The organism is Streptomyces flavusporus, assembly GCF_046267975.1.
Taxonomy (GTDB): Bacteria; Actinomycetota; Actinomycetes; order Streptomycetales; family Streptomycetaceae; genus Streptomyces; species Streptomyces flavusporus.
Genome location: NZ_CP176503.1, coordinates 9714362 through 9769371, shown reverse-complemented (window position 1 = coordinate 9769371; position 55010 = coordinate 9714362). Strand labels below are relative to the sequence as shown.

General features: G+C 70.5%; 54 protein-coding genes and 5 pseudogenes (2 of these 59 running past the window's edge). 24 read left to right on the top strand and 35 right to left on the bottom strand.

The window, feature by feature from the left end; all coding sequences use genetic code 11:
• Positions 1 to 646: the 3' portion of an alginate lyase family protein gene (locus tag ACKTSN_RS46130; RefSeq protein WP_409474523.1), read on the top strand. It extends 620 nt beyond the left edge of the window; the window shows 646 of its 1266 coding nt (coding positions 621-1266); its start codon lies beyond the left edge, outside the window; the stop codon is at positions 644 to 646.
• 41 nt (positions 647 to 687) lie between these two features.
• Here ACKTSN_RS46130 and ACKTSN_RS46125 read toward each other — a convergent pair whose 3' ends face one another.
• The 4 genes from ACKTSN_RS46125 to ACKTSN_RS46110 all read right to left on the bottom strand — a co-directional run bounded on the left by ACKTSN_RS46125 (position 688) and on the right by ACKTSN_RS46110 (position 7209).
• Positions 688 to 1914, bottom strand: coding sequence for a glycoside hydrolase family 88 protein (locus ACKTSN_RS46125; protein WP_409474522.1), 1227 nt, complete (start codon positions 1912 to 1914; stop codon positions 688 to 690).
• Positions 1915 to 2061: 147 nt separating this feature from the next.
• Entirely contained in the window at positions 2062 to 3978 is a 1917-nt protein-coding gene (locus ACKTSN_RS46120) for a glycoside hydrolase family 97 protein (RefSeq protein ID WP_409474521.1), read from the bottom strand.
• 178 nt (positions 3979 to 4156) lie between these two features.
• Entirely contained in the window at positions 4157 to 6493 is a 2337-nt protein-coding gene (locus tag ACKTSN_RS46115; protein ID WP_409474520.1) for a glycosyl hydrolase family 95 catalytic domain-containing protein, read from the bottom strand.
• Positions 6494 to 7077: 584 nt separating this feature from the next.
• The gene (locus tag ACKTSN_RS46110) at positions 7078 to 7209 is read right to left on the bottom strand and encodes a hypothetical protein (RefSeq protein ID WP_409475141.1); all 132 of its coding nucleotides are present in this window, start codon (positions 7207 to 7209) and stop codon (positions 7078 to 7080) included.
• An 18-nt stretch (positions 7210 to 7227) separates the two neighbouring features.
• On the opposite strand from ACKTSN_RS46110, the pseudogene ACKTSN_RS46105 reads away from it, so the two are divergent.
• The 3 genes and pseudogenes from ACKTSN_RS46105 to ACKTSN_RS46095 all read left to right on the top strand — a co-directional run.
• A pseudogene (locus ACKTSN_RS46105) lies at positions 7228 to 7572 on the top strand (hypothetical protein); the annotation flags it as partial.
• Between the two features lie 19 nt (positions 7573 to 7591).
• Complete coding sequence (locus ACKTSN_RS46100) at positions 7592 to 8191, top strand: FG-GAP repeat protein (protein WP_409474519.1); 600 nt, start codon at positions 7592 to 7594, stop codon at positions 8189 to 8191.
• Between the two features lie 349 nt (positions 8192 to 8540).
• Entirely contained in the window at positions 8541 to 8918 is a 378-nt protein-coding gene (locus ACKTSN_RS46095) for a hypothetical protein (protein ID WP_409474518.1), read from the top strand.
• A 319-nt stretch (positions 8919 to 9237) separates the two neighbouring features.
• On the opposite strand, the pseudogene ACKTSN_RS46090 reads toward ACKTSN_RS46095, so the two are convergent.
• Positions 9238 to 9540, bottom strand: a pseudogene (locus ACKTSN_RS46090) (alpha-L-rhamnosidase); the annotation flags it as partial.
• A gap of 30 nt (positions 9541 to 9570) precedes the next feature.
• Positions 9571 to 9870: pseudogene (locus tag ACKTSN_RS46085) on the bottom strand (transposase); the annotation flags it as partial.
• A gap of 140 nt (positions 9871 to 10010) precedes the next feature.
• On the opposite strand from ACKTSN_RS46085, the gene ACKTSN_RS46080 reads away from it, so the two are divergent.
• Positions 10011 to 10898, top strand: a complete 888-nt coding sequence (locus ACKTSN_RS46080; RefSeq protein WP_409474516.1) for a universal stress protein — start codon at positions 10011 to 10013, stop codon at positions 10896 to 10898.
• Between the two features lie 727 nt (positions 10899 to 11625).
• On the opposite strand, the gene ACKTSN_RS46075 is transcribed toward ACKTSN_RS46080, so the two are convergent.
• The 14 genes and pseudogenes from ACKTSN_RS46075 to ACKTSN_RS46010 form a co-directional block, all read right to left on the bottom strand.
• Positions 11626 to 12003, bottom strand: coding sequence for a VOC family protein (locus ACKTSN_RS46075; protein WP_409474515.1), 378 nt, complete (start codon positions 12001 to 12003; stop codon positions 11626 to 11628).
• A 213-nt stretch (positions 12004 to 12216) separates the two neighbouring features.
• Complete coding sequence (locus ACKTSN_RS46070) at positions 12217 to 12663, bottom strand: VOC family protein (RefSeq protein WP_409474514.1); 447 nt, start codon at positions 12661 to 12663, stop codon at positions 12217 to 12219.
• Positions 12660 to 13550, bottom strand: coding sequence for an AraC family transcriptional regulator (locus tag ACKTSN_RS46065; protein ID WP_409474513.1), 891 nt, complete (start codon positions 13548 to 13550; stop codon positions 12660 to 12662). Before ACKTSN_RS46065 ends, ACKTSN_RS46070 begins: the two co-directional genes overlap by 4 nt.
• A 289-nt stretch (positions 13551 to 13839) precedes the next feature.
• Positions 13840 to 15582, bottom strand: coding sequence for an ABC transporter ATP-binding protein (locus tag ACKTSN_RS46060; RefSeq protein WP_409474512.1), 1743 nt, complete (start codon positions 15580 to 15582; stop codon positions 13840 to 13842).
• Positions 15579 to 17318 carry an ABC transporter ATP-binding protein/permease gene (locus ACKTSN_RS46055; protein ID WP_409474511.1) on the bottom strand — a complete coding sequence of 580 codons (1740 nt, stop codon included), beginning with the start codon at positions 17316 to 17318 and terminating at the stop codon, positions 15579 to 15581. The genes ACKTSN_RS46060 and ACKTSN_RS46055 overlap by 4 nt, the downstream gene beginning before the upstream one ends.
• Complete coding sequence (locus tag ACKTSN_RS46050) at positions 17315 to 18436, bottom strand: SagB/ThcOx family dehydrogenase (protein ID WP_409474510.1); 1122 nt, start codon at positions 18434 to 18436, stop codon at positions 17315 to 17317. The genes ACKTSN_RS46055 and ACKTSN_RS46050 overlap by 4 nt, the downstream gene beginning before the upstream one ends.
• A 10-nt stretch (positions 18437 to 18446) precedes the next feature.
• Positions 18447 to 19826: a YcaO-like family protein gene (locus tag ACKTSN_RS46045; RefSeq protein ID WP_409474509.1), complete on the bottom strand. Its 1380-nt coding sequence runs from the start codon at positions 19824 to 19826 to the stop codon at positions 18447 to 18449.
• Positions 19823 to 21301 carry a CocE/NonD family hydrolase gene (locus ACKTSN_RS46040; protein ID WP_409474508.1) on the bottom strand — a complete coding sequence of 493 codons (1479 nt, stop codon included), beginning with the start codon at positions 21299 to 21301 and terminating at the stop codon, positions 19823 to 19825. The genes ACKTSN_RS46045 and ACKTSN_RS46040 overlap by 4 nt, the downstream gene beginning before the upstream one ends.
• The gene (locus ACKTSN_RS46035) at positions 21298 to 22116 is read right to left on the bottom strand and encodes a hypothetical protein (protein WP_409474507.1); all 819 of its coding nucleotides are present in this window, start codon (positions 22114 to 22116) and stop codon (positions 21298 to 21300) included. The genes ACKTSN_RS46040 and ACKTSN_RS46035 overlap by 4 nt, the downstream gene beginning before the upstream one ends.
• A gap of 95 nt (positions 22117 to 22211) precedes the next feature.
• Positions 22212 to 22325: a streptamidine family RiPP gene (amiA, locus tag ACKTSN_RS46030; protein ID WP_240661371.1), complete on the bottom strand. Its 114-nt coding sequence runs from the start codon at positions 22323 to 22325 to the stop codon at positions 22212 to 22214.
• A 58-nt stretch (positions 22326 to 22383) separates the two neighbouring features.
• Positions 22384 to 23204 (bottom strand): annotated as a pseudogene (locus ACKTSN_RS46025) (ABC transporter ATP-binding protein).
• Positions 23205 to 23221: 17 nt separating this feature from the next.
• A complete protein-coding gene (locus tag ACKTSN_RS46020; RefSeq protein ID WP_409474506.1) occupies positions 23222 to 24229 on the bottom strand; it encodes a FecCD family ABC transporter permease in 1008 nt (335 codons plus the stop codon).
• On the bottom strand, positions 24226 to 25290 hold the full coding sequence (locus ACKTSN_RS46015) for a FecCD family ABC transporter permease (RefSeq protein WP_409475099.1): 1065 nt from the start codon (positions 25288 to 25290) through the stop codon (positions 24226 to 24228). The genes ACKTSN_RS46020 and ACKTSN_RS46015 overlap by 4 nt, the downstream gene beginning before the upstream one ends.
• A gap of 104 nt (positions 25291 to 25394) precedes the next feature.
• Positions 25395 to 26375: an ABC transporter substrate-binding protein gene (locus ACKTSN_RS46010; RefSeq protein WP_409475098.1), complete on the bottom strand. Its 981-nt coding sequence runs from the start codon at positions 26373 to 26375 to the stop codon at positions 25395 to 25397.
• Positions 26376 to 26469: 94 nt separating this feature from the next.
• On the opposite strand from ACKTSN_RS46010, the gene ACKTSN_RS46005 reads away from it, so the two are divergent.
• Positions 26470 to 27666, top strand: a complete 1197-nt coding sequence (locus ACKTSN_RS46005; protein ID WP_409474505.1) for a hypothetical protein — start codon at positions 26470 to 26472, stop codon at positions 27664 to 27666.
• 103 nt (positions 27667 to 27769) lie between these two features.
• Positions 27770 to 28565, top strand: a protein-coding gene (locus ACKTSN_RS46000) for an IS5 family transposase (RefSeq protein WP_409474504.1) whose coding sequence is annotated in 2 segments (ribosomal slippage) — positions 27770 to 28107 and positions 28106 to 28565 — 798 coding nt in all. Because the reading frame shifts where the segments join, the coding sequence is not laid out codon by codon here.
• A gap of 284 nt (positions 28566 to 28849) precedes the next feature.
• Here the strand turns inward: ACKTSN_RS46000 and ACKTSN_RS45995 are convergent.
• Positions 28850 to 28996 (bottom strand): hypothetical protein, encoded by a 147-nt coding sequence (locus tag ACKTSN_RS45995; RefSeq protein WP_409474503.1) that lies wholly within the window; start codon positions 28994 to 28996, stop codon positions 28850 to 28852.
• Between the two features lie 120 nt (positions 28997 to 29116).
• Here ACKTSN_RS45995 and ACKTSN_RS45990 point away from each other — a divergent pair, with 120 nt between their 5' ends.
• Complete coding sequence (locus ACKTSN_RS45990; protein ID WP_409474502.1) at positions 29117 to 29596, top strand: DUF4328 domain-containing protein; 480 nt, start codon at positions 29117 to 29119, stop codon at positions 29594 to 29596.
• 502 nt (positions 29597 to 30098) lie between these two features.
• Here the strand turns inward: ACKTSN_RS45990 and ACKTSN_RS45985 are convergent.
• Complete coding sequence (locus ACKTSN_RS45985) at positions 30099 to 30551, bottom strand: Lrp/AsnC family transcriptional regulator (RefSeq protein ID WP_409474501.1); 453 nt, start codon at positions 30549 to 30551, stop codon at positions 30099 to 30101.
• 147 nt (positions 30552 to 30698) lie between these two features.
• Between ACKTSN_RS45985 and ACKTSN_RS45980 the strand changes: the two genes are divergently transcribed.
• Complete coding sequence (locus ACKTSN_RS45980) at positions 30699 to 31727, top strand: DMT family transporter (protein WP_409474500.1); 1029 nt, start codon at positions 30699 to 30701, stop codon at positions 31725 to 31727.
• A gap of 7 nt (positions 31728 to 31734) precedes the next feature.
• Here the strand turns inward: ACKTSN_RS45980 and ACKTSN_RS45975 are convergent, their stop codons facing one another.
• Positions 31735 to 32352 (bottom strand): TOPRIM nucleotidyl transferase/hydrolase domain-containing protein, encoded by a 618-nt coding sequence (locus ACKTSN_RS45975; RefSeq protein ID WP_409474499.1) that lies wholly within the window; start codon positions 32350 to 32352, stop codon positions 31735 to 31737.
• Here ACKTSN_RS45975 and ACKTSN_RS45970 point away from each other — a divergent pair.
• From ACKTSN_RS45970 to ACKTSN_RS45960, 3 genes are all read left to right on the top strand, one after another.
• Positions 32351 to 32527 (top strand): hypothetical protein, encoded by a 177-nt coding sequence (locus ACKTSN_RS45970; protein ID WP_409474498.1) that lies wholly within the window; start codon positions 32351 to 32353, stop codon positions 32525 to 32527. The two genes, ACKTSN_RS45975 and ACKTSN_RS45970, sit on opposite strands and share 2 nt — an antisense overlap.
• A 264-nt stretch (positions 32528 to 32791) precedes the next feature.
• Positions 32792 to 33289 (top strand): DUF2975 domain-containing protein, encoded by a 498-nt coding sequence (locus tag ACKTSN_RS45965; protein ID WP_409474497.1) that lies wholly within the window; start codon positions 32792 to 32794, stop codon positions 33287 to 33289.
• The gene (locus ACKTSN_RS45960) at positions 33289 to 33510 is read left to right on the top strand and encodes a helix-turn-helix domain-containing protein (RefSeq protein ID WP_409474496.1); all 222 of its coding nucleotides are present in this window, start codon (positions 33289 to 33291) and stop codon (positions 33508 to 33510) included. Before ACKTSN_RS45965 ends, ACKTSN_RS45960 begins: the two co-directional genes overlap by 1 nt.
• 490 nt (positions 33511 to 34000) lie before the next feature.
• On the opposite strand, the gene ACKTSN_RS45955 is transcribed toward ACKTSN_RS45960, so the two are convergent.
• Positions 34001 to 34441, bottom strand: a complete 441-nt coding sequence (locus tag ACKTSN_RS45955) for an OsmC family protein (RefSeq protein WP_409474495.1) — start codon at positions 34439 to 34441, stop codon at positions 34001 to 34003.
• A gap of 269 nt (positions 34442 to 34710) precedes the next feature.
• Here ACKTSN_RS45955 and ACKTSN_RS45950 point away from each other — a divergent pair, with 269 nt between their 5' ends.
• Positions 34711 to 34959 carry a hypothetical protein gene (locus ACKTSN_RS45950; protein WP_409474494.1) on the top strand — a complete coding sequence of 83 codons (249 nt, stop codon included), beginning with the start codon at positions 34711 to 34713 and terminating at the stop codon, positions 34957 to 34959.
• Here ACKTSN_RS45950 and ACKTSN_RS45945 read toward each other — a convergent pair.
• From ACKTSN_RS45945 to ACKTSN_RS45925, 5 genes are all read right to left on the bottom strand, one after another.
• The gene (locus ACKTSN_RS45945; protein WP_409474493.1) at positions 34947 to 35852 is read right to left on the bottom strand and encodes an NmrA family NAD(P)-binding protein; all 906 of its coding nucleotides are present in this window, start codon (positions 35850 to 35852) and stop codon (positions 34947 to 34949) included. The genes ACKTSN_RS45950 and ACKTSN_RS45945 overlap by 13 nt on opposite strands.
• A gap of 326 nt (positions 35853 to 36178) precedes the next feature.
• Complete coding sequence (locus ACKTSN_RS45940; protein WP_409474492.1) at positions 36179 to 38089, bottom strand: amylo-alpha-1,6-glucosidase; 1911 nt, start codon at positions 38087 to 38089, stop codon at positions 36179 to 36181.
• A complete protein-coding gene (locus ACKTSN_RS45935) occupies positions 38086 to 39444 on the bottom strand; it encodes an MGH1-like glycoside hydrolase domain-containing protein (RefSeq protein ID WP_409474491.1) in 1359 nt (452 codons plus the stop codon). Before ACKTSN_RS45935 ends, ACKTSN_RS45940 begins: the two co-directional genes overlap by 4 nt.
• The gene (locus ACKTSN_RS45930) at positions 39441 to 40241 is read right to left on the bottom strand and encodes a sugar phosphate isomerase/epimerase family protein (protein WP_409474490.1); all 801 of its coding nucleotides are present in this window, start codon (positions 40239 to 40241) and stop codon (positions 39441 to 39443) included. Before ACKTSN_RS45930 ends, ACKTSN_RS45935 begins: the two co-directional genes overlap by 4 nt.
• A 19-nt stretch (positions 40242 to 40260) precedes the next feature.
• Positions 40261 to 41307 (bottom strand): zinc-dependent alcohol dehydrogenase, encoded by a 1047-nt coding sequence (locus ACKTSN_RS45925; RefSeq protein ID WP_409474489.1) that lies wholly within the window; start codon positions 41305 to 41307, stop codon positions 40261 to 40263.
• Positions 41308 to 41427: 120 nt separating this feature from the next.
• Between ACKTSN_RS45925 and ACKTSN_RS45920 the strand changes: the two genes are divergently transcribed.
• The 5 genes from ACKTSN_RS45920 to ACKTSN_RS45900 are packed head-to-tail and all read left to right on the top strand — an operon-like array spanning position 41428 to position 46908.
• Entirely contained in the window at positions 41428 to 42831 is a 1404-nt protein-coding gene (locus ACKTSN_RS45920; protein WP_409474488.1) for an ABC transporter substrate-binding protein, read from the top strand.
• A 31-nt stretch (positions 42832 to 42862) separates the two neighbouring features.
• Positions 42863 to 43882 carry a carbohydrate ABC transporter permease gene (locus ACKTSN_RS45915; RefSeq protein WP_409474487.1) on the top strand — a complete coding sequence of 340 codons (1020 nt, stop codon included), beginning with the start codon at positions 42863 to 42865 and terminating at the stop codon, positions 43880 to 43882.
• Positions 43879 to 44763 (top strand): carbohydrate ABC transporter permease, encoded by an 885-nt coding sequence (locus tag ACKTSN_RS45910; protein WP_409474486.1) that lies wholly within the window; start codon positions 43879 to 43881, stop codon positions 44761 to 44763. Before ACKTSN_RS45915 ends, ACKTSN_RS45910 begins: the two co-directional genes overlap by 4 nt.
• 3 nt (positions 44764 to 44766) lie before the next feature.
• Positions 44767 to 45981 (top strand): ROK family transcriptional regulator, encoded by a 1215-nt coding sequence (locus ACKTSN_RS45905; RefSeq protein WP_409474485.1) that lies wholly within the window; start codon positions 44767 to 44769, stop codon positions 45979 to 45981.
• Between the two features lie 33 nt (positions 45982 to 46014).
• Positions 46015 to 46908 (top strand): Gfo/Idh/MocA family protein, encoded by an 894-nt coding sequence (locus ACKTSN_RS45900; RefSeq protein ID WP_409474484.1) that lies wholly within the window; start codon positions 46015 to 46017, stop codon positions 46906 to 46908.
• A gap of 368 nt (positions 46909 to 47276) precedes the next feature.
• Here the strand turns inward: ACKTSN_RS45900 and ACKTSN_RS47600 are convergent.
• Positions 47277 to 47321 (bottom strand): annotated as a pseudogene (locus ACKTSN_RS47600) (hypothetical protein); the annotation flags it as partial.
• Between the two features lie 137 nt (positions 47322 to 47458).
• Between ACKTSN_RS47600 and ACKTSN_RS45890 the strand changes: the two are divergent.
• Positions 47459 to 47788, top strand: coding sequence for a transposase (locus ACKTSN_RS45890; RefSeq protein WP_409474483.1), 330 nt, complete (start codon positions 47459 to 47461; stop codon positions 47786 to 47788).
• Positions 47776 to 48696 (top strand): IS3 family transposase, encoded by a 921-nt coding sequence (locus ACKTSN_RS45885; RefSeq protein WP_409474482.1) that lies wholly within the window; start codon positions 47776 to 47778, stop codon positions 48694 to 48696. Before ACKTSN_RS45890 ends, ACKTSN_RS45885 begins: the two co-directional genes overlap by 13 nt.
• Here ACKTSN_RS45885 and ACKTSN_RS45880 read toward each other — a convergent pair.
• Positions 48632 to 48937: a helix-turn-helix domain-containing protein gene (locus ACKTSN_RS45880; RefSeq protein WP_409474481.1), complete on the bottom strand. Its 306-nt coding sequence runs from the start codon at positions 48935 to 48937 to the stop codon at positions 48632 to 48634. The two genes, ACKTSN_RS45885 and ACKTSN_RS45880, sit on opposite strands and share 65 nt — an antisense overlap.
• Before the next feature lie 350 nt (positions 48938 to 49287).
• On the opposite strand from ACKTSN_RS45880, the gene ctaD reads away from it, so the two are divergent.
• From ctaD to ACKTSN_RS45865, 3 genes are read left to right on the top strand one after another with little or no spacing between them, the layout of a single operon-like run.
• On the top strand, positions 49288 to 51009 hold the full coding sequence (gene ctaD / locus ACKTSN_RS45875; protein WP_409475097.1) for an aa3-type cytochrome oxidase subunit I: 1722 nt from the start codon (positions 49288 to 49290) through the stop codon (positions 51007 to 51009).
• Positions 51006 to 51347: a hypothetical protein gene (locus tag ACKTSN_RS45870; protein WP_409474480.1), complete on the top strand. Its 342-nt coding sequence runs from the start codon at positions 51006 to 51008 to the stop codon at positions 51345 to 51347. The genes ctaD and ACKTSN_RS45870 overlap by 4 nt, the downstream gene beginning before the upstream one ends.
• A gap of 43 nt (positions 51348 to 51390) precedes the next feature.
• The gene (locus ACKTSN_RS45865; protein WP_409475140.1) at positions 51391 to 51597 is read left to right on the top strand and encodes a hypothetical protein; all 207 of its coding nucleotides are present in this window, start codon (positions 51391 to 51393) and stop codon (positions 51595 to 51597) included.
• A gap of 37 nt (positions 51598 to 51634) precedes the next feature.
• On the opposite strand, the gene ACKTSN_RS45860 is transcribed toward ACKTSN_RS45865, so the two are convergent.
• From ACKTSN_RS45860 to rpmG, 4 genes are all read right to left on the bottom strand, one after another.
• Complete coding sequence (locus tag ACKTSN_RS45860) at positions 51635 to 52969, bottom strand: DUF2254 domain-containing protein (RefSeq protein WP_409475096.1); 1335 nt, start codon at positions 52967 to 52969, stop codon at positions 51635 to 51637.
• 526 nt (positions 52970 to 53495) lie between these two features.
• Entirely contained in the window at positions 53496 to 53618 is a 123-nt protein-coding gene (gene ykgO, locus ACKTSN_RS45855) for a type B 50S ribosomal protein L36 (protein ID WP_037617513.1), read from the bottom strand.
• 37 nt (positions 53619 to 53655) lie between these two features.
• Complete coding sequence (locus tag ACKTSN_RS45850; protein WP_224738870.1) at positions 53656 to 53916, bottom strand: type B 50S ribosomal protein L31; 261 nt, start codon at positions 53914 to 53916, stop codon at positions 53656 to 53658.
• Between the two features lie 54 nt (positions 53917 to 53970).
• A complete protein-coding gene (gene rpmG, locus ACKTSN_RS45845; RefSeq protein ID WP_409474479.1) occupies positions 53971 to 54135 on the bottom strand; it encodes a 50S ribosomal protein L33 in 165 nt (54 codons plus the stop codon).
• Positions 54136 to 54749: 614 nt separating this feature from the next.
• Between rpmG and ACKTSN_RS45840 the strand changes: the two genes are divergently transcribed.
• Positions 54750 to 55010, top strand: partial view of a C45 family autoproteolytic acyltransferase/hydolase gene (locus ACKTSN_RS45840; protein WP_409474478.1) — the 5' end (the start) only. The gene runs 684 nt beyond the window's last position; only the first 261 of its 945 coding nucleotides appear in the window; the start codon lies at positions 54750 to 54752; its stop codon lies off the right edge, out of view.

Sequence of the window (55010 nt, the reverse complement as noted above, 5' to 3'; positions counted from 1 at the left end):
CACCAGCGCCCTCGACGCGCTCGCCCTTCTGGCCACCGGCGCTCCGGGCTGGACCGCGACCGACCGCGCCGGCATGACCAAGTGGAACACCGAATTCCTCGACTGGCTCAAGAACAGCGACTTCGGCAAGCAGGAGGCCGCCGCCACCAACAACCACGGCACCTTCTACGACATGCAGCTCGCCGGCCTCGCCTACGCGACCGGCGACAAGGATCTGGCCCGCCGGACGGTCCTGGACGCCCGGAGCAAGCGCATCGCGCCGCAGATCGCGGCTGACGGCAGCCAGCCCCAGGAGCTGACCCGGACCCGGAGTTGGCACTACTCGACGTTCGACCTGGTGGCTTACACCCGGCTCGCGGCCATCGGCCGGCATGTCGGGGTGAATCTGTGGGCGTACCAAGGCCCGGACGGACAGAACCTGTTCAAGGCCGTGGACTACCTGTTGCCCGCCGCGACGGGAGCCGCCGCCTGGCCGCATCCGGAGCTCGAATTCCACCGGTACGCGGCAACCGACGTCGTGCACGCGGCCGCCGATGCGGGAGACGAGCGAGCGCAGAACGCCGTTCCGATGCTGCAGGAGCCGCCCGGCGGCGACCTGTGGGCCCTGCGTCCAGCGGCAGAGCAGCTGGACTCCATCGCGGGCTGACCGGCACCTGTCCTGCTCCGAGGGCATCCATGCGCCGGCGGTCAGACCGTCGACAGGTCGATCGCCCGGTCTACGTCCTGCGGCTGCAGCACGCGCAGGATGCCCTCCAGCAGGTAGTAGTCGGCGTACGGGAGGGAGATCTCGATGCCGTCCTCGGCCGGGCGGTTGCGGGTGCAACGGGCCACGACCGCGTCCGCGCGGGCCGAGTTCTTCGTCAGGCAGGTCTCCGACAGTGCGGTGAGCAGGCGTAGCGCCACCTCACGATAGGCGTGCCTGCCGGTGGCCGCGGACAGGTCGAGAAGACCGCACGCCATGATCGCGCCGGCCGACGCGTCCTTGATGTCGTGGGGCTGCTGCGGAGCGCGGTAGTCCCACACCGGAACGTGGTCCGGGCGCAGCGCGCCCACCGCGAAGTCCGCGAGTCTGCGCGCGGTGGCCAGGAACTCCGCGTTCCCGGTCCGCCGGTACATCGTGGTGAATCCGTACAGTCCCCACGCCTGTCCACGCGACCAGCACGACGTGGGGCTGTAACCCTGCACGGTGTTCGGGCCGATGGGTGCGCCGCTGTCCGGGTCGAAGTCGTACACGTGCGGGGTGGATCCGTCCGGGCGCGGGAACAGCCGCTGCGTGGTCTTGGCGTGCTCCACGGCGATGTCCAGATACTTGGCGTCGCCGGTCTGCCGGCTCACGAAGGCCAGCAGGTCGAGGTTCATCATCGTGTCGATGATGACCCGGCCCGCGTTCTTCGGGTCGGTCAGTGCGCCCCACGCCCGGATGAAGCGCCCGCGTGGGTTGTACCGCTGGATCAGGGAGTCGGCCGCTCGTATGGCGCCCGTCCGCCATGCGCTGTCGCCCGTCAGCCGCCAGGCGGTGACCCACGACGGGTAGAAGAGGAATCCGAGGTCGTGCGTGCCGGTGTCGTACTGGCGAGGGGCCAGCTTCTCCGCCGACGTCAGGGCCCACGTGCGGAAGGCCTCTTCCTTGCTGTAGAGCCACGCCATCCACAGCGTTCCCGGCCAGAACCCGCCGACCCAGTCGCCGTTCTGCGAGTAGGTCCACTTCTCGAACTTCGTCCCGACGGGGAAGGCAGTCACGCCCGGCGCGACGGTGCGGACCTTCTCGACGGCGTAGTCGGCCGCCGCGCGGAGCGTGCGCAGTGTGGGTGCCGGTGTCCGGGCCTCGGCCGCACCCGCGGCTGGTGTCGAGGAAACGCATACCGCTGCGGCGCCGGCCGCCGTAGCCAGGACAGTACGCCGGGAAACAGTCATGCCCGTCCCTCCAACTGGTCGGTCCGAGAAAGGAGTTGACCGAGCGTTGCACAACAGACCCGACGATGTACACCCATGTGAGCATTGTTCATCAACATGAACAGCGGGGCCGGGCGCCCCAGTAGGGCGCCCGGCCGGAGATCTCGGTCAGCGGGAGCACGTGGTGACGCCCGGACGCCAGGGACAGGCGATCCCGGCGAAGCCGCCGTTGTCGACGACGTCGACGCTGAGGGAGTCGCCGCCGCGCAGTACCTGCCGGTCCTGGACCAGCCCCTCGGCGCCGTCCCGGATCGTCTCGACCAGCCATCGTCCGGAGCCGATGGTCAGCGGCACCTCCGCCGTGTGGGCGGTGCCGGCGTACACGCCACCCAGGAACCAGCGGTCGCCGCTGCGCCGGGCGAGCACGGCTTCCCGGCCGGGTCGGCCGGCGAGCAGCCGGGTGTCGTCCCAGGCTGCGGGAACCTGGTCGAAGTAGTCCCGGGCGAGCGGCCGGGCGTCGTACGACTCGGGGGTGCCCGCGAACATCTGCAGGCCCGACTCGTAGGCGACGGTGAGCCCGACCTCGGCCGCGTCGGAGTTGGGACGCAGGCCGACGCGCTGGAAGGCGCCGGGGGTGAAGTCCATGGAGCCGATGATGTTGCGGGTGAAGGGCAGGGTGGTGAGGTGGGCGGCGGTGTTGGTCCGCTTTTCCTCCCCGGCGACGCCCTCCAGGGTCATGACCTGGGGCCAGGTGCGCTGGATGCCCTTGGGGACGGTCGAGCCGTGGAAGTTGACCATGAGGTGGTGGGCGGCCGTCTCCTGGAGGATGGTGTCGTACCACTGGAGCATGGACTGCGCCTCGGAGTCCATGAAGTCGATCTTGACTCCCTTGACGCCCCACCGCTCAAGGGTGGGCAGCCACTGGGCGCGTTCCTCGGGTGTGTCGAGGTCACGCTGGTGGATCCAGACGATGATTCCGACGCCCTTGGCGCGGGCGTACTCGACGAGTTCCGGCATCCAGCTGTTGGTCTGCCAGTTCGGGTCGGTGGTGTCCCACTCGTCGGTCTTGAAGTACCAGCCCGCGTCGACGGCCTCGTAGGGCCAGTGCCGTTCGGCCGCGTAGTCGACGTACGCCTTCTGCGCCGCGAGGCTCTGTCCGGCCTCCTTGCCGCCCGCGAGCCAGGTCCACAACACGGTGCCGGGCCGGATCCAGGAGGTGTCGGCGACCTTCGAGGCGGGGGCGAGGTCGTCGGTGAAGGTGGACCGGGTGACGGTGGCCAGGTCGCCGGTGACCATGGCCCGCCAGGGGGTGGCGAGGGGGCCGTCGGTGTGGACCGTGGGGTCGGCGAGCTTGATGCGGTAGGTGCCGGTGCCCTGGTCGTGAGCGAGCCGGGCGCCGGAGTAGGTGCCGGTGAGGTCGGACTCGGCGAGCAGGGTGTACCCGCCGCCGGTGGCGAACAGTGCCTGGTCCGAGTACTCGCCGGTGGGTGCTGTCGCGGCCGTGTGCTGGGCGAACTGGCCCTCGTTGTCGGCCCGGTAGGTGGACAGCCACGCGCTCGCGTCCGGCGGCAGGTTGAAGGCGGAGGCCTCACCGAGTACGCCGCCGTACCCGGCGGGCAGGACGTAGCGGTAGGCGATGCCGTCGGCGGAGGCGCGGACAACGAGGTCGAGCCGGGCTCCGGCGGCCGTGGCGAAGGACAGACGGGTTTCGTTCATGAGGACCCGACGTTCCAGTCGTTTGCCGGACTTGCTCCGGTACCGCTCGTCGACCAGCCGGTCTTTGCGGTGCAGGAAGCGCAAGTCCTGGGAGAGATCGGCCTGTTGGGTGACGATGCCGACCGGCGACGGTTCGATGACCGTCCGGCCGCCGTGGGACACCGACAGGCTCAGCGTGCCGGTGGTGTCGTCCAGGGACACCCGTGCGCGCGGTTCGTGCGCGGCGGCGGCACGCTCGGGGCCGGACACGGCCCAGACCTGTACGTGGGAGCCGGCGTCCTGGTCGGCGCGCGCGGGCACGGTGATGAAGAGTGTGGCCGCCAACCCGGCGCAGAGCGCGGCGACCGCGGTCCTGATCGGAACCGCCATGAGAACCCTCCCGGGGATGGGGTGTTGAGGTGGGATGCCGGGTGGGGGTGTGCCCGGCTGACGGGCGTGCGGGGGATGTAACAGGGTCTGTACGAGGGGTGTTCGGGCCGTACGGCCGTGCGGGCCCGCTGCCGTGGCGGCGGGCCGGAACCGCGGGGTGTGCCGCGTGCGACGGTCGTTACGGCAGGCCCCAGGCCGGGCCCGGTTCGCTGACGGCGACAGGGCCGATGACGAGGTCGGGCCGGGAACCGGAGTGGACGAGTACCTCGCGGCCCCGGGGCAGGTCGATGGCGAGCGTGCCGTCGCCCAGGTCCTGGGTGCGGGCCGGGGTGCCGTCGTCCAGCAGTACGGTGAGAGTTCCGTTGAGATCGTGGCGGAGCTTGAGCGGCTCGCCCGCCAGGCTCCTGAGCCGGATGAACCGGGTGGCACCCGCCTTGCGGACGGCGCTGACCAGGAAGGCGCCCTGGGTCCGGAAGTCGTGCAGGGTGACGTCCGCCCAGGCGAACGGGACGGCCGGGAAGACGCGGATCACGCCGCCCCAGCTCTGGCAGAACATGTCGTGCAGGGACTGCGAGGCGGACAGCGGCGTCTCGATGACCGGACCGGCCTCCGTGTAGTGCGTGTTGGCCTGGCACGGGTAGCGGGTGCTGGTGTCGAAAAACTTCCGCAGGTATGTGATCGCGGTGTCGCCGTCACCGGCCATCGCGTACATCGAGGCGGCTCCGGTGTAGCTGTAGCCTCGGTGGGCGCCGGTCAGCGCGTGCCAGTGAGCCACCGACTTCGCGATCAGGTCGCGGCTTTCGGGCTGGTCCCAGTTGACGAGGTACAGCGGGTACACCATCAGCAGGTGCGAGTAGTGCCGGTGGGACTGGGCGTACGCGGTGCCGGCGCCGATCATGAAGCCGTTGTCGTCGACCGGGTACGGCGTGAGCTTGGCCAGCACCTCCTGCCAGCGCAGGGTCAACTCGTCGTCGATGCCGAGCAGTTCGGTGGACTCGATGAGTGTCTGGCAGCCCCAGCGGATCAGGACCAGGTCGTAGTTGGTGTCCTGCGGCGGCACGACCGGGTATTCGGGGGAGAGCGTGCTGGGCAGGTGGAGCTTGCCGTCGCTGCCCGGGGTGAGGAAGTGCAGGTAGTAGTTGATCGCCCGGCGCAGCACCGGGAAGATCGTGTCGCGCAGCAGAGCCTTGTCCATGGAGTGCCGGTAGGACAGCCACACGTTGTGCAGCGCCCAGGTGAGGTCGCCGGCCTCGGCGCCGGTGCCCGGCTCCCCCACTGCGCGGTTGGCGAACATGTCGGAGCTGCGGCCGACGCCGGAGCTGTCCGCGCGGTAGGCGGCGGGGACGTTGGCAACGAGCTGTTCCTGGTTCTGCCGCAGCGTGGTGGCGAGCGCGTCCAGTTCCAGGTGGTTGGAGCCGTGGATGAGCCAGTACTCCAGCTGGACGTTGAGGTTCCACCAGACCGCGGGCCAGGGCGTGGGCTCCAGCCACGGCCCGCAGGTGGCCATGACGGGGCCGCCCGCGCGGCTGGCGGAGGCGACCTTGTAGAGCTGGATCCAGTGGAAGCTCTGCAGCCGCTGGTCGGGGAACGAGACGAAACTCTTTCGGTAAAACGTGTGCCACCAGCGGGTGTGGCGTCGTCTCAGGGCGCTGTACGACGTCGCGCGGCGCAGGTTGCGCAGTGAGTCTGCCTCGGCGGCGGTGTCGGAGGGGTGGCTGTGTCCGACGCTGAGCAGCAGTTCCGCACCGGTGCGGCGGTAGGCGGTGGCCGTCTGGCCGCCGCCGGTGAGAGGCTGCAGCACCTGCTCGGTGCCGTCGGCGGTGGTCCTGGTGGTCCAAGGCGGGTTGCCGGTGTAGCCGGAGGGCGGGGCCTCGCTGATCCGGCGGGGACTGATGGCCTCCGCGGGGTGGAACGTCCAGGTGACCTGTTCACCGCCGTCGACCGTCACACGGACGGCTAAGACCTCGTCGTGGATGAGGCCGGAGAGGGTGAGCGTGCCGGCTGTGGTGGTGACGGTGCCGGTGAGTTCGGCGTTCCACAGGCTCAGCCGCCAGTCGACGGCGGTGATGGTGCCGACGGGTTCGAGCGTGAGATGCCCGACCGGCAGGCGGCAGGTGCCCCAGCCACTTCCGAACTCGGGCCGGTGATCCTGGACGCGGCCGTGCTGGACGGTGAAGCGGATCTGGTTGATGCCCGGCTCCTGGTAGACCATGCTCCCCAGCAGCCCGTCGCCGAGGAACGGACCCTCGTACCAGCGGGAGGGCATCCTGGTCCACAGCAGGTCCTGACCACGCAGGAACGCGCCCCAGGCGCCGTCGGTGGACATCGTGTCGCGCAGTCTCCAGGGGCGTCTGTCGTCCCCGGCCACGGAATCGGCGCCGCCGAACTGCGCCGGATCTGCGCGCTGTTCGGCGTGGGCCGTCCCGGGCAGGGCCGCCGCTGCCGCGCCGCCCAGCGCGGTGCCGAGTACGGCTCTGCGGGGCACCGGCGAGCGGTTTCCCGGCTGTGAGGTCATCTTCGTCCTCCAGACGAATCCTCGAAACATCGGGTGTATCGGTGAACGTAAGCATGGTTCGTGTACCTGTCAATGAGTTCGGCAGCACCCAGAAGCTGCGCCTCAGATATGCCATTAATGGGTCGATTGGAACTTCAGGCCCACGTCAGAGAGCCACACCCAAGCCTTGAATCCTCCGATGTATCGGTGTTGTCTTCACCTCGGCAGGCCATGCGAGCGACGGCAGCCCAGGCGGTCGGGGATTCGAGGATCACTGTTGCCGCCCCGACTTGGGCCGTGGCCCGTAGCCGGGCGGCTGGGGCGGGTGGAGCCCTGGGCTTCGAGTTGTGCGCGGCGCTGTTCGGCCCTGGACTGGCGATTGAAGGCCAGGAGCTGAGGCACGGCCACCCTTGAGACGTTTCTCGAGATCGTCGGCCGGGCTGAACCCCGGACTCGGCACGTCGCGGTGAACGCTTCGCCAACTCCCGTACGCGGCACAACCCTCGAGATTGATCCCCGGTCCAACCCACGACGGCGAGGGAGCGGGCCCCCGCCGTGTCCCTCCGCCTACTCCGCGCCCGGCCCGTGCCACAGCCCAGAAGCCTTCACGTGCGCAGCAAGAGACTCTCCACCAGTCTCCGGACCTCCGCCGCAGCCGCCGCGACCGTCCTGCTGACGATCGGCGCCACGATCACTGCGGCCACCGCGCCCGCGACCGCCGCCGCCCCGTCGCTCACGACGGCTTCAACGGCGACGGTTACCCCGATCTCGTCGTCGGTATCCCTGGCAAGGATGTCAGCTCCGCCACCGACGCGGGCGCCGCCCTTGTCCTGTGGGGCTCGCGGAGCGGTCTGCGCTCCACCGGGAGTCGCTGGCTCCAGGAGGGCACCCCGACGGCGAAGGGCACCTTCGGGAAGAACCTGGCCACCGGCCGATTCACCCCCTCCGGCACCGAACTTGCCGTGCTGGCCGAGGACGACCTGTGGACGTACGGCTTCGGGGCCGCGCGTACTGTGCAACGCATGTCTGCGACCGCTGTTTCCGCGCCACGGGACGAAGACTTCGTCCACGGCCCTGACCTCGGGCGACTACAACAATGACGGTTACACCGACCTGGTCATGGGCTCGCCCGCCGACTACGACCTCCAGGCCCACCAACTCATGGACGGCGGCAGCGTCGATGTCGTTCTCGGCGGACCCGACGGCCCGGGCGGTCCGGGCGGTCCGGGATCCGCGTACCAGTACTTCACGCAGAACTCTCCCGGTGTGCCCGGCGCCAGTTTCCTCGGTGACCGCTTCGGCGGCGCCATCGCCGTCGGCGATATCAACGGCGACGGCTACGCGGACGCCACCATCAGCGCCCCCGGCAACGACATCGACGCGGCCACCGATGCGGGCACCGGCTGGGTGATGCAGGGCACGACCACCGGCCTGACCACGAGGGGCAGCCACACCGTCGGCCAGAACAGCCCGCGCGTTCCCGGCACCCCCGAGAAGGGTGACCGGTTCGGCGGCGCACTCAGCCTCATCGACACCAACCGGGACGGCAAGGCCGAGCTGATCGCTTCTGCCCCCGGGGAAGACACCAACGACGGCGCCGTCTGGGTCTTCCCCGCCATCGCCGACGACCTGCCCACCGGCGGCTCCTGGTTCTTCGGCGGCACCACCCTCCACGCCCCGCCACCGACGCCCGTTTCGGCGAGACCCTCGCCCCCGTAGCCGCCGTGGCACAGCGCCGCCACGAGGCCTGTCCGGGGGCGGGGATCATCCCCGCCCCACCAGCCGCACCTGAGTACTCGGTGTCCGGTTTGCGGGCTCCCACCGTCGGTGCAACCTTCGGCCCCCTGCTGGAGGCAACCGTCCAGCCAACGGTTTCAGACCATTGCTGGTGCAACCCTCGCGGTGGCTGAGGCGGCTGGCGTGGGGCTTGTTGCCGTGCCCCTTGGAGACCGAGCATTCCGCGAAGGTGAGGGTGCATATATCTGTCAACCACTCCCAATTCAAGGGGACTTGGCTGTATGGTCGGCCGCGGCCCTCACCAGGAGGGCGCCAACACAGGGGGAGAACTGTGTCAGAGATTTCCCGGCGGACCGTACTGGGCGCCGCCGGCACGGCCGCAGCGGCAGCGCTTCTCACCCCGGCAGGGACAGCGCAGGCAGCCGACACCGCAGACGACAAGAGCGCAGACACCCGGCAGGCCACGAACCAGGAGACCGGTACACCGATGGCCGTCACCACCGAAGAGCAGAAGTACGAAGCCTACGTGGCCAGCGACGAGGGCGAATGGGTGGCCCACGCCACCTTCAACGCCCACTCCGACACCGGCGACATGTGGGCTTTCGTCGACGCGGCCCTGGCCCGCCTGCGGCAGAAGTACCCGAACTCGACGTTCACCGGGAACGTCCGGCGCTACGACCAAGTCATCACCGACATCGCACACCCATAAAGACGCGCTTCCGGAACGGACAGACGCGAGCCGGGTCGAGCCCGGCAGTGCCATACCGTCTGCTGGGCGTGCTGGACCCGACAGCCGGCCGACGGCTGCGCACCGCTCGGCGAACGGGCGGATGAGGGTGACGTGGTGCGCGGGCATCTTTGTGAAGGTTCGCGTGAGCCAGTTCGTCAGGAGGGCGAGGTTCTCATCGCCCTGCGGCAGGATGTCGGCGGTCACCAACAGGCCGCGCACGTAGGCGGTGGTCGCCTGTTGCGGCAGGGCGTCGAGGACCCGATGTCCGAGATCCCCGAGCCGGCCGGCGAGGCGGCCGAACCCACAGCAGCGCGGTCTGGCTGTTGTCCTCGGTCTTCTGGTCGGGGTCGGCGCCCGGTTCGATGGGGGACGCCTCGCCGAGGCTGGACTTCAGCGTGAGCCGACCGTCCTCGGTGACCAGGTACTTGGCGATGAACGCCCGCTTGATGCGGTCGAAGAGCGTCTCGTACGTCTCCGCCTCCTCCGGGCGGTCGATCGCACGGGCCATCTGGGCCATCAGCCGCGCGGCATACCCGTAGTAGACGTCGCTCATGAGCTGGGCGCTGGTCTTCTGCGGGGCCAGCCAGTCGCCGGTGATCGACGGGGCTTGACCCGGAATCTTGGACACGGGCTATGCGGCTGGTGTCAGCGTAGTTGATGTTGTGTCGAGTGCTGTCTCGTAGGCGATGGGACTGCGTTGTCCGAGGCTGGAGTGGCGGCGTCGGGTGTTGTAGCGGTGCAGCCAGCGGAACAGGTCGAGGCGGGCTGCGCGCTCGTCGGCCCAGGCACTGCGGCCCTGGAGCGTCTCCCGCTTGCAGGTGGCGTTGAAGGACTCGGCGAGCGCGTTGTCCGCCGAGCTGCCGACGGCGCTCACGCTCTGGATCACGCCTGCCTGGCGGCAGGCGTCGGCGAACGCCTGGCTCGTGTACTGCCTGGACTCAACCGGTCGTCGCAAGGAACGGTGCACCACCGTCTGTACTCGAACGGCGCGGCCGGCAGCGGCTGGGACGCGTCGGCCGAGCGGAGGGAGAATTCAAGAGTGAAGCCCGGTGCGCTGAGGCGGTGGTGAGCATGACGCTGCCCCTGGTCGTGGGCGTCGACGGCTCGGAGCCGGCCCTTCGGGCGGTCGACTGGGCCGTGGACGAGGCGGTCCGGCACGGTCTGCCGCTGCGGATTGTCCACGCCTCGCTGTGGGAGCGGTTCGAGGCGGAGGCGCTCGCGGACACCTCCGGGGTGGCTGCGGATGTGGTGACCGAGCACGCGCTCGCCCAGAGCGTGGTGGCGAATGCCACCCAGCGGGCCAAACGGCGCGGCCCGATGCTGGAGATCAGCACCGATGTGGTGCCGGCGGATGCCGCGTCGGCGCTGCTGCAGGAGGCCCGCCGTGCCACCGCCGTCGTGACCGGTGTCCGAGGCAGGGGACCGATCAGGGAACTCCTGCTGGGCTCGGCCAGTCTCTCGCTCGCGGCCCGTTCCCCCTGTCCGGTCGTCGTCGTGCGCGGCCGCACGGAGAACCGGGAAGCGGCGAACGGCCGCGTCGTGGTGGGAGTCGGCACTCCCGCCACGAGCGCGGCAGCGGTCCGGTTCGCAGGACGGGCGGCGGCGGTGCGCGGGTGTGCGCTGGAGGCCGTACGGGTCTGGCGGCGCCCGGCGCACAAGGTGGCGCCGCATCCGCTCCTGGTCGGGGAGCCTGCCCACTACCAGGAGGATCACGCTGCTGCTCTGCTCGACGACGCGTTGAACCACCTTGCGGAGGAGTACCCCGGTCTCGCTGTGCACCGTGCGCTCGTCGAAGGTTCCGCCCGGCAGGTGCTGCTGGCCCGTTCAGCGGCGTCCGACCTCCTGGTCATCGGGGCTCGGCGGCGTCACGGGCATCTCGGACCGCAGCTCGGCCTGGTCGGGCACGCGGTACTGCATCACGCCGACTGCCCGGTGGCGCTGGTCCCGCAGCAGGCTTGATGCATGCGCCCCACGTTGTCGGGTCCGTGATGCGATCACCGTATTCACCGTTGGTCCCCACGTCGCCGTCCCGCACCAAACAACGTGGACTACGCCCACGACGGGCGCTGGCACGACCACTGACCCGGTAGCCGACCGAAGACCCTGCCCTCGGGGCCCCTTGTCCCCACGCCTGCGGCGCAGGCATCCCGGCGCGCGTACGGTACGCCTTTCCGGTTCGGCCGCTTCAAGCCATGCTGCGAAGTCCAGGGCTGGGCCTTCGGACTGCACCGGCCACCGACGGGGTGGTGCCCTGAAGTACGCCGAGTTCTTCGCCCGCGCGGGCCGTCACCGAGTCAAAGATCATGCCGAACAGAATCCACGCGGGTAGGTCACCGAGGCAGCCTGCCATGGTCCTCCTTTGCTCGGTTACCGCGTGCGGTGCGGGAGCGGGCCCCGGCTCAGGGACGCCGGGAGTAGGCAGGTCGGCCCAGCTGGATGGGTACCGTTCCACTGGCACTGTTCCTCCGTGTAGCGACGGCGACGCTGTGGCCGCCGCCAAACCAAGCCAACGCCCGCTGTCCAAGAAACGGGGTGCGCCGACCGTTCCATGCCGACCGTGCATGGGACCCGCATACGTGCCGTAGAGCGGTTTCCCCATCACCCGGACAGGCCAATGCGGCATGCTCTGATCCGGTCTCATCGCAGTCGTCAAGGGATTGCTGCCGAGAGCCGAACCCGGTGCTGATCACTCGGGTGGTGTGGCCTCGCCCTGCCAGAAGTTCCACTGGTATCCCCAAGGGTCGGTGACGGTGAAGGTGCGCGGCCCGTAGGGCTGGTCCTGCGGTGGGGCGACCTCGGCGCCGGCCGCGGCGCTGACCCGCTCGAAGTGCGCATCAACGTCATCCACATACACGATCAGGATCGTGTTCTTCCCATCGTTGCTCGTACCGCCACCGCTGACCCCGATCTTCGTCGGACCGGCGCAAATGTCGGCCTCGAACGTGCGCCCCGACTCGTCGCGCCAGCGGACCGCACCGGTGAAGCCCAAGACCCGCTCCATCCACTCCAGCGCGGCATCTGCGTCGTCGTACAGGAGGTAGGGGGAAACGCCCTTGATAGCCATTGATACTCCTCCGGGTATGGGCCACAGACCACCATGACCAGGCACTGCCCGATCGGTGGGGGTGTCGCTCTCGCCGTATAGCCTCTTGCGCGCCCAGGTCCGACGCGTGCGCCGCTGAACGGATTCGGCGGTGGCGTGATGCTCGAGGGCCCCGCCCGTCCCGGCAGCGGTGGGTCACGGACTTCACCCACGTCATCGCGTGGGCCGGGGTGTCTACGCCGTCCCTCGACCGAGGCGCGTCGCGTCGGCCGGGCGCAGCTCGCCCCGGTAGGTGCCGAAGGACCACTTGTTGCCCTCGGGGTCGGCGATCGCGAACTCGCGGCTGCCGTACGGCTGGTCCTCGATCTCCCGGACCATCGTCACGCCCGCCGTCTGCAGCCGCTCGTAGAGGTCATCGACCCGGTCGGTGACGACGTAGGCGCCGAAGGTCCCAGGTTGCAGGCACCGGGCCGTGCTGTCCGGGTTGTACGAGCCGAGCATCACGCCTCCGCCCTCGGGCCAGTCGAGCTGGGCGTGCGCGACACGGCCGCCGTCCTCGTACACGGCGGTGCGCAGGAAGCCGACCGTGCCGACCAGGAAGCCGATCAAGCCGGGGGCGTCATGAGCCTGGAGTGTCGGCCAGACGCTGGGTTCACGCTGCTGGGTTGCTGCTGTGTTCATGCCTCCCACTGTTCGCCGCCTCGCTGCCCGCCCGCTTGGATATTCCGGCACTCTTCGGCCAGCCAGGCGGTGGGGCTGACGCCGGTGTACTGGCGGAAGTCGCGTACCAGGTGGGAGTGGTCGTAGTAGCCGCAGTCGGCCGCGACCCGCGCCAGATCCGACGCAGTACCCGCGACGACGCTGCGGACCACCCTGGCCTTGGCGTGCTCGAAGCGCATCAGCCGGGCGGCCTGCTTGGGGCTCAGGCCGGTCTCGGCCCGAAAGAGTGTCGTGAGCCGGCGTGGGCTCAGCATCACGTGCTCGGCCAGCCCGCGCAGCCTGCCCGCGCCCCGGTGCCGGGCCAGCCACGCCCATGCCTCGCCCACCTCGGGACGTACGCGCCCGGCGCCGTTTGCCGCCCGTGCTCGCAGATACGAGGTGAGCGTCGCGAATCGCTCCTCCCAGCCGGTCTGTTCCCGCATGCGCTCGTGGATCTCCGTGGCCCGGGCCCCCAGCACGTCCGTGCCGGACGTGACGAGGTCGTCAGTGAGCGCGGCGGCCGGCAGCCCGAGCAGTCTGCGCGCCGCCAGCGGGTGCAGGGCCAGCTGGATTCCCGTCTCGTGCTCGGGCTGGATCACATACGCCGGGCGCTGATGCAGCCCGCCCACCACGATGTCGGTGCGCACCGCGTGCGCACCCCACGCCTGCTCAGGGGTGACGCCGCTGGTCACGGGCCCGTCGAGCGAGAAGATCAGCGTCAGATACGGCGAGGGCAGCCCCCGGTGCAGGGCGGGCGTCAACCCCTGGGTCCGATAGCCCACCGCGGACACGACCATCCCCCCGAGCCCGGGGGCGACCCGCACGAAGTCCCGCGAAGCCTCCCGATTTTGCCCCGTCTCCACAGCCATGCACCCAGTATGTGACGCCCGGGCGAGCGCGCCCTCGCTTCGCGCATCCCGGCAGGCACCGCGTGACGGCCGACATCCCTCGCTGCTGTCCCAAAGCCCCAATCCGTCCCCCTGGCCCGGACGATGGCAGAGGCGACGATCATGGTTGCCGCCGCACAGGGCGGTCGCTCCTACCGCGGGATCCACGCGCGCAACCTCCAGCTACCGCACGGCCGGCCCCACGACCCTCCCGGTCGTTCACGCACGGGTGGTGCACGCCGTCGCCTGTGGTCGGCATCAGCCGGGGGCGTCAGGACGACGTGATCGCCAGTACGCGGTTGAGCGCGCTGTCGGGGAACGCGGTGAGTTCCTCCCAGGTGCCCTCCTCCGCGATGCGGCCGGCTTCGAGGACGGCGATGCGGTCGGCGCGGCGGATGGTGGCGGGGCGGTGGGCGATGACGATCATGGTGCGGTTCTCCTTGGCGAGCGCGGTGGCGAGTTGGGCGTCGGAGGCGTTGTCCAGGTGGGCGGTGGTTTCGTCCAGTACGAGGATTCTGGGGTCGGCCAGCAGGGCGCGGGCGAGAGCGATGCGGGCGCGCTGGCCGCCGGAGAGGGTGGCGCCTCGCTCGCCGACGAGGGTGTCCATGGGAGCGATCCGGTCGATGCCGCACAGCCGGGCCGTTTCGGCGAGGAGGTGCTCGTCCGCATCGGGTGCGGCGAGGCGCAGGTTGTCGGCGAGGGTGCCGTGGAAGAGGGGGGTGTCCTGGCCCACTACGGCGACGGCCGTGCGGAGTTGGGCGTCGGCCAGGTCGCGGAGATCGACGGGGTCGTCGCCGTCGGGCACCAGGTGGATGGCTCCGGTGGACGGGTCCCAGAAGCGGGCCAGCAGGTGGGCGCAGGTCGACTTGCCGGCCCCCGAGGCGCCGACCAGGGCGAGGGTCTGCCCGGCGGGAACCGTCAGATCGACCTCGTCCAGCACGGGTCGGCCCCCGTAGTCGAAGCTCACCCGGTGCAGCCGGACGCCCAGCGGGCCCGGGGGAAGCGGGCGGAGTGAGGCAGGCGGCGGGGCGAGTGCGGGGGCGTTCAGGGCCGCGTCGACGCGGGCGGCCGCGGCGCGCAGGCCGACGGCTTGGCTCAGTGCCCGGGCCGACTCGGCGACCGGGCCGAGCACCGACAAGGCCAGTGCCATCGCCGCCGGGGCCCACGCGCCGTGCAGGCGCCCGGAGGTCACGGACTGGGCCGCGGCGGCCACCACGCCGAGGACCGCGAGCACGATGAGGGCGTCGCGGACGGCGGCGGCGGTGGCCTCCCAGGTGGCCTCGGACCGCTGGGCCTCGCCCACCCTTCGGCCCTGTTCGGCGAGCCGGCGGCGCCGCTCGGCGAGCCCGCCGAAGGCGAGCAGCTCGCGCAGTCCGTCGACGGTTTCCACGGTGTCGGCCGAGAGCTTCGCGGCGCCCGCCCGGGTGCGGGCCCCGCGCGCCGCGCGGCCGCGCGCGTCGGCGAAGGGCGCCGCGGCGAGCAGTGCGGCGACCGGCAGCACCGCCGCCAGCAGCCACGGCTCCACCGTGGCCAGTGCCGCTGCCCCGCCCGTGAAAACTACGCCGGATGCGAGGAGTTGGGCTGTGGTGTGGGCGTAGAAGAACTCCAGGGCCTCCACGTCTGCCATCGCGGTGGCGGCCAGGTCTCCGCTGCGCTTGCCGGCCACTCGGGCGGGCGCGCTGCGGGCGAGCCCGTCGAAGATCCGCACGCGCAGCTCGGCCAGCACCCGGTAGGCCAGGTCGTGCGAGAGGTCCATCTCGCGCCAGGTCATCAGGGCGCGTACGAGGACGAGAACGACGAGAGCGGTGACCGTACCGGCCGAGGGGGCGCGGTCCTCGATGACAGCGGTGCCGACGGTGTGCGCGGCCAGCGTCAACAGCGTGACCAGCGAAGCTTGTTCGACGAGGGCGGCGGCGCAGGTGCGGGCCGTCATGGCCCGGTGCCCGGCGAGGGCGGGCAGCAGGGCGCGCAGTGAGCCGCGCGCGGGCAGGGAAACGGCATTGGTGCTGCTCATGCGGCGAGCCCTTCTTCATGAGTGCGGCCGGCCTTGACGAGTTCGGCGTAGACGCCTCCGGCTTCGACGAGGGCGGCGTGCGCGCCGATGGCGTCCACGCGTCCGCCGTCCAGTACCACGATGCGGTCGGCGTGCCGGACGGCGGCGAGCCGGTGGGCGACCACCAGGACGGTCCGGCCGCCCGCGGCGTCGAGCAGTTCGCGGACGATGTCCGCCTCGCGGCGTTCATCGACCGCGCTGGTGGCCTCGTCGAGGACGAGTACCGGAGCGTCGGCCAGCAGGGCGCGTGCGAGGGCGAGCCGCTGCCGCTGGCCGCCGGACAGGGTGGCGCCGCGTTCGCCGAGGACGGTGGCGTAGCCGTCGGGGAGGGCGGCGATCTCGTCGTGGATGCCGGCGGTGTGTGCCGCCCGTATGAGTTCGTCGTCCGTGGCGTCGGGCCGGGCCAGGCGCAGGTTGTCGGCGATGGTGGCGTGGAAGAGGTACGTCTCCTGGGAGACGACGGCGATGCCCTGCCGCAGCGAGTCGAGTGCGTACGCGGCCACGTCGCGGCCGCCGATCATGATGCGGCCCTGCTGCGGGTCGCGATGGCGCAGGAGCAGGGCGAGCAGCGTGGATTTTCCGGCGCCCGACGGGCCGACGATCGCGGTGGTGCGTCCTGCCTCGGCGGTGAAGGTGACCCCGCTCAGGGAGGGCGTGTCCGTGCCGTCGTAACTGAACTCGACGTCCTCAAAGCGCAGTTCGGGCGGACTCGGCCAGTGCGCCTGGGCTGTTCCCGTGTCGGGGACCGCAGGTTCGGCGGTGCGCAGCGCCGCGAGCCCGTCCGCGGCCGAGACGCCGAGGTACCCGGCGTGCCACTCGCGGGACAAGTCGCGGACGGGCCGGAAGCACTCGGAGGCCAGGAGCAGCACCAGATAGGTGCCCGTCGCCGTGGTGGATCCGGTGACGGCCGACCAGCAGCCGAGCAGCGCGGCGGCCACGACGCCGCCCTGGATGGCCAGATCGGTCAGGCCGGTGTCGACGAGCGACACGCGGAGCTTGGCGACGGTCGCTCGGTGCAGTGCCGCCGAGCGTTCCTCCAGCCGCTGCCGGGTGCGTCCGACGGCGCCGGCGGCCCGCAGCGCGGGCATGCCCTGCAGGGCCTCCAGGTAGTCGGCGCCCAGACCCTCGTAGGTGTCCCAGTGTTCCTTGCCGCGCTGGGCGAGGAGCCGGTCCCAGGCGCGCGGCCCGGCCAGGGCGAGCAGCAGGGCGGGGACGAGGCCGAGGAGCGCGCGCGGTTCGATGGCGGCCACGGCGGCGAGCAGCAGGGCCGGCACGGTGAGGGTGATGAGGAGCTGGGGCAGGTAGCGGGAGACGTAGGCGTCGACGCCCTCGACCCCGTCGACGAGCGTGGTGCGGACGGCCCCGGCGCGGGCGGTGGTCAGGTGCGCGGGCCCGAGCCGTCCGAGGTGGGCGAGGAGTTCGTCCCTCAGGCGCACCCTGACCTGGGCCCCGGCACGGGTGGCGGTACGTCGCTGCCAGGTGCCGAGCACGGCCCGGGCGGCGACGACGCCGAGCACGGCCCCGAGGAGCAGGGGAAGCCGGTCCGTGTCGCCCCGGGCCAGGTCGGCGAGGGCGACAGCGAGCAGCACGGCCTGCGCGAGGTGAGTGAGGGTGACGGCCCCCTGCAGGAGGGTGGCGGCGAGCAGGGGGCGCCGGGCGTGCCGTGCGGCGCGGCGCAGCTCGGGGTGGACGATCACGAGGTTCTCTCCTCGGGGTGGGTGGTGCCGAGGGCCAGGCCGTGGACGATCCAGTCCTTGCCCGGCGCGGCGCCGAGCGCGGCGCCCAGGTCGGCCTGCTGCCAGGAGCCGACGGGACGGGCTGCCAGCCCCTGCCGTACGGCGGCCACGTGGGCCAGGTGGACGGCGAATCCGGCACGCAGGTGTGCCCGGCGGATCTGCTGGGCTTCGGCGTTGGTCGGGCAGCCGTATCCGAGCAGGACGGCGCCGGCCTGCGCGATCCATGCCTGGCCCGCGGCCCAGGCGGCGAGCGTCGGCCGGGCCTCCCCCGCGGCGAGACGCCGCAGCGTGGCGTCCGGGGCCAACTCGACGAGCTGGGGGTGCGGTTCGCCGACGGCCACGCACCATGAGAGCTCACCGGCGCTCGCGTCGACGGCGGTGGCGAGCACCGCCCTCACGACGTCCAGGGGCGGGGCGCCCCGCAACGGTGGCGGGGCGCTGCGGCGGGCCAGCAGCTCGCGGGGCGTGGGCGCGCCCGCGGGCCGGCTCGCTTCCTCGGAGGCAGCCACCTGACCCGCGCGACGGTGCGCACCCTCGGGCGGGCCGAAGTGCACTGTGGCCAGGGGATCTTCAGTGAGCCCGTCCAAGCGGAGCACGGGCTCCGCGACGCCCAGCGCCCGCCCGGCGAGCAACAGCGCCGCGGCGGCGTGCCCGGTGTCCAGAAGGATCAGCGGCCAGGCGCGGTGGCCGTAGTGGGAGACCGTTCGCTGCGGGGTGACGGAGAGTTCGGCGGTCACTCCGGGCGAGGCGTCGTCGGGTCCCGGGCCGAGACGGCGCACCCGGTGGGCCAGTGGGTCGTAGCCATAGCGCCCGGGCGGCAGCGGGCAGCCGGTGCCCGCCACGAGTTGGGCGTCCACCGGGTGCAGCGCGCCCGCGGACGGGGCGGGCCGCAGCCGTCCGGCGCGGTCCGAGGCCGCCAGGGAGAACCGGAGCAGCCGATCCAGGTCCAGCTCCCGAGGGTCCGCTTCGGGCAGGGGACGCGGCGGGTCCGGCCAGGGACGGACGGCGGGTCCGGCGGGCGTGTCCGGTCCGGGCTTCTCGGGGGAACGGGCGCGGGCGAGGGCGATGACAAGATCCACGAGGCCGTCCTCACATGTGGGGTGGAGGAGCCAGCGTGAAGTCCTCCGGTGCGCGCGGCGCGGTCGTGCGCCAGCCGCGGCCTGTGGCCGCGTCGGCGAGGCGCGGGCAGCCGAAGTACCCGAAGGCCGCTGGGGCGTTGGGGAGGAGCCCGGATACGAGGACACGGGCGACGCGCAGCGGCGTTTCGGCCACGTCCTCGGTGGTCAGGTCGAACGTCATGATGCGGTGGCCGCCGTGGTGCAGCGCGTGGTCCAGCCGCTCCCGGCTGCCGGGCTCGACCGCCTCGATGGGTACGGTGCCGTGTGCGGGCTCGGTGAACCGCCGGGCCTCGGGTGCCATGCGCTCGTCCAGCCACACCTGGACGTGCGCGCCCAAGTCCCGTACGTGCTGGAAGTGTTCGCCGCAGGCGTCGAGGTAGCGGCGGTCCTCGCGGTGGTCCAGGTAGAGGCCGCGGGCGAGGAGCCCGGCCTCGACGGCCTGGAACACCCAGCCGTCGGGGTCGGTGAGGCCCTGGGTGAAAACCCAGGTGTGGACGGCTTCGAGCACGGCCTTGCGGGCGGCTTCGGCCGGGTCGTACTTGCAGGCGAACCCGGCGGCGTAGAGGCCCAGCCGGGGGTCGTGGACGAGCGCGGCCATGCAGGGGGCGAACTCCGAGGGCATCTCGGCGAGGTGAACGTCGAGCCCGGATCCGGCGAGGTCGTCGGTCAGGCCGGGCACGCTGGCCGGGTCGATGCCGCGGGTCGGGCCGTCGAGGTGCCACCACAGTTCGAGCGCGTCACGCTCGACGATCTCCAGCAGTCCGCGTTCGACGGCGTCGTCGAAGCCCTGTCCGGTGGCGATGCCCGCGTAGTTGAGGTGGTGGGTGCGGGGCAGCGAACGCAACTCGCCCTGGCGCCAGTTGAGGTGGGTGAGCGCGACGGGTGCCCAGACCTCGGCTCTCTCCCCGCCGGGCAGGTGTTCCTCGCCGCGCGTCCACAGGGCCGGGGTGTCGGGGGTGAGGGGGCGGTAGGGGAACTTCTCGCGGCCGTACTGCCAGTCGGCGTAGGCCGGCAGCTCGTCCGGCCCGTACAGCCGCAGGCCCTTCCCCGTCAGCTCGGCGGCCGTGGCGCGCAGCGGCGCCTCGGGGTGGCCGGGGGGCGGCACGCGGTTGCCGCAGTACCGCTCGATTCCCTCCGCTATGGCGGCGATCCGGGCGCCCTCGGGGTCGCCGAAGGTGGTGCCGAGCGACACCCGGTCGGCGGGCCACAGGCCGAGCCTGCGGGCGTCGGCTATCTCGGCGGTGAGCGCGGTGTAGCGGGGTGGCGCGCCCACGGGGTGCTCGACGGGCTTGACCTTGCGGACGATGCCGCAGACGGGGTCGACCAGGGCTTCCAGCGGCAGCGCCGTCATCGCAGGATCTCCTGTACGGGATCGGTGGGCATGGGACGGGTTCGGAGCACGGGCAGCCGGAGCACCACGTGCCGGGGGTCGACCTCGCGTCGGGAGGCGAGCAACCGCGTGGCCGTGACCGGGTCGTCGCCGGTGTGCGGGTTGCGGGCGTGGGCCGGGAAGTGGTGCCCGGCGATCTCCAGGCGGAGTCGGCTGCCCGCGGGCAGCCGCCGTGCGAGCCGGCCGAGCACCACGCTGAACTCGGCGGCGCGTCCCGGCGGATCCGCGCGCCGGACGACGCCGACGGCGAGCCGCTCGGCGGCCCCCTCGGGGCTGAGCGCGACGAGCCGGACGGCCCAGTCCGCGGACGGCGTGTCGGCGGTGGCACGCAGCCACACCTCGACGGCGCCGACGACGTCCAGCGGGCGCGGCAGCGGCGGGGTGACGAGCAGACAGCGGTCGGGCGTGCCATCGGTGGGGACGGTCAACTTCCCGGACATCACGGGTCGTTCGGGGTCGCCGGTGAAGGAGGCACCGTGCAGCAGCCGGAGCATCGGCGTGTACGGCTCGCCCTCCGTGCCTGCGGACACCCACAGTGGGCTGCCGCCCAGCCCCACCGCACCGCGGTGCCCGTGTCCGAGTTCCCCGGCGAGGGCGAGGCGGGCCCAGCGCGCGTAGAGGTCGCCGAGGCTCACCCGGTGTGCCGGCGTGGCGTCAGGACCAGGCAGGGCGACGAGGCCGTGCCCCCAGGGGCCCATCAGCAGGCGTGCCGAGGGACCGCCCCAGCGGTTCCACAGCGCGACGGTGTCCTCGGCGAAGTGGTCGTGGTGACCGCCCACCGCGAGCAGGGGCATTCCGGCATGTGCCGCCCGCGTGCGGAGCCGGCCGCGCTCCTGGTGCCGCCACAGGCCCGGCCAGGAGGGAAGGTTCCGGCCCAGTCGCGCGGGGAGGTCGCTCACCGGCAGGTGGGCGAGCAGCCCGGGGGCGGCGGCGAGGGCTTTGGCCAGCGCCTCCTCGTCGGAGTCCTGCCGGTCGCCGTGGGCCGCCCACCACCCGGCACGGGCCTCCAGCCGCTCCACGCCCGAAGGTTCGCGAGCCGTCTCGGCCGTGCCCAGTGCAGGCACGGCGGCGATCACGGCGTCGGGGCGGGCGTCCTCGGGCGCGTCGAGCGCGAGGGCGAGCGCGCAGTGCGCGGCGTAGGAGGCGCCCGCTGCCACCAACCGCCCGTCGCTCCAGCGCTGTCGGCGGATCCAGCGGGCGGTTGCCGCGCCGTCGGCGGCCTCGTTCTCGTACGGGTGCCACTCCCCTGCCGAGGCGTGCCGACCGCGTACGTCCTGGGCCAGTGCGGCGAACCCGCGCCGGGCCCAGCCGCGCAGCTCGGCGCGGTGCCGCAGCCGGTCGTAGGGCGTGCGGATGAGGACGGCCGGGAAGGGCCCGTCACCGTCAGGGAGTTGGACGTCGGTGGCGAGACCTTCGACGGCGGTGAACGGCGTCATCGGGCCTTCTCGGGCATCGGGGCGACGTCGGGGACCGGCAACACCGGGTGTTCGGTGACGGTCAGCGTGCGCAGGTCGACACGGCGGAGTCGGCGCCGGGCCGGCAGTCCGGTGTCGGGGGCGTCGGTGGCCCACCGGGTGAGGTCGTCGGCGAGCAGGGCGGCGAGCAACCCGGCTGCCGGAGCCGTGAGGCGGAAGGATTCGCCGGATGTACGAGGGCCGCTCCAGTAGGCGTCCAGCTCGCGGTGCGCGGGCGTGGCGGCGAGCCGGCGGGCGCGGACGTGGGCCGAGGTGACGTCTCCGGCAGCGACCGAGAGGGGCTCGACGTACGCCTGCCAGCCCTCGCGGTGGCAGCGCAACCAGGCGACGCCGCGCTCGGGCAGCCGGTCGGCGGTGTCCCACAGCCCTTCGGGCACGGGCCCGTCGAGGCACCACACCACGGCGGCCGGCTGCCCGTCTGTCGCTTCCTCGGGTGCTGTCGGCTGCGGCTCGGCATCGGCGGCCCGCAGGTACGCGGCCAGCGGCCCGGTCAGGACGGGGTCGCCGACCAGCCGGACGTCCCGGCGCTCGGCGGGCCATGCCGTGCGCTGCGGACCTGCTGCCAGGTGTCCGGCGTCTTCAAAAGCCCTGACGAGGCGGTCGAGTTCGGCGTCCGGCTCACCTGGCTCCCCACCTGAGAGCCGGGCAAGCAGGGCGTTCTGGTCCGCGTCGCCGGTCCGCACGCTGAGGAACTCGCCGTCGGCCGTACGGACGGCGAGACCCCGCCCGGGCACGGCGACGACCTCGACACCGGGTGCGAGCTGGCTGCGGGACACGTCAGTTCTCCTGTCGGAAAGGGTCGTGGAGGTGGGTGTGGGCCCGCCCGGAAGGCATCGGGCGGGCCCACGGTTCGAGGGTGCTGGCCCCTCGCTTACTCCTCGGTGTCGTCGAAGGGGTTCTCGACGAGCGCGTTGGAGTGGGAGGCCGAGTCGTGAGCCAGCTGACCCGGGTCGGCGATCGGCGCGAAGACCTGCTCGTTGTCCATGAACTCTCCTTAGTCGCAAGGGAGGTACGGCGTTCGGGCGAGCGCCGCACGGAAGAACTTAATGAATATGATTATCATTTACTAGTCTGGGAGAGGGTGATCCGGATAACACACCGGCCAGCCGCCCTCGGGGTCCCGGCCGACCCGGCCCGCCACCTGGAGGACATCAGCCAGCAGCCCGGGCGTGACGACCTCCTTCGGCGCCCCGTCGGCCACCACGCGGCCGTCCCGCAGTGCGACGATCCGCTCCGCGAACCGGGCGGCGTGCGCCAGGTCGTGCAGCACCATCACGACGGTGAGACCGCGCTCCTCGCGCAGCCGCATCACGGTCTGCAGCACATCGAGCTGATGATGCAGGTCCAGGTAGGTGGTCGGCTCGTCGAGCAGTAGAACGCGGGTGTCCTGGGCGAGCGCCATCGCGAGCCGCACCCGCTGCCGCTCGCCCCCGGACAGCGCATCGACATCGCGCTCGGCCCACTCCTCCACACCGACGTCACGCAGGGCACGCTGCACCACCGGATCGTCGCCCTCACGCAGCATCCCGAGCGGACCCCGGGCCGCGTACCGCCCCTGCCGTACCAGCTGACGCACCGTCATGCCGGGGACGGCCGGAGCCGACTGGTGCAGCAGCGCGACCCGCCGGGCGGTGGCGCGCCGGGAGAGCCGGGCCAGATCGTCCCCGCCGAGCAGGACGCGCCCCTCGTCCGGCCGCAGCAGCCCGGCAGCCAGCCGCAACAGGGTTGATTTGCCGCAGCCGTTGAGCCCGATGAGGGCGGTCAGCTCGCCCGGTTCGACGGTCATGTCGACACCACGCAGCACGGGCCGGCCGGGATAGCCGAAGCGGACCCCCTCGACGCGGATCCCCACGGACTCGGTCATGCTTCCCTCCGTCGACATCAGAACGTACGACTCGGCGCGCGGCGCACGACGACCAGCAGCAGCGCGGCCCCGAGGCAGGTGGTAAGTGCCCCGACCGGCACCGTGAGCCGCCCGAAGTCCAGCGCGATGGCCAGCAGCCGTGACACCAGCTGCGCCGCCGCGTCCGACCCGCACACCACGGCCGCCCCCACCAGGGCAGCGCCGGGCAGCGACACCCGCAGGTCCGCACCGAACACGGCCACGGCGACATGCGGCACGAGCAGCCCGACGAACCCCAGCGCCCCCACGGCGGCCACCGCACCCGCCGTCAGCGCCACCGCGCACAGCAGGGCGAGGGTCCGGGCCCGTCGAGTGGACAGCCCTGCGGCGCCGGCGAGTTCGTCCCCGCAGCGCAACAGGGTCAGCGGCCCGGCGAGCAGCCACGCCGCAGCACCCCAGGCCAGTGCCCAGGGCCACAGCAGGTTCCAGTGCTGCCACACCCGGCCCTCCGTCGTGCCGACGAGCCACTGGACCACGCTGCCCAGCTCACCCGGCGCGACCAGCAGCACCATGGCGGTGAGTCCGCCGAGCACCGCCGATACGAGGACCCCGTGCAGGGCGGTCTGTGCCGGGTCGCCCCGGCCACGTCCGGCGAGCAGCCACAGCAGCGCAGCCCCGGTGCAGCCCCCCACGCACGCAGCGACGACCACGGCGAAGGGCGACTCCCACCCCGCGAGGCCGAGGCCGGTCGCGGTGACGGCCCCGAGCACCGCGCCCGGCGTCACACCCGTGACCTCGGGCCCGGCGAGGGGATTGCGCAGCGCGGACTGCAGGACCAGGCCCGCAACGCCCAGACACGCTCCCGCACCGAGCGCCACCAACAGCCGGGGCAGCCGCAGTTGGAAAAAGATATGCCGTTCCGTCGCGTCGCCGCCTCCGCCCAGAACGTCCCAGACCACCGCCGGGGACATGCCCCGCCCCGCCAGCAGTTCGGCGCAGGCGCACACGACGACGAGCGCGGCGAGCGCCCGGAAACGCCGGTTCATCGGGCCTCCCCCGCTCCGGTTGCCCCACCGGGCTCCTGTCGATGGCCATGCCCACGGATCTCCGGGTCCGGAGGCTCGAAGCGCACGGCACCGGAACCCGCCGCCCGTCGCAGGGCAGCCGGCCTCCGGCTGCCCGATCGGAGCAGGGCGACTCCGGCCGGCACACCGAGCAGGGCCGTCCAGGCGCCGACCGGTGTCTCGACGGGCGCCAGAGCGAGCCGGGCCGGGACGTCGGCGACGGCCACCACGACCGCGCCCCACGCCGCCGACCATGGCAGCCAACGCACCGCGTCCGCAGCAGGGTTGAGCCGCCGCGCCAGGTGCGGGGCGAGGAACCCCACCCACGCCACCGGTCCGCACACGGCCGTCACTGGCGCGATCAGCACGATGGCGATGGCGAGCGCGGCGAACCGGGCCCGCTGCGCGCGCACGCCCAGCGCCTCGGCGTCCTCGTCCCCCAGCCTCAGCACCGAGAGCACCGGCGCGCACAGCACGAGCGCCGGTGCCGCGACGAGCAGCCAGGGCCACAGCCCGGTGACGTCGTCCCAGGTACGGGCGGAGAGCGAGCCGAGCAGGTAGCGGTAGATCAGCTGGAGGTCGAGCTGATCGGCCATCACCATGAGCACGAGCAGCGCGGCCTGCAACGCGGCGGCGACCGCGGCCCCGGTGAGCAGCACAGCGGACGGGCTGCGCCCCAACCCGGCCGCGAGCAGGGTGAGTCCGCCGCCGAGCACGGCCCCGCCGATCGCCAGCAGCGGCTGGACGACGGCGGGAATGGACACCGCCAGCACCAGCGGTGCGGCGACCCCCAACGCGGCCCCCGACGACACCCCCAACATCTCGGGGATGGCCAGGGCATTGCGCAGCGCCTCCTGCAACACGAGCCCCGCAGCACCCAGGCAGGCCCCGGCCACCAGCGCCAGCACCAGCCGGGGCACACGGAGCTCGGCGACGACGATCCCGGCGAGGGAGGTGTCGCCGTCCCGCAGCGCACCGGGCAGCTCGTACAGCGGCACATAGGGCGTGCCCAGGCTCAGCGCACAACCGGAAGCGACGGCCAACAGCGCGATCAGCAAGGGGAGTTGCCACAACCGTCCGGACCGCACGGCCCTCTGCCCACGCAAGGTCACGTCTCCCGCTGCGGCCTTGGTCGCAGGGGGTGCGCTCACCGCAGCGCGGCCGTGGCCTCGTCGAGAACGATGCCCAGCGAGCGAGTGCCGCGTCCCTTGGCCCACACCTCGGAATTCACCTCGTGGACGTCCCCGTTCTCCACGGCCGGGATCTTCCCCCACAGCGGGTTCTCGGCCAGCTTCTCCGACAGTTTGCCGTCCGCCTCGCCGAAGCTGATCGTCTCGGAGAAGATCACGTCGACGTCCGCCGCGAGGATCTCTTCGAGGCTGTAACTCCCCTCCACGCCTCGCGACTTCCAGGGGTAGTCGGCCAGCTTGGGGAACAGGCTGGCAGCCACGTCCGTCTCCGGGGTGGCGACGCCGAAGTTCTCGTCACTGCCGTAGATGACGAGCGCGGTCTTGTCGCTCTTTGCCCCCTCGGCCTTGGCAAGCTTGGCGCGGAACGTCTTCTCGGCCTTCTCGCCTTCGGTGGTACGGCCGGTGAGCGCGGCGGCATCACGCAGGTAACCCACGCTGTCCTGCCATGTCTCCGGCTGCATGGGCCAGAACGTGGTCGCGCCCTTCAGCGCCGGGGCGAGCTTGCCGTGGGTGTCCTCCAGACCGATCACGAGATCGGGCTTGTGGGAGAGGATCACCTCCACCTCGGGAGCGATGAAACCGCCGGGAATCACGTCGACCTGCTTCGCCTTCTCCTCGCCCAGGAAGTCGGGATGGGCGAGGAGCGCGCTGTTCGTGGCCGTGGGGACGATGCCCAGCTCGGTCAGGATGTCGTCGCAGAGCGCGAAGAGGCAGACGATGCGTTCCGGTTCCTTCTTCAGGGAGATCTTGACGCCGTTCGCGTCCGTCAACTCCCGTGTGGCTTTGATGGGTTCGACGGTGACGTCGGTCTTCGGGCCGGCCGCGGCAGCGCTCTGCTCGCTCGCGGGTTCGGTGGACGAGCCGCATCCGGCCAGGACCGACCCCACTACCGCTGCGGCGACGCAGCTTCGGACGAATCTCGACGGTGAGCGCAGCATCGATGCCCTCGCTTCTTCCTTGATGGTCCCCAGACCCACCGAACATACATGATAATCGTTTTCATCAGACCCGCTTTTAGCGATGGAGGCACCGATGACCGCCGGTCCACTGCTGCTCGTCTCCGACCACGTGGGGGGATGCGTCCATGTGCTGACCGTGCCGGACGGCACCGAGACGGGCCGCCTCACGGGCCGTCACCTCTCCGAGCACGCCGGGTTCCTGGCGCTGCCGGGCGGGCGGACCGCCTGCGTCGACGACCGCAGGGGCGAGCTGCTGGTGCTCGATCCGTTCGGCCACGAGCTGGTGCAGGCCGCGATTCCGGTCGCCGTGCCGGCCGAGCACCTCGCCGTCGACCCGTCCGGCCGATGGGTGGCCATCACTACCGGCCTGGGCAAGAACGGCGAGCCGTGGTCGGATCTGCTGACGGTCGTCGACCTCGCCACGGGAGACGCAGCCCGGGTGCGCACGCGTGTGAGCGAGCCCGGAGTGACCGTACTGGGCGACGGGGATCCCCTCGTCGTCCTGCGGCACAGGGAACCCGGCGCCCTGGCCGTCCACCGCTTCGCCGACCTGCTCGGCGCACCTCCCGGCTGCCCGCCGGTCACGCCCCACGCACACCTCCCCCTGCCGGACGACGGACATGGAGACGCCCAAGACCCGTCCTGCGGCCGTGTCTTCGCGGCCGTCGGCGAAGGGGTGCACCGGGCGCGCCGCGCGGGCGACACGCTCGTTGCGGAGTCGGTGATCCCGTGGGGTTCGCCCGCTCGGGGCTGGTACCTGCGGCTGGACCCACGGCGACGGGCGTTGTGGTCGACCCTGCGGGGCGGCCCCGCGGACCCCCTGCGCTGGCCGGAGTGGACGAACCAGGCGTGGCGCCATGACCTGGAAAGGGACCGCACGACCCTGACCGACCTGGGCCCGGGGCTGGTGTTCCGGCTGGCCCTCGCCAAGGACCACACCGCCTTCACCCGCATCCACCCGGACGGCGACGAACTGATCCTGCTGGGCGCAGACGAGACCGTTCGCCGCGTCCCGCTACCCGCCATGGACGGCGCTCCCCGCCGCGGAGGCACCCCCTGGGAGGGCGTCCAACGCCGCGCGGTGGCCGCCTCACCAGGCATGGACTGGATCGCCGTCACCCGCGGCGGTCACGGCGAGATCCACGTCTTCGACGCCCGAACAGCCCGCGAAGCCATCCACTTGAAGCTCGGCACGCCCTTGAACCACGGCGGCCACGCGATGCTGCGCACGCAGGACGACAACGCCGAAGGAGACCCCGTAGGCCGGTAACAGCCCATCGTGACTCCACCCACGCGTGAATGCGCGGGCTTCCTGCGTCGCCGGCTAAGACATCGTCTCATTTGGCGTGCTGGGTAGTCTGCACCCTGTGGTGATGGTCGAGCGCATGGTGCCGGACGAGTTGTGGGAACTGTGCCAGCGGGTGGTCCCGCCCGCTCCATCACGGCCGCAGGGCGGCGGCCGGCGCCGGTACGGTGATCGCGAGGTGCTGGCCGCGATCATCTTCGTGGCCACGACGGGCTGCACCTGGCGGCAGTTGCCGCCGGTCTTCGGCCCGTCGGGGCCGACCGCACACCGCCGCTTCACCGAGTGGACCGCCGCCCGGGTCTGGGCGAAGCTGCACCGCCTCCTCCTCGACGAACTGGGCAGGCGCGGGGAACTGGACTGGAGCCGGTGCGCGATCGATTCGGTGAACATGCGGGCCCTGAAAGGGGGAGCTGACAGGTCCGAATCCTGTCGACCGGGGCAAGAAAGGCTCGAAGATCCACTTGATCACCGAGCGGACCGGTCTGCCCCTCTCCGTCGGCATCTCCGGCGCCAACCTGCACGACAGCCAGGCGCTCGAGCCGCTGGTGCGCGGGATCCCGCCGATCCGCTCCCGCCGCGGGCCGCGCAGGCGGCGGCCCGCCAAGCTGCACGCGGACAAGGGCTACGACTACGACCACCTGCGCCGATGGCTGCGCAAGCGAGGCATCCGGCACCGCATTGCCCGCAAGGGCATCGAGTCCTCCACCAGGCTGGGCCGGCACCGCTGGACGATCGAGCGCACCATGTCCTGGCTTGGCGGCTGCCGCCGCTTGCACCGCCGCTACGAACGCAAGGCCGAACACTTCTTGGCCTTCACCGCCATCGCCTGCACCCTCATCTGCTACCGCAGACTCGCCAAATGAGACGACGTCTAAGCCGATTCGGCTGAACCTGGCCTTTGCCGTGACGGTCGACGGCGACACCCTGACTGGCACCTCCAAGGCCGGACGCCTTCCGGCCTCGAAGGTCACCGGCGAACGCCGCACCGCCCGCACAGTCACAGAGCACCAACCGTAACGAAGCAGCTGCTGACCCGGCCGTGCCGGCCACCGGTGCAGCCATCGACCCAGTCACCAGCCTCCCGCCGGGGAGAGGCGGGTCGGGATCTCCCTCTCAGCCCGACCCGCAGGCGGCTCCGGCCGCCGGCTCAGGCAGCCGCCAGGCGGTCCAGCTCGGCCCTGGGGATGAACCGCGGCAGCGTGCCCGGCCCACGGCGGAGTTCGTCGCCGGTCAGGTCGCCGGCCTCGTCGCCTTCCGGGCAGAACGGAAGGGTCGTGGGTCGGCAGGTCTGCATCCGAGCCCGGCTGTCGGGATTGGCATGGATGCAATGGCAGGTCAGGCGTATCGTGCCTCCGCACGCGATCTTCCGCGGGCCATTGCGGTTCCTTTTCCTTGCCCCTGGGGGGCCTCCGTCATGTCCGTCTTCGAGAATCCACGCCCGTATGCCCTGCTGCCTGGCCGGATCCCGCGCCCGTCGCGCTGGATGCTCATCAGGGTGTCGGCGTTGCTCGCGGCGGTGGCCCTCAGTGGTGTGTTCGCCCTGTATGCGGGTGTCCGGCTGTACACCCTGATCGAAGGGGACTTCGGCTTCGCCACCGTCCCACAAGCTCAACTGGACGCCACGGACTCGCAGTACGAGACGGCCGGAAGAATCCAGGTCTGCGCGTACGCTCCCTGTGCCGTCATGTTCATCGTCTGGTTCTTCCGGATGCGGCGCAGCACCGGGCTGATGGCACCGGACCGGTTCCGCAGCGGCCTGGGCTGGGCCATCGGGGCCTGGTTCATCCCGATCGCCAACCTGTGGATGCCGTATCGCATCGCCTCGACATGTGGGGAGCCGCGTCCCCGCTGCCGGCCGACGGCGAGTCCTACCGTTCACAGATGTGGCCGGTGAACCCGTGGTGGGGTCTGTTCGTTTCCAACATCCTGCTCAGCCGGTACGCCGCTCGGCACTTCGACCAAGCCGACACCCTCTTGGACTGCGCGACGCGGTCATGCAGTACATGGTGTCCGACGCCCTGGAGATCGCCACGGCGGGCGCCGCGGTGTACTCGTCGTCCGTCTGACGGCCACGCACTGGCGGAAGACCACCGAGGGTCCGTACCTGACCGCGGTGTAGCGTCCGCGATCCGTATCGGCCCCGCCGACCGTACGCCCGCCCCGTCAGGCGGCCGGATGCCGGCGCAGCACCGGCGCCCCGCTCCGGCCCCGCACATGCGTCGGCGCCGGGGCCCGGCAGGGTGGCGCCGAGCACAAGAACACGCCGGGCATGCAACGTGCGGCGTCGCTGCCGGATCACCTCAGTACCAACCAAGGGAACGACCTGCTGACCGCGGCGGCCAAGGAGATCGCACCACTGGCCCGGTGACCCGCCGCGAGCGGGGTCGGCGCCGGTGTCACGCCGGACCGATGACTTTCTTGCGCATGTGCCCGTAGACCACCGACGTCCTTACGTCGGCGAGTTCCGGGCGCTTCGTCAGCTTGTCCAGGACCACTGCGTGCAGATGGTCGGTGTCCCGGACGGCGACGTGCACGAGGAAATCGTCGTTCCCGGTGAGGACGAAGATCGAGATGACCTCGGGCATCCCCTCCAGGAAGGTCTGGAAGGCCTCGATCACCGCACGTGTCGGCGGGCGGACCCGTACGGCGATCACCGCCTGCAGCCCGCGGCCGATCGCCGCGAGGTCTGCCTCCGCGTGAAATCCCGTCAGGATGCCGCTCTTGCGCAGCGACCGGATGCGCTCCAGACACGTGGACGGGGCGATACCGAGTTCCTGGGCCATGTCCCGGTTGGTGCGCCGACCGTCCTCCTGGAGCATCCGCACCAACGCCGAATCTAGTTCGCCCATGCGCGCCTCACCCCGCTGGATTCCGAAGGTAATTCGGACTCTTCACATCACCTTCGATGATCTTGTTAGCCTCCAGCCTAGTTGACTGACGTTCGTTCGGTCACGGCGTGGTCAGCGCCAGTGGGCAGTGGAGAGAGGCGACTTGATATGCGTGAACGAGGACCCACTGTGTGGGCGGTGTGCGCGGTCATGGCGGCCGCGCTGTTCTGGAGCAGTTCGTACGCGGTGACCAAGCAGGTGCTGGAGGATGTCGGCCCGCTCAGTATCGGCGCCATCAGGTTCACCCTCGCGGGGTTACTTCTGGGCGTGTTGGTACGGCTGAGTCGGCACCGCCCGGCCCGGCCGGACCCGCGGCAGCGGCGGCAGCTCTACCTGAGCGGGTTCCTCGGCATCACCGTGTACTTCACCCTGGAGAACGTCGGCGTCGACCTGTCCACGGCATCCGACGCGTCGCTGATCGTGGCCACGTACCCGCTGATGACAATGCTGGTGGAACTGGTCGTCTTCCGCACCCGGATGCCGCTGCTGAGGGTGACGGGCGTGCTGCTGGCCACCGTCGGCGCCTTCCTCGTCGTACGCAACGGGGCCGAGATCGGCGGCAGTTCACGCTGGCTGGGGGACATCCTGCTGCTGCTCGGCGGGCTGGCCTGGGCCGGCTACAACGTGCTCGGCAAGCGCGCGAGCGTCGGCCAGGACGCCGCGAACGTCACCTACTACCAGACCCTGGCGGGCGCGGCCGGCTTCCTGCTCGCGTCCCTGCTGGAGGCCGACGACTGGCGGATGCCGGGCGCGACCGCCTCATCGCTGCTGGTCTACCTGGCCGTGGCGTGCTCGGTCGGCGGCTTCCTGCTCTACAACTACGGCCTGCGCAGCATGGCGTCGAGCGTCGCGGTCAACATCCTCAACCTGGTCCCCGTCTTCGGCGTCATCGGCGCCGTCGTCATCAACGGGGAGTCGATCCGGCTCGCCCAGGTGACGGGCGGCGTGATCATCATCGTCGGGGTGGCGCTGGGCATGATCGAGCAGGGACAGGAAGCCACGGCGAAGCCGGACGCGAGGAGAAGCGAGCCTTCCGGGACTGCGACCGCTCGGACTGCGGCGGAGGTGGGGCCCGTACCGGACGAGCCCAAAGCGGCTGGCCCGACCGCGTACGGCGTGATCGACGGGGCTCGGTAGCCGTCGGTCACAGGCTCGTGAGGAGGTCGTCGAGCGGGGCCGGTACCTGTTCGGGGTCGAGGGTTTCCACCAGGAGACGGCCGTAGCGGATCTTGCGGCCTTTCTTCGTGCCGAGGAAGCGCCGCAGCTGCTGCTGCCTGGGCCGACCGTGGTGTGCGGGCTGGCGCAGGAAGGTCTGCCAGGCACGCAGGTCGCCCTCGGCCCGGATGATCTCCTCGACCCGCGCCGTGCCCAGCGCGCGAATGAGCTCGTCCTCCAGGTCCGCCACGCACACGAAGAAGCCCCGATGCGGCGCCCGGGCCCGCTTCCAGCCGCGGTCGTAGAAGCGCTGCTCGCCCTCGTCGCACAGTCCGCTCAGGCGCAGGCCAAGACCGGGTGGCCCGAGAAGACCGGCGTACCGGCCGACGCTCATCGCCCCGCCCATCGCCACAACGCACACCCCTTCGGCGGCCAGGTCCCGGCCACGCCGTGCGGCCAGCGCCTCGACAGCCGCGAGATCACTCAGTCCTTCCAGCAGCACCGCCGTCCGCAGCCCCAGTTGCACAGCCAGATCACTCGCCGGTCCGCCGGGACCGCCGGCCGCCCAGCGGCTGATTGCGTCCCGGAACGCCCCCATGTCCACCATGGAACGAGTCTGCACGTCCAGCGACCAGCACGGCACGGAATATTCGACGGCCCTGCCCGACATGCCCGGCGCCCTCGTCACCTGGGCAGCCATCATCCTGATAATCACCCCATCACTTGCGGCACTGAGCCGGCGGCCGGGCGCCCTGCAGGTGCCCAGCGACGCAGCGTGCTGATGGGACAGCCGGCCCGATAGACGGCAGTGTCAGGGTCCACGAGAGACAGCGCAGCCCGACCGACCGGCCGATCCCCAACGGTCGACGCCTCTCCGTGGAAGTGTCCGCCCTGGCGTCCACCCACCATGCGGTGGGCTCGCGGCATCACTGCGGTCTAGCGGAACCTTGCCGTCTGTACAGGCGTCCGACCCCGTCGGCCTACCCCTTGCCGAACCTATCGAATATCGATAGGTTCCCATCGCTGCTCGATCGATGGGAGAGGAAATGGGAAAGCTGACAGTGCTTGCGCTGCGCGCTGTGCTGGTGGTGCTGCTCGCCGGCTCAGTGTTCGTGCAGGCGGTGATGGTGCCGTTGCTGGCAATCGACCTGCAGGATCTCGACGCGGACATCGCACACGTGCGCACCCCGACACTCGTGATCGCGGTACTGGGGATGGTGACGGTCCAGGTCGTTCTGGTCTGCGTGTGGCGACTGGTGACGATGGTTCGACGGGGAACGGTGTTCTCCCACGCAGCCTTCCGGTACGTGCATGTCGTGATCGGCGCGATGGTGACGGCCGCGCTCCTGGTGTTCGCGCTCGGAGCGGTCCTGGCGCCTGGCGAGGCCGTGCCCCCGGGCATTGTGCTCCTGCTGGGCGGGATCGCCTTGGCGGTCCTGGGGGTCGCGCTCATCGTGCTCGTGCTGCGGATGCTGCTCGCCCAGGCCGTTGCGCGTGACATCGAGGCGACGCAGATGCAGGCCGAGCTGGCTGAGGTGATCTGATGCCGATCACCGTCGACATCGACGTGATGCTGGCCAAACGGAAGATGTCCGTGGGCGAACTCGCGGAACGCGTCGGGATCACGCCCGCCAACCTGGCGGTGCTCAAGAACGGCCGCGCCAAGGCAGTGCGCTTCACGACGCTCGCCGCACTCTGCGAGGTGCTCGAGTGCCAGCCGGGAGACCTGCTGCGCTGGGAGGCCAAGGAAGCAGCGGACGGATGACGCCTGCCGTCGGCGAGACTCAGCTTGTTTGCGTCCTATTACTCGTATGTCAAGCTGCCGTTGCAAGGGTGGTCGCGTTGCCACGTGCCCCTTGGGCTCGTGCTGGAGGGCCCGGTGGACGACGTCGGACATGTGACGCTTGACGGCGCGGATGGCTTCACAGGGTCGCCCGATCAGCGGATCATTGCCTGCTGCACCGTTATGCCATGGCGGCCGGCGCGCCGTGGTGGCGGTGCCGGTCGGGTACCCCAGGCGCTGTAGGCGCAGCGGTAGTTGTCGACGCCGGCGGCGTCGTAGGTGTAGCTGGTGGTGGTTGTGCCGTTTGGTCGACGAGCGAGTCGGCGAACCGACGTCCTCTGCATGACGCCCCGAGACGGCACCCCCTGACGAACCCCGACCCGCCTCATCAGCTTGACCCAACCCACTGGGCCCCGGAGAACCATCAAGAAGGCGGCTTGGCACGGGTTTCTCACTCCTCTGGGCGAGAATGTCAGGCGTTCTTGATCGTCGCGGTCACGGGCGTGCCGATCTCGACCGTGCGGCTGACCGTACAGAGACGGTCATGGGAGGTCTTGACCGCGCGGGGAAGAATCGCGCGGGCGCGATCCGCACCCTCACCGTCCGGGAAGGCGACGGTGAAGGTGACCATGAGGTTGGTCATGCGGTTGCCGAGCTCGTCGCTGATCTTGTCGCCGGTCACCGCGACGGAGAACCCGATGGGCTCCGCGTGGCGGCTGGTGGAGATATCGACGTCCGCGGCCGTGCAGCCCCCGATCGCGGCGAGCAACAGCTCGACCGGGGTGAACTCGGTGTCCCGGCCGGCATCGGAGGCCGTACCGAAACTGATCGATCCGCCGCGGGCGTTGGTCGCGACGAAGTGGCCAGTGCTGGTTCGCTCGACGACAACGGAACGCTCGGAGTTTTCGCTCATGCCGTCGACAGTAGTGCCACAGAGCGATGGGGCCGCGGAGGTCGACCGGAGCGGATGCGGGCACATTTCGCTGCATGCCGACCACGAGGCAGCACTTTCCCGGCCGTCACGCGAGCCGCACTCGGAGTGTTTTCGACGGGCGGTCGAGATGGGCGACCTTCAGTCTCTGCTCGATATCCTCGCGCCCGCCGTCGTGGCCCTGGGCCACGGCGGCGGGGGCAAGCGGGCCGTACCCCGTCTCCCGTCGTCGGTGGCGACAAGGTGGCCTGTTGTCCGCAGGGTTCGAGTGGTTCGGCGACGGCGCGTCGATCAACCCAGTACAGATCAATAGCTACCGCTCGCTCCTGCGACGCAACGAAGAGAGCGGCACCGTCGTGGCGGTGCGGATCGACGACGGTCTCGTCACCGAGCTGGACTCCGTACGCAATCCCGAGGAACTGCCGAAGCGTGAAACCGGAGGCGCCATGAGCCACTCGTCGGCGTTGTACGTGTCGGCCGGTGGGGCTCAGCCCAGGTAGAAGTCCTTGCGAGCGGCCACGAACGCCTCGACCGATTGAGCAGGTACACCCGTGACGTGCTGTACGTCGTCCGTCGCGCGGTCGTAGCGGTTCTCGCGGTGCAGTCGGGCCATGGTGGCGATGTGCTCTTCGGTGTGCGACGGCAGGCCCACCTTGGCGAGGACTTCGGCCCGCCACCGGTCCAGCGGCACGTCCACATAGGACACTGGAGACCCCAACGCCCGCGAGAACTCCTCGGCCATCTCCGTCATGTCGACCGTGCGCGGGCCGGTGAGCTCGTAGACGTGTCCGATGTGCGGGGCCGGGTCGCGCAGCACGGTGGCGACCACTCGGGCGACGTCCTCCACAGCGACCGGCGAGGTGCGCCCAGTGCCGAACGGCAGCGCGATCGTGCCGTTCTCCCGGATAGAGCGTGCCGGCAGCGTGGTGAACAGTGGGTTGTCCAGGAAAGACGTCGGCCGGATGTGTACCACCGGCAGGCCCGACCAGTTCAGTACCTGCTCCGCCAGCCAGTGCAGGCGCTGCTGGTGCGACTCCGCAGTGCTGGTGGCGGTCATTTGCGACACCGTCATCTGGGACATGCTCACCAGGACGTCCAGGTTTCCGTGCTCGCGCGCCACGCTGGCCACCACGGTGGCTGCCAGCAGATGGTCCGGCGAGACGGGCATCGCGAAGTACATCCTGCCGACGCCCTCCAGCGCGGCCGCGACGCTCTCGGGCCGGGTCAGATCGCCGAGGACGACCTCCGCGCCGAGCCCACGCAGCTCAGCCGCGCGATCGTCGTCGCGGCGCACCATCGCACGCACTGGCACCCCCTGCGCGCGCAGTTGCTCAAGGACCGTGCGGCCCACGCCACCGGCGTTGCCGAGGAGAACTAGGTTGCTGGCGACCATCGGTTGATCTCCTTGGCTGAGTCGGGGTGTGATCACACGTGCGCGCCCGGTGCCGTGGGGTGCGCCACTGGTCTCGGGGAAGGTTGCCCCGTCGGATGGCCGTGCCCTGGAAGGTGACCGGAGGAGGAGATCGTCCAATCAGCCTGGAAGGGCCGGCAACCCATGGCGCCGCGGAATGGGGGCAACGTTGGTCAGAACCTGTGCACCGCCTACCTGCCACCGAAGTCACGGTGTCATACGACAAGCTGGTCATCGTTCTCGTGGTCGCCGCCGGCGTCCCGTTCCTCCTCGTCATGGTGCCCCGAGTATCGGGCAACGCAACCCCCTCACACCTGCTGAAGCGCCGTGTGCAGGGCCAACGGTGTTGCGGCCGCCCACGCCTGGGGCGAGCACGCGTGGGGGTAGGGGACGGGGCCGGCGGTCGCGGAGCGGGCATAGCCGGCGATGACCTCGGGCAGGCGGTAGGCGTGGCGGGTGGCCGCCGCAATGAGACCTTCGGTGACGGTGTTGACCTCGACGGCGAACCCGTAGCGGGCCAGGCCCAGAGCGATGACGGCATTGTCGTGCGGCCAGGCGCTGCCACGGTGGTACGACAGCGGGTGGTAGGGCTTCTGGCCGGCTGCCAGGGTGCGGATCGCCCAGCCCGAGAAGAAGTCCGGCTCCAACAGGCGCCTGCCCACCCGGTGGGCGTGTTCCGCGTCGAGGATCCCCGACCACAGCAGGTGTCCCGCATCCGACGCCAGAGCGTCGACCCGGCGGCCGTCGCCGTCCAGGGCGAGGGCCGGAAAGTCGGCACCCGGCATCCAGAAGTCCGTCACGAACCGGCTGCGCAGCCGGGCGGCGGCCTCGCGGAGGCGGTGCGCGTACGGCTCGTCCTGCCAGACGTCGTCAGCGAGGTCCGCGGTGCGTACGAGGGCGTCGTAGGCGTAGCCCTGGGCTTCCGACACTGCGATGGGGCCCTGTGCCTGGGTGCCGTCGGTGAAGCAGATGGCGCCTGCGGAGTCCTTCCAGTTCTGGTTGACCAGGCCGCCCGGGTCGGGGGTGTAGACGAGGTAGCCGTGTTTCTCCAGGCCGCCGTCGGTGAGCATCCAGTCCACGGCCTGCCGGGCATGCTGCTCCAGGCGGACGGCCGGGGAGCGGTCTCCGGTCGTCTCGTAGTGGGCATGGAGAAGGACCAGGAAGAGGGGTGTGGCGTCGACGGCGCCGTAGTAACGGCCGTAGGGGACCTGACGGAAGTGGGCGAGTTCGCCGTGGCGGGTCTCGTGGACGATGCGTCCGGGTTGCTCGCCGCTGAAGGCGTCATAGCGCTGCCCCTGGGTGGCGGCGAGTGCGCTCAGCGTGGCGGCAGCCGTTTCCGGCCGGTACGGCAGCAGGAAGTACGACGTCAGCAGCGAGTCACGGCCGAACAGGGTGAGGAACCACGGGATGCCGGCGGCGGGGACGTACACCTCCTCGCCGTCGACACCGGTGACCGGGATGGTCAGCAGATCCACGTCGGCCAGGCCCCGTTCGCAGGTGCGGGTGAGGTCGTCCGGTGCCGTGGCAGGTGCCCGGCGCCGGTGCGGTACGGCCGGGATGTCGGTCGGCAGCCCCTGCGGCTGCGCGCGGACGGTCAGGTGGAGTTCTGCCTCTCCGTGACCGTCGAGCTCCAGGTGCCAGGTCAGGGTGCGCGCGGTGGACTGCGGGGTGTCCTGGGCGGTGGTGACGGCGTCGGGGGCCGGGCGGTATGTGAGGGTCGTCCGGGTATGCCAGTCGGCTCGCCGGTAGTCGAAGAGCAGGCCGTCGTCCGTGAGCTGCGTCGCGTGGCGGGCGCCGGGTTTGGGGTAGTGACGGTCGTCGACGCGCAGTTCGAACAGGTCGGCGAAGTCCGCGTCGACGGTGAGGGCGACGCGGGCGGTCAGCGGGTCGGGGCGGTTGCTGACCAGGCGCAGGTGTTCGGTCAACGCGCCTGCGGAGACGGTCTGTTGGCGGAAGACGGTATAGGCGGGCGGGTTGTCCCGCGTGCCCTTGGGGGTCAGCACCCCGGTCGCCGTGTGGTCCGTCTGCGCCGTGGCGGGCACCAGGGCCACGGGGCTGGTGCCGTCGACGGTCAGCTGCCAGCGGCTGAGGTGACGGGCGTCGCGCAGGAACAGTCCGTCGGGTGTGGTGCCGCGGGTGCCGGTGATGCCGCCGTCGGTGTCGAGGCGGGCGAAGGTGGCGTCGCGCACCAGCTGGACACGCGTGTCTGCCGCGGTCATGGTGTGGGCTCCTTCGGGTCGGCGCACAGCAGGTCGAGGGTGAGGGCGGCGGTCCACGAGAAGTGGCGGGTGCCGCGGGCGGCGCCGGTGGTCGGGTCGACGTATTCGGCGAACTCGGAACATCCCGCCTCCGCGAGGACGCCCTGCCGCAGGCGGTCGGCGTCCTCCTCAAGACCGTGGGTGCTCAGTCCGCGGTGGATCAGCCAGGCCGTGTTGAACCAGGCCGGGCCGCGCCAGTAGCGCTTGGGGTCGAAGGCGTGGCCGGTCAGGTCGTAGCTGGGGACCAGCCGTGTGGCCGGTGCGCTGAAGTGCGGCCCGTCGAGGGTCTCGCGCAGGCGGCGCACGACGTCGGGCGGCAGGTGCGGCACGATCAGCGGGATCAGACCGGTGACGCTGCGCTCGTCGACCAGGGCGTCGCTGCCCAGGTCGCGTGCGCGGAACAGGCCGGCGGTGTCGTCCCACAGCCGGGTCACCAGCCGATGGGTCAGCTCCTCGGCGCGCGTTGCGTGGGGGGCGGTGGTCGCGCCCAGGTCGTGGGCCATGGCGGCCAGTGCCAGTTCGCTGACGATCAGCAGCGCGTTGAAGCAGGGGTCCTCCACGGCGAAGCCGTGGCGTGCCGCGCGGTCGTCGTAGCCTGCTTCGCGGTAGTCGGTGGCCAGCCGGACATAGCGGCCGTAGTCCAGGTCGGTGGGCCGGTCGGCGGGGTGGCCGTGGTCCAGGTCGGCGCGGTGCACGGCGTCGGGCGGGGCGGGTTCGACGCGTTGCAGGGCCCGGTCCCAGCAAGGGCTGTTGTCCATGCCGGGTTCCCAGGGGTGGACGACGGCCGCCAGTCCCCCGCCACCGAGGTCGCGGCGGGTGAGGAGGTAGTCGTGCCAGGCGGCGAGCCGTGGGTAGGCCCGGGCGAGGAAGCCTCGGCGGCTCGACTCCTCGGGGTCGGCCCGGTGCACGAGCCAGGCCGCCAGGGCGTGCACCGGCGGCTGGACGATGCCGGACGTCTCGGGAGCCGTGGGTGCGCCCGCTGTCCGGCCGGCGTGGGAGGACCGCCAGAAGTCGGGGCTCGGGAAGTAGGCGTCGTGCGGCAGGGCGGGGTTGAAGACGATGTGCGGTATACGCCCGTCGGCCCACTGCCCGGCCAGCAGGGACTCCAGTTCTCGCTGCGCGCGGCGCACCGAGAGATGGCGCAGTCCGATGGCGATGAAAGCGGAGTCCCAGCTCCATTGGTGGGGGTAGAGGGTGCGCGAGGGAACGGTCGAGGTGCCGGTCCAGTTGTCGATGAGGACCCGCGCCGCACCGCGCCGCAGTGTCAGGGAGTCTGCGGGCACGGTGGGCGCGGGCCGGTCCAGGAGGGATTTCACGCGCCGGACCTCTTGAGGAAGGCCGGCACGGAACGGACGGCCTCGACGGGGTCGCCGGTCAGGCGGCACTCCAGAGCGAGGTGGCCGTCGTAGCCGATGGTGTGCAGGGCGCCGAGCCAGGCGGGCCAGTCGAGGTGTCCGGCGCCGGGCTGGAAACGGTTGGAGTCGGAGACCTGGGCGTGGCCGATGACGTCGGCGTGGGCGAGGATCGCGGCGGCGGGGTCGCTCTCCTCGATGTTCATGTGGTAGCTGTCGATGCCGATCTTCACCGAGTCGAGGCCTGTGGCGCGGATCAGTTCGGCGGCCTGTTCGAGCCGGTTGACCATGTGGTCCTCGTACCGGTTGAGCGGCTCCAGGAAGAGGGTGACGCCCTCCTTGCGTGCGTGCTCGCCCAGTTCGGCCAGGCCGGCCAGCAGGACTTCGCGGTCCTCCTGCTCGCTGCGCGGCGGTTCGAAGGGCGGCAGGCGGCGCGAGAACATGCCGTAGGAGGCCGGGCTCTGGGCGCCCAGACCGCCGATCTCGGCGATCACGGTGAGCTGGGACTTCATCTGGGCGACGGCGTCACGGCGCTGCTCGGCGTCGAAGGCGCCGAGGAAGTGCAGCATGTCGACGCACACGGTCGGCATGACCACGCCGTCCTTGCGGGCCTGCCGCAGTTCGTCGAGGCGGGAGGCGAAGTGGAAGTCGCCTTTGCCGCGCAGTTCGATGGCGTCGTAGCCGGCCTGCTGGGCGAAGTCCCACTTGGCCTGCAGGGTGTCTCCGGGCAGGAGTTGTTCCTGAACGGCGGTCTTGAGCATGAGGGGCCTTTCAGAACTCTCAGAATTCCAGGACGACCTGCAGCGCCTCGGCGGGGCGCTCGTCCAGCAGTACGTAGGCTTCGGCGGCGTCGGCGGCCGGGATCACATGGCTCACCAGGGAGGTGACGTCCACCTGTCCTTCGGCGACCAGCCGCAGGAAGGTCTGCTGGAGGCGCTCGACGGTCCAGCGGTTCGACAGCTGCGGAGGGACTCCGCCGATCTGGGAGCAGATGAGCTGTACGCGGTTGTGGTGGAACTCGTCGCCCAGGCGCAGGCCGATCCCGTCGCCCTGGTAGAAGCCGGAGGCGACCACACGGCCGCCGACAGCGACCGAACGCAGGGCCTCGTGCAGGGCCGGGTAGGCGCCGCTGATCTCGATGGCGAGGTCGACGCCAAGGCCGGCGGTGGCCTCGCGGATGCGTTCGGCGACGGCGTCGGAACGGGCGTTCAGGGTGTGGTGGGCGCCGTAGCGCTTGGCCGTCTCCAGACGGCCGTCGAGGGCGTCCACGGCAGTGACGCGGGCGCCGTTGAGCTGGGCGAGGCGGGTGGTGAGCAGGCCGATGACGCCCTGTCCGAAGACGGCGACGTCCTCGCCGAGGTGGACGTCGCCGGCCAGGACGGCGTTGTAGGCGATGGCGCCCACCCGGGCAAAGGCGCCGGCCAGCGGCTCGAGCCCCGCGGGCAAGGTGTGGCCGATCATGCGCTCGGCCGGGACCATGCCCTCGCTGCGGTGGCCCCAGATGCCCCACACCAGATCCCCGGGCTGCGGCAACCCCGGGGTGCCGGCCACCTCCGGGGCGACCTCGACGACCTCGCCGACCTCCGAGTATCCCCAGCCGGCCACGGGGTATTCGATGCCTGCCGCGCCCTCGCGGAACAGCCGCGCCTCGGGATCCCAGGTCCGCGTCAGGTACGGGTTCGTCCCGCGGTAGGCGGTCAGTTCGGTGCCGGCCGAGATGCCCGAGTAGCGGGTGCGGACTCTCAGATGCCCGGGGGGCAGTGCGGCTCTGGCGTGCTCGGCGACCTCCACCTGACGTGGGCCGGTGAACTGTACGACGCGTTCCACGGATGACTCCGGAAAGGGTTGCGGGTGCGGTTGCGTCGACAATAACCCCAACTTATGTCTTGTCAACAAGCAAAAGTGATGCTGAGATGCGTGCCCAGTAGACGTAAGCGAGGACATGCAATGCACACCACGAGCCGGCGGTCGAGCATGACCGCGGTGGGCATCACGGCAGCCCTGGGACTGGGACTGCTCACGGGCTGCGCCGGCAGCACCGGGCCCGGCACACCGGACCGCGAGATAACGGTCTGGTCTCAGGAGAACCTGCCCGACCGTATCGCCGCGACGCAGAAGGTCATCGACGGGTTCGAGAAGGAGACCGGGATCAAGGTCCATCTCGTCGGCGTCGACGAGGGCCAGATGCCCCAGCTGATCATGTCGGCGGCGGCCTCGGGCACGCTGCCCGACGTCATCGGCGCGGCTCCCATGGGCCAGGTCTGGCAGATGTACACCAACGAACTGCTCAACACCGACATCCCGAAGGAGATCATCAGCGAGCTCGGACGCGGCACCTTCAACGCCAACGCGCTGGATCTGACGTCCGACGGCGGCACCAGCCTCGGCGTGCCCTCCGACGCCTGGCTCCAACTGCTGGTCTACCGCAAGGACCAGTTCGACGAGAAACACCTGGCCGCCCCCGACACCTACACACGGGCCCTGGCCGCGGCCAAGGCGCTCACCACCAAGGGCCACGACGGCATCTCTGCCGCCACCGACCCGGGCGACGTCTTCACCTCGCAGAGCTTCGAGAGCCTGGCGCTCGCCAACGACTGCCAGCTCGTCGACGACCGGCACGAGGTTGCCCTCGAGTCCCCGCAGTGCGAGACCGCCTTCAGGACCTATGACGAGCTCGCCCGCACCTACGGCGCCCCGGGCACCCAGACCGTGGACTCCACCCGCGCCACCTACTTCGCGGGCCGGTCCTCCATGATCATCTGGTCCTCGTTCCTGCTCGACGAACTCGCGGGCCTGCGCAAGGACGCCCTGCCCAGCTGCCCGCAGTGCAAGAAGGGCCCGCAGTACTTGTCGCACAACAGCGGCATCGTCACCGCGATGAAGGGCCCGGACGGCTCGGAGGCGGCCCAGTTCGGCGAGATCACCTCATGGGTGACCACCAAGACGGCCGAGACGGCGGCCTCCCGCGAGTTCATCGAGTACATGATGGGCTCCGGCTACGAGTCCTGGTTCGGCATGGCCCCCGAGGGCAAGATCCCGGTCCGCAAGGGCACGGCCGACCAGCCCGACCGCTACATCGACGCCTGGCGCCACAGCGACATCGGTGTCGACACCAAGAAGCCCTTCGACCAGGTCTATCCGGCGAGCCTGCTCAACCAGCTCGCCGACGGCGTCAGCAACATGCGGCGCTGGGGCATCACCCAGGGCGAAGGAGCTCTCGTGGGCGCCACCAACGGCGAACTGCCCGTGCCCAAGGCCATCGGCGCGATGACCAGCGGACAGATCTCCCCCTCCGAGGCGGCACGCGAAGCCGACGACGAAGTCGCCGCCCTGAAGAAGTCCCTGCAGTAGCCGCCCGCCTGCACGTCACGAAGGTCCCCTCATGACTACAGCCCCCGCCGGCGCGCCGCAGCGCCGGGACACCAGCCCCAGGTCCACGGACCAGCCCGCGCCCCGGGGCCGCCGCCCGATGACCGCCAGCCGCCGCGCCAACCGCGCCGGCCTCGCGTTCGTCTCCCCCACCTTCCTCGTGGTCCTCGTGGTGGTCATCCTGCCCATCCTGTGGACCGTGCTGCTGGCCTTCCAGGACGCCAAGCTCGTCGACATCCAGGGCATGGGCCTGTTCGGCAACTGGTCCCTGGACAACTTCACCCAGGTCTTCGACTCGGCCGGCTTCTGGCCGAGCCTGACCACCACCCTGCTGTACACCGCGGGCTCCACGGCCGGCTCGGTCACCCTCGGTCTGATCGCCGCGCTCGCCCTGCGCAGCCCCTTCCGCGGCCGCGGACTGCTGCGCGCTGCGATGCTGCTGCCCTACGTGGCCCCCGTCGTCGCCGTGGCGTTCGTGTGGGAGGTCGCGCTGAGCCCGCAGTACGGCGTGGTCAACGACTGGGGCCGGCGCCTGTTCGGCTGGGACGACCCCATCGCCTTCCTCTCCACCCGCGAGTACGAAGTCCACCTGCTCGGCCTGCACTTCGACATCCCGCTGGCCCTGCTGACCGTGATCGCCTTCGAGTGCTGGCGCTACTTCCCCTTCGCGTTCCTGTTCATCCTGGCCCGGCTGCAGGCGGTCCCCGACGGCCTGGAAGAGGCCGCCATGGTCGACGGGGCCACCCCCACCCAGCGCTTCCGCCACATCCTGCTGCCCCAGCTGATGCCCGTCATCGCCCTGCTGTGCGTCCTGCGGTTCATCATGACCTTCAACAAGTTCGACGACGTCTACCTGCTGACCGGCGGCGGCGCGGGCACCGACGTCGCCGCAGTCCGGGTCTACGACTTCCTCACCGCCCGCTACGACGTGGGAGCCGCGGCCGCCCAGGCGCTCGTCCTGGCCGTCTCGCTCATGATCCTGCTGGGCTTCTACTTCAAGTTCTTCGCCAACAAGGTCCAGGAGGACTCGTGACCCGCAAGGCCGCCCTGACCCGGGCCCAGTTCGAGGACAGGCTCTTCGGCGTCCTGCGCTGGCTCGTCATCGCCTTCCTCGCTGTGATCACCCTGCTGCCCTTCTACTACATGCTGCTGCTGTCGCTGAAGCCCATCGACGCGCTGCTGCTCGACCCGGGATCCCTGTGGATCTCGGCCAAGGACTTCACGCTGTCCACCTACCGCGACGTGCTGCGCTCCACCGACGACGGCGGCCAGGGCTTCATGAAGTTCCTGCTCAACTCCGCACTGGTCTCCCTCGGCACAGTCGTCCTGACCCTGCTGGCCGCCGTGCCCGGCGCCTACGCCGTCAGCCGGCTGAAGTTCTTCGGCCAACGGCAGGTCAGCGCGCTCTTCCTGGCCGTCTACCTGTTCCCTGCGACCCTGCTGGCCGTCCCGCTGTTCGTCATCTTCGCCAAGCTGCAGCTGTCCTCCAGCCTGGTCGGACTCGCCATCGTCTACGTCGCCCAGACCGTGCCGGTGTCGATCTACATGCTGCGCAACTACCTCGTCACGATCCCGTACTCCATCGAGGAGGCGGCGGCCCTCGACGGCTGCACCCGGCTGCAGACCGTCCGCAAGGTGATCCTTCCCCTCGCCCTGCCCTCCCTCATGGCGACCGGGCTGTACGTCTTCATGATCGCCTGGAACGAGTTCCTCTTCGCCCTGCTGTTCCTGGCTGCCGACCCCGACAAATGGACCGTCTCCCTCGGTCTGGCCCAGCTGTCCAACGGCATCGAAGTGCCCAAGACGGTGCTCATGGCCGGGTCCGTGGTGCTGACGATCCCCGTGGTACTGCTGTTCTTCGCCGCCGAACGTCTCCTCACCGAGGGCCTGACCAGCGGCGCCGACAAGAGCTGAACCATGGGGGAACCACTGATGACGCCGAATCAGGCCAGCGCGGGCGAACTGCTGCAGCTGATCCGCAGCGGCCGTGCCAACACCCGCACCGACCTGCAGAGCGTGACCGGTCTGTCCCGCTCCACCGTCGGACAGCGCCTGGACCTCCTCAACCGCGCCGGGTGGCTGCGGCACACCACCAATACCTCCACCGGCGGCCGTCCCTCCCACCGCATCGACTTCGACCCGGCCCACGCGTCGGTCATCGCCGTCGACCTGGAGACCCGGCATGCGCGCCTCGCCGTTCTCGACCTGGCCGGCACCATCCTCGCCGAGCACACCGGGCCCTTGCGCATCACCGACGGCCCGGACCAGGTGCTGGACCAACTGGCTGCGGGGTTCCCCGACCTGATCGCCGCGGCCGGAGTCGACGCCACCCACATCTGCGGCATCGGACTGTCCGTACCCGGGCCCGTCGACTTCGAGACCGGCCGGGTCGTCGAACCCCCGAGCATGCCCGGCTGGGACCAGTACCCCCTCCGCGAACGCCTCCAGACGGCCTACGCCGACCACGTCGGTCCCAGCATGGACGACGGGCCCGTCCCCGTCTTCGTCGACAACGACGCCAACCTGATGGCGCTGGCCGAACACCAGGCCAACCACCGGGACTGCTCGGCGTTCGTCCTGGTCAAGGTCTCCACCGGCATCGGTGCCGGAGTCGTCGTCGGCAACCAGGTCTACCGGGGCATCGACGGCGGCGCCGGCGACATCGGCCACATCCGGCTCCACGACCGGCCCGACGCGCTGTGCATGTGCGGCTCCCACGGCTGCCTGGCCGCCGTCGCCAGCGGCCGGGCGCTGGCCAAGGAGCTCTCGCGCCTCGGCGTCGAGACCGCGTCCGGGTCCGATGTCCGCCGCCTGCTCGCCGAGGGACACCCCGACGCCATCCGCCTCGCCCGGGACGCCGGCCGACGCGCCGGCGAGGTCCTCGTCACCGTCGTCACTCTCCTCAATCCCGGGGTGCTGATGCTGGCCGGCGACCTCTCCGGCGTCCCGTTCATGACCGGGGTGCGCGAGCTGCTGTACCAGCGCGCCATGCCCCGCACCACTGCCAACCTGCAGATCGTCACCTCACGCCTCGGCGACCACGCCGGTCTCATCGGAGCCGCGACCATGGTCGTGGAGTTCCTCTACTCCGCGGCCCGAGCCGATGCCCGCCTCAACCGCCTCGCGCCCTGACCGCGCGGGTCACCGCACGCAGACAGGAACATCGTGACCAACACATCCGCCCCCTGGCCCCACCGCCCCGTGGAGGTCGGACTCGTGGGTGCCGGACCCTGGGCGCGGGCCATGCACGCCCGCATGCTCGCCGCCGGCCCGGAGACCCGGCTGGCCGCCGTCTGGGCCCGCCGGCCCGAAGCCGCGCAGCAGGCCGCAACTCCCTACGCGGCGCACGTGGCCGCCAGTTTCGACGAACTGCTCGACCACTGTGAGGCCGTCGCCTTCGCCGTGCCGCCCGCCGTCCAGGCCGAACTGGCACCGCTCGCGGCCAAGCAGGGCAAGGCCCTCCTGCTGGAGAAGCCCCTCGGCCCCGATCTGGCCGCGGCGCAACGACTCGCAGACGCCGTCGCCGACGCCGGTGTCATCTCCCAGCTCGTCCTCACCAAGCGCTATCACCCCACGACCCGGGCCTTCCTCGACGCCGCCCGTGGGCTCGACGTGGTCGGCGCCCGCTCCTGCTATCTTCACGGCGCGTTCCTGAGCGGCGACTTCGCCACCGGCTGGCGCCTCGAACACGGCGCACTGCTCGACCTGGGCCCCCACCTGCTCGACCTCCTCGACGCCGCGATCGGCCCGATCACCCACATTCGCGGCACCGGGGACCCACGCCGCTGGATCGAGCTGACCTGCGAGCATGCCAACGGTGCCGTGAGTCAGGCGTCCCTGTCCGGTGCGGTCGACGTGCCGCGCGTCCTGACCCGCATCGAGCTCTTCGGCTCCGGACCGCAGGTGGTCTACGACACGGCCGGCATCGACCACGAGGAGTGCTGGCCCGTCCTCCGGCGCGACTTCGCCACCGCCCTGCGTACGCACACGCCGACCGAACTCGACGCCTGGCGGGGCCTGCACCTGCAGACCCTCATCGAGCAGGCCACCCCACGCTGAACCAGTCCTCTTCCAGGGACCGTGCCGACATCCGGGCGGCACGGTCCCTCCCGGAACGCAGCGAAGGCAAACCCCCGTTCGCCGGTGAACACCATGAAGTGCATCCGGCCCTTGGTGCTGATCGCGGACATCGCGTTCACCGAGAACCGGTTGCCGGTGCGGCGCACGACCGGGGTGCGCCCCTTTCTCGCCCCAGGTGCGGCCGGTGACCTGGCCGGAGCGGTGCCGACCTGGTCGGCGAAGAGCACCTCGCCGCCCTCGGCCTTCGCCTTCGCGCGGATCGCCGGCCCGGTCTCCTCCTGCCCGAGGCGTACCGCTTCCGCGTCCTGCTCGACGGCCCGCTTGTCCGGGCGCGGGAACGACAGGCCCCAGCGGCGCAGGTACGTGCCCACGCCCTGCTCGGTCAGCCGCACCCGGTACAGCTTGGTGATCAAGTCCCGCACGCCGGCCCGGGCCCACAGTCGGCCCGCACGGCCCAGGTTGCACGGCCGGTGATCCTGCACCTCCCCTCCTACTGTGGAGACCGTGACCGGAGGGATAGTTGGGGGTCATGGCATCCAGGAAGCGCATCTACGACGCCGAGTTCCGTGAGGGGGCGGTACGGATCGTGACGGAGACCGGGAAGCCGATTCCGGAGGTGGCCGAGGATCTGGGCATCCATCCCGGGACGCTGCACAGCTGGGTCTCGCGGACCCGGCGCAACGGATCGCCGTCGTCGGACCGGCCGGTGGCCGAGCCGTCTGGTGGCCGGCTGCGGGAGAGTGAACGGGCGGAGCTGGAGCGGCTGCGGGCCGAGGCGCGGGAGAACACCAAGCGCATCCGCGAGCTGGAGATGGAGCGTGATGTGTGCAAGCGATTCGTGGCCTTGTGGGTGAAGTAGCTGAGGCGGACCCGGCCGTGGCGGTCGGGGTGATCAGCAGCTGCAAGGCCGAGGAGGGCATACCGCATCGCGTCGCCTGCCGGGCTCTGGGGGTGTCGGAGTCGTGGTACTACAAGTGGCGCGACCGGCCGCCGACCGCGCGGGAGATGCGCCGGCAACACCTGGCGGAGGAGATCGAGGAGATCTTCCGCTGCTCCGGGGGCACCTACGGCTCGCCGAAGGTGCTCATCGAGCTGGTGCGCCGGGGCTGGCGTGTGTCGGTGAACACCGTCGCGAAGCTGATGGCCGAGCTCGGGCTGGCGGGCCGGAAGGTCAAGCGCCGCCGGTCGCTGACCAGGCCGGGCAAGCGGCCGGCCGCCCCGGACTTCGTCCGCCGGGACTTCACCGCCGAGGAACCGGACCTCGTCTGGGCAGGCGACATGACCGAGATCGACACCGGTGAGGGCAAGCTCTACCTGGCAACGGTGATCGATCTGTTCTCCCGTCGGCTGCTCGGCTACGCGATGGGCGCCCGGCACGACGCCGAGCTGGTGGTGGCCTCACTCAACATGGCCGCGGCCACCCGGGGCGGCGACGTCCGCGGCGTGATCATGCACACCGACAGGGGCAGCGAATACTGCTCCCGGAAGTTCAAGCGGGCCTGCCGCAAGCTGGGCATCGTGCAGTCGATGGGCAGAGTCGGATCTTGTTTCGACAACGCCGTGAGCGAGGCGTTCAACAGCGTGCTGAAGGTCGAGTACGTCCACCGGCACACCTTCCGCACCCGCACCGAGGCCCGCATCAAGATCGCTACCTGGATCACCGACTTCTACAACACCAGGCGGCTACACAGCGTGTGCGGTTTCAAGAGCCCAATCGACTACGAACGCGAGTACCGGGCCACCCTCGCCGAGGGACTGGCCGCATAGATCGTCTCCACGCTGCGAGGGGATTGACATCCAGTACGGCCTGCGGGACCGCTTGCTGCCCGGCCTCGCCGAGGAGCTGATGCTCGCCGGCCCGTCGCCCGCGCGGCTGGGCCACGAGTGCCTCGCGGCCGCCCGCCGGCCACTTCGCCCACCAGTTGTCCACGGCCTTGAGCGAGACCTTGAACAGCTCCGCGACGTCTTCACGGTCCCGGCCCGCCACCAGCGCAGCCACCGCCCGCATCCGAAGGGCCTCCTGCGCCGACGGCGACAACTGCCGTGCATCTCCCACCCGTTCACTCACGCAGGGAACAACGACCCCGAACACCTACCGTTTCGGATCAATAGTGTTAGCCAACTGCAGCGCCACCGAGTCACCGATACGGCACTCCGCCTGGTCGATAAACCTGCGGCGGCAGTCATCGCCCATATGGCCCGGGATATACCTCCGCTCGGGTGACACGATCGCGTGGGGCATGAGATCGCAGGCCATAGTGGGGCAGAACGCCATTGCAAGCGTGCGCTGATTCAGTTGGCCGGACCGGAATCGGGTCAGCACGCAGATCGAGAACAACCAGGAGCCACAGCGTGCCCATGCATTCCGAGTCCCCACCCAGCACCTCGCCGGTGGATTTCTATGAGAACGAGGTGCCGGTCCGGCGCAGGCGGCCCGGGAATGTGGTGGTGAAGTGGCTGACCACCACCGATCACAAGACCATCGGCACGCTGTACATCAGCACAGCTTTCGGCTTCTTCGCCTTCGGCGGGATCCTGGCGCTCTTCATCCGCGCCGAACTGGCGCGCCCGGGCCTGCAGATCTTGTCGAACGAGCAGTACAACCAGGCGTTCACGATGCACGGCCTGATCATGCTGCTGATGTTCGCGACGCCGCTGTTCGCAGGCTTCACGAACTGGATCATGCCGCTGCAGATCGGCGCCCCGGACGTGGCGTTCCCGCGGCTGAACATGTTCGCCTACTGGCTGTACCTGTTCGGCTCGCTGATCGCTGTCGCCGGCTTCCTGACGCCGAACGGCGCCGCGGACTTCGGCTGGTTCATGTACACGCCGCTGTCGGACGCCGAGCACTCACCCAATGTCGGTGGAGACATGGCCATCATGGGTCTGGCGTTCTCCGGCTTCGGCACGATCCTGGGTGCGGTCAACTTCATCACCACGATCATCTGCATGCGCGCCCCCGGCATGACGATGTTCCGCATGTCGATCTTCTGCTGGAACACGCTGCTGACCAGTGTCCTGGTCCTGCTGGCCTTCCCGGTCCTGGCCGCGGCCCTGTTCGCGCTGGAGGCGGACCGCAAGTTCGGCTCGCACGTCTTCGACGCTTCCAACGGCGGCGCGCTGCTGTGGCAACACCTCTTCTGGTTCTTCGGTCACCCCGAGGTGTACATCATCGCGCTGCCGTTCTTCGGCATCATCAGCGAGATCATCCCGGTCTTCTCCCGCAAGCCGATGTTCGGCTACACGGGTCTGATCGCGGCGACCATCGCGATCACGGGTCTGTCCGTGACCGTGTGGGCCCACCACATGTTCGTCACCGGCGGTGTGCTCCTGCCGTTCTTCGCCTTCATGAGCTTCCTCATCGCCGTCCCGACCGGCGTGAAGTTCTTCAACTGGATCGGCACGATGTGGAAGGGCTCGCTGTCCTTCGAGACCCCGATGCTCTGGGCCACCGGCTTCCTGGTGACGTTCCTTTTCGGTGGTCTGACCGGTGTCATCCTGGCCTCGCCGCCGATGGACTTCCACGTCTCCGACTCCTACTTCGTCGTCGCGCACTTCCACTACGTCGTCTTCGGCACCGTGGTCTTCGCGATGTTCGCCGGATTCCACTACTGGTGGCCGAAGTTCTCTGGCCGGTTGCTGGACGAGCGGCTCGGCAAGATCACCTTCTGGACGCTGTTCGTCGGCTTCCACGGCACCTTCCTGGTCCAGCACTGGCTGGCTGCCGAGGGCATGCCGCGCCGGTACGCCGACTACCTCGCCGCCGACGGCTTCACCGCCCTGAACACCATCTCGACGATCGCCTCGTTCCTGCTGGGCCTGTCGGTCCTGCCGTTCCTCTACAACGTCTGGAAGACGGCCAGGTACGGCAAGCCGGTCGGCGTCGACGACCCGTGGGGCTACGGCCGCTCGCTCGAATGGGCGACGTCCTGCCCCCCGCCGCGGCACAACTTCCTCACCCTGCCGCGGATCCGCAGCGAATCCCCGGCGTTCGACCTGCACCACCCGGACATCGCCCAACTCGAGCACAAAGGCGCGCCTGCGCGGAGCGTGAGCGGCCCGGGGAAGGAACTGCGGTGAACCGTCCGTCCCCTGACGATCCGGTTCAGGACGGGCTGCACCGGCTCGACGGTTACCTCTACTGGCAGGCCGAACTGGCCGAAGCACGCAGGGAAGCCACGGCCTTCTGCGACAGGCTGCCCTGGCTCACCACCGGCGAGCGCCACGATCTCGAAGAGGAGTACGCCCGCGCCCGCGTGGACATGGCCAAGGCCGCCATCCGCCGCATCGCCGACCGGTGCACCGAACTGCGCGCCGAATACGAGGCCCGCTACCAGCACCTGCGCCGGCGGACCGTCGCACTCACCCTCGGCACGGCGTCCTGCATCCTCACGGTGTGGGAACTGCTACGTCACTGACCAGCCGGGGCTGTGCCCCCAACGCTCCAGCGTGATCTTCAACATGTCCGACAGACGCGCTCGAACAGCACCTCCACCGGCTGCGGGCGAGTATGCCGGACGCGGCCGCGCACCGGGCGGCGTGATCGCCCGCGTGCTGCAGCGCATCCTTGCGCTGACCGCTGCGATCTGGCACACCGCCCACACCGGCCGGCTCGTCCTGCGCTCACTGACCGCCTACGATCACTGCCCCTTGGAATCGATCATCTAGGTGCAGTTGCACGCTTATATACGTCCCAGCCGACTGGTCAGTGGATCTGTGACTCGTCCGGTCGTTTGCCGGGAGTGGTCAGCCGATTCTTGGCCACCTGCCGGCGCACGGATTCCGCCTCTGCGTACGCGAGGGCAAGGTCGGTCGGCTGGGCGACCTGTCGCTCGGCCTCGGTGACAACGATGCGGGCTTGTTCTTCGATCGCCGCGCACCGCTCGGCATCGTCAGCGACCACGACGGCGCAGTTGTGCAACAGCCGAAGCAGAGCATGAGCGACGGTTGGTTCACGAGCCCCGTAGCGGCGGATGAGCCCGCACATCACGGCGAGGTATTCCGGAAACCGCCGCCCGGGAATGATCACGGCGGCGCCGCCGTCGTCTCGAACGATGTGGTTTCCCAGTGGGCGCTGCGCGAGCGCGCAAAAGATCACGGACAGGTGATCGATGGCCTGAACCGCTGTGTACGGATCGTTGACCGCCGGCGACAGCGCCTTACATGCGACGTCGACCAGTTGCCGGATTCCGAACGCGGCGTCCTGTTCCAGGGTGCGCTCGAATCCGACACGCACCCCGGCGTCCAGCACCCGCGAGAACCTCTGGGGGTCAGGAGCGGGATCGCTCGGTGAGCCACGCCAGATCCACGCCAGCGTCGTGCCGGCGACGACGTGTTCGCCGACCCGGGGCCGCAGCCGCAGACAGACCTCGTGCTCGGCGGCTACAGACAGCAGCAGGTGAGGACGCACCACCTGCACGTACCCGGACCGCTGGGCGGCGATGGGCACGGCCCACTCCGGTACTCCCATGAGTTCCTCGCCGCCGGCGAATACCCCGTCGCGGACCACCTGGACGGTGTTGCGCTCCACCCCGCTCATGATCGCGTCGACCTGGATGGAGTGCAGGAGATGGTCGGCGAAGAACACCAACAGGCCGAGGCTGACGAAGAGCAGCACGATCGCGCCGCTCACCGCGAGCCGGGGAAAGCCGGCGGAGCGGCCCCCTCCCGAGACGCCAACCGTGTAAAGACCAGCCGCACTGTAGGCGAAGGTCGCCACGAAGACGCTGAGCACGATCTGGTTGGGCCGATCGCGAAGAAAGTTGCGCAGCAGCCGGGGCGAGAACTGGGTGGACGACAACTGCAGCGCGACCACGGTCAGGCCCAGCAGCAGCGCGATGACCGTGACCATCGTCCCGGCGATCCCGATCAGCAACGTCCGGGCATCGTCAGCGGTCCCCTGGAATGCCAGCGGCGATCCGGAACCGGTCTTGACCAGGGACAGCAGTGACCCAGCGACCAGTGCGCCCAGCACGGACAGCGTGGGAAGCACCCACAGCGACCCTCGAACGTACTCCGCCAGCGCATCACGTCGGATCATGTTCAACTCCCGCACGTCGATGCGTGGCCAACCTGGGCCGACACGGGCACATCTCCACGTACAGCGCAGCCAACGCTGACCACGGCCTGGCATGGCCAGTATCCGATGAGTTCGTCGACTGTCCAAGTGATCACGCCCCCTGCGATCGCGGCGTGAGAGCGCCTTCCACGGAGGCGTACGGACACCGCCGCAGACCACCCGTCCGGGCGACGTGCGGCCGTGTGGCTCGGTCCGGCCGTGTGCCGTTCGGCGGGGGTGTGCGATCGCCAATACGGGCGGTGATGGGTCGTACGTAAAGCGACCGGCACATGGATCACCTGGTCTCGACTGCGCGGCTGGGCCACTGCCCGCGGTCTTCCGGAGTGAGGAAGAAGAACGGTCACCCGCGAGCTGGGTTACCGAGGCAGCAAGCGGACCGTCCGTCGGCACCTGCAGGGCATCCGCGCACCGGAAGGCCGGCCAACAGCGCGCACCGGCCTGGCCCCGCGCGTCGCGGGACCAGGCCGGTCGGGTTTTACGGGTGCCGTCAGCCCTGGCGGGCCTTCAAGCGCGGGTTCTTCTTGTTGACGACGAAGACCACGCCCCGCCGCCGGACCACCTGGGCCCCCGGTTTGGACTTCAGCGAGCGCAAGGACTTGCGCACCTTCATGGCTCCGCTCCTTTCCTGTGCGGATACGGGTTCACGGTCAGCGCTGGGCTGCCGTCGTACGGCCGTAGCGGCGCTCGAAGCGCTCCACCCGGCCGGCGGTGTCCACGACCCGCGAGGCCCCGGTGTAGAACGGATGGCTCGCCGAGGAGATCTCGACATCGACCAGCGGGTAGGTGTTGCCGTCCTCCCACTCGATCGTCCTTGCCGAGGCGGCCGTGGAGCGGGTCAGAAACGCGACGTCTGCGGCGCGGTCACGGAAGACGACCGGACGGGTTTCGGGGTGGATGCCAGACCTCATGGGGATTGCTTCCCTTCTCATGGTTTCGTCCGCCCGGGGGGGCGGCGGCGTGGTTCAGCGTTCCTCGCGGAAGAGGACGTGCGCCCCGGCCACCGGGTCGTACTTGCGCAGGACCAGCCGGTCGGGGTCGTTGCGGCGGTTCTTGCGCGTCACGTAAGTGATGCCGGTCCCCGCCGTCGACTTCAGCGTCACGACGGGGCGCGCGGTGTTGCGTGCCATGAGGTCCTCCTTTCGCCCGGGCATTGACTGGTGCATGCCAGGGCCTGTGGACTGGAACAACGGCTCCTGCCGTCGCATTCCCGACCCAGCGCGAGACACCCGTTGCCGCAGCCCCGCCGAGACGGCTCCACCAGGGCACCGATGCGCTGCACGGCACCGCACGGCCCCCGACCCCGCTCCGGCCGCGCGGGGAAACGTGTCGCCCCCACTCGGCACACCGCCCACGCCGCCTTCCGAACCTCATCGACGCCGCAGCACCCTCCATCCCGGCACCTGGCGCCAAGCCGGCTGAGACCTACCGCCCCATCGGCCGCCCCTGGAACAACACGGCCAGTGTCGCGCCGACGAGATCCAGGGCAGCGTCCTGGTCGTGGCCGCACTCGACGGGAGCCCGCGCTCGAGGTCGCGTACGCCGACGACCCCCTTATCCCAAGGTCATCCGCTGGATCCTGGCCCTGCACGGCAAAGCGTGCCGCGAGCACCCTGCCATGCGTTCGAGACGATCCGCGAGTACTTCGGATACCTCCCACAGCGACCGCCCGATCTGGTGAATTACCCACGAAATTAGCTAGGTTGCCACCACCTCGCCCGACGTCCACAAGGGAGCGGCAGCCATGAGCCAGCAGCAGATGACCTTTCGTGCCATCGAGGTCGGTGACGGCGGCGACGGACGCTGGGCCGCCCATACACAGACTTTGTGGCCGCTCGCGGAGGGTTGGACGACCGAGGAGGGCCGGACCCCGGAGGGCGCGGACCGTGCTCGGAAGCTGTTCGAGGCACACATGCCGGAGCTGGTCCCGGTGCTCGACCGGCTCGCCCGTCAGCTCGACCGGCCCGGAGGGGAAAGCTTCCTCACCCTCGCAACCTTGCGCCCC

Excerpts from the sequence above, each read along its gene's own strand:
- ACKTSN_RS46005 (WP_409474505.1), top strand. The coding sequence starts at position 26,470 with ATGACCGCCGGTCCACTGCTGCTCGTCTCCGACCACGTGGGGGGATGC.
- ACKTSN_RS45890 (WP_409474483.1), top strand. The coding sequence starts at position 47,459 with ATGGCATCCAGGAAGCGCATCTACGACGCCGAGTTCCGTGAGGGGGCG.
- ACKTSN_RS45955 (WP_409474495.1), bottom strand. The coding sequence starts at position 34,441 with ATGAGCGAAAACTCCGAGCGTTCCGTTGTCGTCGAGCGAACCAGCACT.
- ACKTSN_RS46040 (WP_409474508.1), bottom strand. The coding sequence starts at position 21,301 with ATGACGCCGTTCACCGCCGTCGAAGGTCTCGCCACCGACGTCCAACTC.
- ACKTSN_RS45985 (WP_409474501.1), bottom strand. The coding sequence starts at position 30,551 with ATGGGCGAACTAGATTCGGCGTTGGTGCGGATGCTCCAGGAGGACGGT.
- ACKTSN_RS45940 (WP_409474492.1), bottom strand. The coding sequence starts at position 38,089 with ATGACCGCGGCAGACACGCGTGTCCAGCTGGTGCGCGACGCCACCTTC.
- ykgO (WP_037617513.1), bottom strand. The coding sequence starts at position 53,618 with ATGAAGGTGCGCAAGTCCTTGCGCTCGCTGAAGTCCAAACCGGGGGCC.
- ACKTSN_RS45905 (WP_409474485.1), top strand. The coding sequence starts at position 44,767 with ATGGGGGAACCACTGATGACGCCGAATCAGGCCAGCGCGGGCGAACTG.
- ACKTSN_RS45990 (WP_409474502.1), top strand. The coding sequence starts at position 29,117 with ATGTCCGTCTTCGAGAATCCACGCCCGTATGCCCTGCTGCCTGGCCGG.
- ctaD (WP_409475097.1), top strand. The coding sequence starts at position 49,288 with ATGCATTCCGAGTCCCCACCCAGCACCTCGCCGGTGGATTTCTATGAG.
- ACKTSN_RS45920 (WP_409474488.1), top strand. The coding sequence starts at position 41,428 with ATGCACACCACGAGCCGGCGGTCGAGCATGACCGCGGTGGGCATCACG.
- ACKTSN_RS46065 (WP_409474513.1), bottom strand. The coding sequence starts at position 13,550 with ATGGCTGTGGAGACGGGGCAAAATCGGGAGGCTTCGCGGGACTTCGTG.
- ACKTSN_RS45995 (WP_409474503.1), bottom strand. The coding sequence starts at position 28,996 with ATGCAGACCTGCCGACCCACGACCCTTCCGTTCTGCCCGGAAGGCGAC.
- ACKTSN_RS45960 (WP_409474496.1), top strand. The coding sequence starts at position 33,289 with ATGCCGATCACCGTCGACATCGACGTGATGCTGGCCAAACGGAAGATG.
- ACKTSN_RS46080 (WP_409474516.1), top strand. The coding sequence starts at position 10,011 with ATGACGCTGCCCCTGGTCGTGGGCGTCGACGGCTCGGAGCCGGCCCTT.
- ACKTSN_RS45880 (WP_409474481.1), bottom strand. The coding sequence starts at position 48,937 with ATGCGGGCGGTGGCTGCGCTGGTGGCGGGCCGGGACCGTGAAGACGTC.
- ACKTSN_RS45975 (WP_409474499.1), bottom strand. The coding sequence starts at position 32,352 with ATGGTGGACATGGGGGCGTTCCGGGACGCAATCAGCCGCTGGGCGGCC.
- ACKTSN_RS45865 (WP_409475140.1), top strand. The coding sequence starts at position 51,391 with ATGTCCGACAGACGCGCTCGAACAGCACCTCCACCGGCTGCGGGCGAG.
- ACKTSN_RS46125 (WP_409474522.1), bottom strand. The coding sequence starts at position 1,914 with ATGACTGTTTCCCGGCGTACTGTCCTGGCTACGGCGGCCGGCGCCGCA.
- rpmG (WP_409474479.1), bottom strand. The coding sequence starts at position 54,135 with ATGGCACGCAACACCGCGCGCCCCGTCGTGACGCTGAAGTCGACGGCG.
- ACKTSN_RS45945 (WP_409474493.1), bottom strand. The coding sequence starts at position 35,852 with ATGGTCGCCAGCAACCTAGTTCTCCTCGGCAACGCCGGTGGCGTGGGC.
- ACKTSN_RS45915 (WP_409474487.1), top strand. The coding sequence starts at position 42,863 with ATGACTACAGCCCCCGCCGGCGCGCCGCAGCGCCGGGACACCAGCCCC.
- amiA (WP_240661371.1), bottom strand. The coding sequence starts at position 22,325 with ATGGACAACGAGCAGGTCTTCGCGCCGATCGCCGACCCGGGTCAGCTG.
- ACKTSN_RS46045 (WP_409474509.1), bottom strand. The coding sequence starts at position 19,826 with ATGACGGCGCTGCCGCTGGAAGCCCTGGTCGACCCCGTCTGCGGCATC.
- ACKTSN_RS46075 (WP_409474515.1), bottom strand. The coding sequence starts at position 12,003 with ATGGCTATCAAGGGCGTTTCCCCCTACCTCCTGTACGACGACGCAGAT.
- ACKTSN_RS45930 (WP_409474490.1), bottom strand. The coding sequence starts at position 40,241 with ATGCTCAAGACCGCCGTTCAGGAACAACTCCTGCCCGGAGACACCCTG.
- ACKTSN_RS45980 (WP_409474500.1), top strand. The coding sequence starts at position 30,699 with ATGCGTGAACGAGGACCCACTGTGTGGGCGGTGTGCGCGGTCATGGCG.
- ACKTSN_RS46100 (WP_409474519.1), top strand. The coding sequence starts at position 7,592 with ATGGGCTCGCCCGCCGACTACGACCTCCAGGCCCACCAACTCATGGAC.
- ACKTSN_RS45850 (WP_224738870.1), bottom strand. The coding sequence starts at position 53,916 with ATGAGGTCTGGCATCCACCCCGAAACCCGTCCGGTCGTCTTCCGTGAC.
- ACKTSN_RS45970 (WP_409474498.1), top strand. The coding sequence starts at position 32,351 with ATGGAACGAGTCTGCACGTCCAGCGACCAGCACGGCACGGAATATTCG.
- ACKTSN_RS46060 (WP_409474512.1), bottom strand. The coding sequence starts at position 15,582 with ATGAGCAGCACCAATGCCGTTTCCCTGCCCGCGCGCGGCTCACTGCGC.
- ACKTSN_RS46115 (WP_409474520.1), bottom strand. The coding sequence starts at position 6,493 with ATGACCTCACAGCCGGGAAACCGCTCGCCGGTGCCCCGCAGAGCCGTA.
- ACKTSN_RS45965 (WP_409474497.1), top strand. The coding sequence starts at position 32,792 with ATGGGAAAGCTGACAGTGCTTGCGCTGCGCGCTGTGCTGGTGGTGCTG.
- ACKTSN_RS45860 (WP_409475096.1), bottom strand. The coding sequence starts at position 52,969 with ATGATCCGACGTGATGCGCTGGCGGAGTACGTTCGAGGGTCGCTGTGG.
- ACKTSN_RS46070 (WP_409474514.1), bottom strand. The coding sequence starts at position 12,663 with ATGAACACAGCAGCAACCCAGCAGCGTGAACCCAGCGTCTGGCCGACA.
- ACKTSN_RS46020 (WP_409474506.1), bottom strand. The coding sequence starts at position 24,229 with ATGAACCGGCGTTTCCGGGCGCTCGCCGCGCTCGTCGTCGTGTGCGCC.
- ACKTSN_RS46120 (WP_409474521.1), bottom strand. The coding sequence starts at position 3,978 with ATGGCGGTTCCGATCAGGACCGCGGTCGCCGCGCTCTGCGCCGGGTTG.
- ACKTSN_RS46010 (WP_409475098.1), bottom strand. The coding sequence starts at position 26,375 with ATGCTGCGCTCACCGTCGAGATTCGTCCGAAGCTGCGTCGCCGCAGCG.